Source organism: Gilliamella sp. B3817 (assembly GCF_026536705.1).
Taxonomy (GTDB): Bacteria; Pseudomonadota; Gammaproteobacteria; order Enterobacterales; family Orbaceae; genus Gilliamella; species Gilliamella apicola_I.
This window is the reverse complement of record NZ_JAFNNV010000004.1, coordinates 1-57,671: the sequence shown is the minus strand read 5'-3', so window position 1 is coordinate 57,671 and position 57,671 is coordinate 1. Positions and strand designations below refer to the sequence as shown.

Annotated in this window: 51 protein-coding genes, 1 tRNA gene and 1 other annotated feature (1 of these 53 running past the window's edge); of the genes, 25 read left to right on the top strand and 27 right to left on the bottom strand. The window is 35.7% G+C overall.

The genetic code is table 11. The annotated features are described in order from the left end of the window. From J3U36_RS06550 to J3U36_RS06525, 6 genes are all read left to right on the top strand, one after another. Positions 1 to 444 carry the 3' portion of a CDP-alcohol phosphatidyltransferase family protein gene (locus J3U36_RS06550; RefSeq protein WP_267380342.1) on the top strand. The gene continues 165 nt to the left of window position 1, outside the view, so only the last 444 of its 609 coding nucleotides appear in the window; its start codon lies off the left edge, out of view; the stop codon is at positions 442 to 444. Between the two features lie 13 nt (positions 445 to 457). Beyond that, a complete protein-coding gene (locus J3U36_RS06545) occupies positions 458 to 2,209 on the top strand; it encodes a bifunctional alpha/beta hydrolase/class I SAM-dependent methyltransferase (protein ID WP_267380341.1) in 1,752 nt (583 codons plus the stop codon). A gap of 12 nt (positions 2,210 to 2,221) precedes the next feature. Then, positions 2,222 to 3,538, top strand: coding sequence for a phosphatase PAP2/dual specificity phosphatase family protein (locus J3U36_RS06540; protein WP_267380339.1), 1,317 nt, complete (start codon positions 2,222 to 2,224; stop codon positions 3,536 to 3,538). After that, entirely contained in the window at positions 3,525 to 4,010 is a 486-nt protein-coding gene (locus tag J3U36_RS06535; RefSeq protein ID WP_267380338.1) for a hypothetical protein, read from the top strand. The genes J3U36_RS06540 and J3U36_RS06535 overlap by 14 nt, the downstream gene beginning before the upstream one ends. 57 nt (positions 4,011 to 4,067) lie before the next feature. Further along, positions 4,068 to 5,006 (top strand): phosphatidate cytidylyltransferase, encoded by a 939-nt coding sequence (locus J3U36_RS06530; RefSeq protein WP_267380336.1) that lies wholly within the window; start codon positions 4,068 to 4,070, stop codon positions 5,004 to 5,006. A 136-nt stretch (positions 5,007 to 5,142) separates the two neighbouring features. Next, the gene (locus J3U36_RS06525; protein WP_065558280.1) at positions 5,143 to 5,406 is read left to right on the top strand and encodes an HPr family phosphocarrier protein; all 264 of its coding nucleotides are present in this window, start codon (positions 5,143 to 5,145) and stop codon (positions 5,404 to 5,406) included. 108 nt (positions 5,407 to 5,514) lie between these two features. Here J3U36_RS06525 and J3U36_RS06520 read toward each other — a convergent pair whose 3' ends face one another. Together J3U36_RS06520 and J3U36_RS06515 are read right to left on the bottom strand one after the other, a co-directional pair. Continuing rightward, positions 5,515 to 6,897, bottom strand: coding sequence for an APC family permease (locus tag J3U36_RS06520; RefSeq protein WP_267359909.1), 1,383 nt, complete (start codon positions 6,895 to 6,897; stop codon positions 5,515 to 5,517). Between the two features lie 725 nt (positions 6,898 to 7,622). After that, entirely contained in the window at positions 7,623 to 9,308 is a 1,686-nt protein-coding gene (locus J3U36_RS06515; RefSeq protein WP_267380333.1) for an amidohydrolase, read from the bottom strand. Positions 9,309 to 9,456: 148 nt separating this feature from the next. Here J3U36_RS06515 and matP point away from each other — a divergent pair, with 148 nt between their 5' ends. The 3 genes from matP to cysB all read left to right on the top strand — a co-directional run bounded on the left by matP (position 9,457) and on the right by cysB (position 13,692). Beyond that, positions 9,457 to 9,921 (top strand): macrodomain Ter protein MatP, encoded by a 465-nt coding sequence (gene matP, locus J3U36_RS06510; RefSeq protein ID WP_220215114.1) that lies wholly within the window; start codon positions 9,457 to 9,459, stop codon positions 9,919 to 9,921. A 29-nt stretch (positions 9,922 to 9,950) separates the two neighbouring features. Then, positions 9,951 to 12,551, top strand: a complete 2,601-nt coding sequence (gene topA, locus J3U36_RS06505) for a type I DNA topoisomerase (RefSeq protein ID WP_267380332.1) — start codon at positions 9,951 to 9,953, stop codon at positions 12,549 to 12,551. Positions 12,552 to 12,720: 169 nt separating this feature from the next. Then, positions 12,721 to 13,692 carry an HTH-type transcriptional regulator CysB gene (gene cysB, locus J3U36_RS06500; RefSeq protein WP_267350794.1) on the top strand — a complete coding sequence of 324 codons (972 nt, stop codon included), beginning with the start codon at positions 12,721 to 12,723 and terminating at the stop codon, positions 13,690 to 13,692. An 82-nt stretch (positions 13,693 to 13,774) separates the two neighbouring features. Here the strand turns inward: cysB and hisIE are convergent, their stop codons facing one another. The 8 genes from hisIE to hisG are packed head-to-tail and all read right to left on the bottom strand — an operon-like array spanning position 13,775 to position 20,843. After that, positions 13,775 to 14,401, bottom strand: coding sequence for a bifunctional phosphoribosyl-AMP cyclohydrolase/phosphoribosyl-ATP diphosphatase HisIE (hisIE, locus tag J3U36_RS06495; protein WP_267350795.1), 627 nt, complete (start codon positions 14,399 to 14,401; stop codon positions 13,775 to 13,777). Further along, the gene (hisF, locus tag J3U36_RS06490; RefSeq protein ID WP_267380329.1) at positions 14,395 to 15,171 is read right to left on the bottom strand and encodes an imidazole glycerol phosphate synthase subunit HisF; all 777 of its coding nucleotides are present in this window, start codon (positions 15,169 to 15,171) and stop codon (positions 14,395 to 14,397) included. The genes hisIE and hisF overlap by 7 nt, the downstream gene beginning before the upstream one ends. Beyond that, the gene (gene hisA, locus J3U36_RS06485; RefSeq protein ID WP_267380327.1) at positions 15,153 to 15,905 is read right to left on the bottom strand and encodes a 1-(5-phosphoribosyl)-5-[(5-phosphoribosylamino)methylideneamino]imidazole-4-carboxamide isomerase; all 753 of its coding nucleotides are present in this window, start codon (positions 15,903 to 15,905) and stop codon (positions 15,153 to 15,155) included. The genes hisF and hisA overlap by 19 nt, the downstream gene beginning before the upstream one ends. A 2-nt stretch (positions 15,906 to 15,907) precedes the next feature. Next, positions 15,908 to 16,495, bottom strand: coding sequence for an imidazole glycerol phosphate synthase subunit HisH (gene hisH / locus J3U36_RS06480; RefSeq protein WP_220215109.1), 588 nt, complete (start codon positions 16,493 to 16,495; stop codon positions 15,908 to 15,910). Further along, on the bottom strand, positions 16,495 to 17,562 hold the full coding sequence (gene hisB, locus J3U36_RS06475) for a bifunctional histidinol-phosphatase/imidazoleglycerol-phosphate dehydratase HisB (protein ID WP_267380326.1): 1,068 nt from the start codon (positions 17,560 to 17,562) through the stop codon (positions 16,495 to 16,497). Before hisB ends, hisH begins: the two co-directional genes overlap by 1 nt. An 8-nt stretch (positions 17,563 to 17,570) precedes the next feature. Next, positions 17,571 to 18,629 (bottom strand): histidinol-phosphate transaminase, encoded by a 1,059-nt coding sequence (hisC, locus tag J3U36_RS06470; protein ID WP_267380324.1) that lies wholly within the window; start codon positions 18,627 to 18,629, stop codon positions 17,571 to 17,573. A 9-nt stretch (positions 18,630 to 18,638) separates the two neighbouring features. Next, the gene (hisD, locus tag J3U36_RS06465) at positions 18,639 to 19,940 is read right to left on the bottom strand and encodes a histidinol dehydrogenase (protein WP_267380322.1); all 1,302 of its coding nucleotides are present in this window, start codon (positions 19,938 to 19,940) and stop codon (positions 18,639 to 18,641) included. Positions 19,941 to 19,943: 3 nt separating this feature from the next. Further along, positions 19,944 to 20,843, bottom strand: a complete 900-nt coding sequence (gene hisG, locus J3U36_RS06460; protein WP_267350802.1) for an ATP phosphoribosyltransferase — start codon at positions 20,841 to 20,843, stop codon at positions 19,944 to 19,946. Positions 20,844 to 20,880: 37 nt separating this feature from the next. Next, positions 20,881 to 21,006: a sequence feature (His leader region), on the bottom strand. A 241-nt stretch (positions 21,007 to 21,247) separates the two neighbouring features. Here hisG and J3U36_RS06455 point away from each other — a divergent pair. Beyond that, on the top strand, positions 21,248 to 21,538 hold the full coding sequence (locus J3U36_RS06455; RefSeq protein WP_267380319.1) for an isochorismatase family protein: 291 nt from the start codon (positions 21,248 to 21,250) through the stop codon (positions 21,536 to 21,538). Positions 21,539 to 21,717: 179 nt separating this feature from the next. Here J3U36_RS06455 and J3U36_RS06450 read toward each other — a convergent pair whose 3' ends face one another. Beyond that, positions 21,718 to 22,128, bottom strand: coding sequence for a DoxX family protein (locus tag J3U36_RS06450; protein WP_220215103.1), 411 nt, complete (start codon positions 22,126 to 22,128; stop codon positions 21,718 to 21,720). 661 nt (positions 22,129 to 22,789) lie between these two features. On the opposite strand from J3U36_RS06450, the gene J3U36_RS06445 reads away from it, so the two are divergent. Then, on the top strand, positions 22,790 to 23,437 hold the full coding sequence (locus tag J3U36_RS06445) for a DUF421 domain-containing protein (RefSeq protein ID WP_267380318.1): 648 nt from the start codon (positions 22,790 to 22,792) through the stop codon (positions 23,435 to 23,437). 76 nt (positions 23,438 to 23,513) lie between these two features. Here J3U36_RS06445 and ispE read toward each other — a convergent pair whose 3' ends face one another. Both ispE and lolB read right to left on the bottom strand, forming a co-directional pair. Continuing rightward, the gene (gene ispE / locus J3U36_RS06440) at positions 23,514 to 24,347 is read right to left on the bottom strand and encodes a 4-(cytidine 5'-diphospho)-2-C-methyl-D-erythritol kinase (RefSeq protein ID WP_220215101.1); all 834 of its coding nucleotides are present in this window, start codon (positions 24,345 to 24,347) and stop codon (positions 23,514 to 23,516) included. Between the two features lie 12 nt (positions 24,348 to 24,359). Next, the gene (gene lolB, locus J3U36_RS06435; RefSeq protein ID WP_267380317.1) at positions 24,360 to 24,977 is read right to left on the bottom strand and encodes a lipoprotein insertase outer membrane protein LolB; all 618 of its coding nucleotides are present in this window, start codon (positions 24,975 to 24,977) and stop codon (positions 24,360 to 24,362) included. A gap of 169 nt (positions 24,978 to 25,146) precedes the next feature. Here lolB and hemA point away from each other — a divergent pair, with 169 nt between their 5' ends. The 4 genes from hemA to J3U36_RS06415 all read left to right on the top strand — a co-directional run bounded on the left by hemA (position 25,147) and on the right by J3U36_RS06415 (position 27,258). Continuing rightward, the gene (gene hemA, locus J3U36_RS06430) at positions 25,147 to 26,418 is read left to right on the top strand and encodes a glutamyl-tRNA reductase (protein WP_267380315.1); all 1,272 of its coding nucleotides are present in this window, start codon (positions 25,147 to 25,149) and stop codon (positions 26,416 to 26,418) included. Positions 26,419 to 26,455: 37 nt separating this feature from the next. Then, entirely contained in the window at positions 26,456 to 26,713 is a 258-nt protein-coding gene (locus tag J3U36_RS06425; RefSeq protein WP_267380314.1) for a DUF1289 domain-containing protein, read from the top strand. A gap of 116 nt (positions 26,714 to 26,829) precedes the next feature. Beyond that, positions 26,830 to 27,072, top strand: coding sequence for a zinc ribbon domain-containing protein (locus tag J3U36_RS06420; RefSeq protein ID WP_267350809.1), 243 nt, complete (start codon positions 26,830 to 26,832; stop codon positions 27,070 to 27,072). Between the two features lie 99 nt (positions 27,073 to 27,171). Next, positions 27,172 to 27,258: transfer RNA gene (locus tag J3U36_RS06415), tRNA-Leu, on the top strand. 474 nt (positions 27,259 to 27,732) lie between these two features. Here J3U36_RS06415 and dsdA read toward each other — a convergent pair. The 3 genes from dsdA to J3U36_RS06400 all read right to left on the bottom strand — a co-directional run bounded on the left by dsdA (position 27,733) and on the right by J3U36_RS06400 (position 31,708). Further along, complete coding sequence (dsdA, locus tag J3U36_RS06410) at positions 27,733 to 29,064, bottom strand: D-serine ammonia-lyase (protein WP_267380312.1); 1,332 nt, start codon at positions 29,062 to 29,064, stop codon at positions 27,733 to 27,735. Between the two features lie 22 nt (positions 29,065 to 29,086). Beyond that, entirely contained in the window at positions 29,087 to 30,424 is a 1,338-nt protein-coding gene (dsdX, locus tag J3U36_RS06405) for a D-serine transporter DsdX (RefSeq protein WP_267350849.1), read from the bottom strand. Positions 30,425 to 30,823: 399 nt separating this feature from the next. Continuing rightward, the gene (locus J3U36_RS06400) at positions 30,824 to 31,708 is read right to left on the bottom strand and encodes a LysR family transcriptional regulator (protein ID WP_267380309.1); all 885 of its coding nucleotides are present in this window, start codon (positions 31,706 to 31,708) and stop codon (positions 30,824 to 30,826) included. Positions 31,709 to 31,846: 138 nt separating this feature from the next. On the opposite strand from J3U36_RS06400, the gene J3U36_RS06395 reads away from it, so the two are divergent. Next, a complete protein-coding gene (locus tag J3U36_RS06395) occupies positions 31,847 to 32,809 on the top strand; it encodes an aldo/keto reductase (RefSeq protein ID WP_267380308.1) in 963 nt (320 codons plus the stop codon). A gap of 81 nt (positions 32,810 to 32,890) precedes the next feature. Here the strand turns inward: J3U36_RS06395 and J3U36_RS06390 are convergent, their stop codons facing one another. Both J3U36_RS06390 and J3U36_RS06385 read right to left on the bottom strand, forming a co-directional pair. Further along, on the bottom strand, positions 32,891 to 33,613 hold the full coding sequence (locus J3U36_RS06390; RefSeq protein WP_267380307.1) for a hypothetical protein: 723 nt from the start codon (positions 33,611 to 33,613) through the stop codon (positions 32,891 to 32,893). Positions 33,614 to 33,627: 14 nt separating this feature from the next. After that, positions 33,628 to 34,401, bottom strand: a complete 774-nt coding sequence (locus tag J3U36_RS06385) for an RHS repeat domain-containing protein (RefSeq protein ID WP_267359684.1) — start codon at positions 34,399 to 34,401, stop codon at positions 33,628 to 33,630. A gap of 242 nt (positions 34,402 to 34,643) precedes the next feature. Between J3U36_RS06385 and J3U36_RS06380 the strand changes: the two genes are divergently transcribed. The 4 genes from J3U36_RS06380 (at position 34,644) to J3U36_RS06365 (ending at position 39,099) form a co-directional block, all read left to right on the top strand. Then, the gene (locus J3U36_RS06380; protein WP_267350859.1) at positions 34,644 to 35,468 is read left to right on the top strand and encodes a MetQ/NlpA family ABC transporter substrate-binding protein; all 825 of its coding nucleotides are present in this window, start codon (positions 34,644 to 34,646) and stop codon (positions 35,466 to 35,468) included. Positions 35,469 to 35,884: 416 nt separating this feature from the next. After that, positions 35,885 to 36,814: a hypothetical protein gene (locus J3U36_RS06375; protein ID WP_267380305.1), complete on the top strand. Its 930-nt coding sequence runs from the start codon at positions 35,885 to 35,887 to the stop codon at positions 36,812 to 36,814. 282 nt (positions 36,815 to 37,096) lie between these two features. Next, the gene (locus tag J3U36_RS06370) at positions 37,097 to 38,008 is read left to right on the top strand and encodes an endonuclease/exonuclease/phosphatase family protein (protein WP_267380303.1); all 912 of its coding nucleotides are present in this window, start codon (positions 37,097 to 37,099) and stop codon (positions 38,006 to 38,008) included. 185 nt (positions 38,009 to 38,193) lie between these two features. Further along, complete coding sequence (locus J3U36_RS06365) at positions 38,194 to 39,099, top strand: endonuclease/exonuclease/phosphatase family protein (RefSeq protein ID WP_267380301.1); 906 nt, start codon at positions 38,194 to 38,196, stop codon at positions 39,097 to 39,099. 39 nt (positions 39,100 to 39,138) lie between these two features. On the opposite strand, the gene J3U36_RS06360 is transcribed toward J3U36_RS06365, so the two are convergent. Continuing rightward, on the bottom strand, positions 39,139 to 40,089 hold the full coding sequence (locus J3U36_RS06360; RefSeq protein ID WP_267380299.1) for a hypothetical protein: 951 nt from the start codon (positions 40,087 to 40,089) through the stop codon (positions 39,139 to 39,141). Between the two features lie 603 nt (positions 40,090 to 40,692). On the opposite strand from J3U36_RS06360, the gene J3U36_RS06355 reads away from it, so the two are divergent. Together J3U36_RS06355 and J3U36_RS06350 are read left to right on the top strand one after the other, a co-directional pair. After that, positions 40,693 to 42,606, top strand: coding sequence for an enterotoxin (locus tag J3U36_RS06355; RefSeq protein WP_324101041.1), 1,914 nt, complete (start codon positions 40,693 to 40,695; stop codon positions 42,604 to 42,606). A gap of 479 nt (positions 42,607 to 43,085) precedes the next feature. Continuing rightward, a complete protein-coding gene (locus J3U36_RS06350; RefSeq protein WP_267380297.1) occupies positions 43,086 to 45,425 on the top strand; it encodes a TonB-dependent hemoglobin/transferrin/lactoferrin family receptor in 2,340 nt (779 codons plus the stop codon). A 67-nt stretch (positions 45,426 to 45,492) separates the two neighbouring features. On the opposite strand, the gene J3U36_RS06345 is transcribed toward J3U36_RS06350, so the two are convergent. The 7 genes from J3U36_RS06345 to nikA all read right to left on the bottom strand — a co-directional run bounded on the left by J3U36_RS06345 (position 45,493) and on the right by nikA (position 52,716). Continuing rightward, positions 45,493 to 46,236, bottom strand: coding sequence for an SDR family NAD(P)-dependent oxidoreductase (locus J3U36_RS06345; RefSeq protein WP_267380295.1), 744 nt, complete (start codon positions 46,234 to 46,236; stop codon positions 45,493 to 45,495). 151 nt (positions 46,237 to 46,387) lie between these two features. Next, entirely contained in the window at positions 46,388 to 47,713 is a 1,326-nt protein-coding gene (locus J3U36_RS06340) for an MATE family efflux transporter (protein ID WP_267380293.1), read from the bottom strand. A gap of 3 nt (positions 47,714 to 47,716) precedes the next feature. Then, positions 47,717 to 48,496: an ABC transporter ATP-binding protein gene (locus J3U36_RS06335; RefSeq protein WP_267380292.1), complete on the bottom strand. Its 780-nt coding sequence runs from the start codon at positions 48,494 to 48,496 to the stop codon at positions 47,717 to 47,719. Then, the gene (locus tag J3U36_RS06330) at positions 48,497 to 49,363 is read right to left on the bottom strand and encodes an ABC transporter ATP-binding protein (RefSeq protein WP_267380290.1); all 867 of its coding nucleotides are present in this window, start codon (positions 49,361 to 49,363) and stop codon (positions 48,497 to 48,499) included. Further along, positions 49,356 to 50,189, bottom strand: coding sequence for a nickel/cobalt ABC transporter permease (opp1C, locus tag J3U36_RS06325; RefSeq protein WP_267380288.1), 834 nt, complete (start codon positions 50,187 to 50,189; stop codon positions 49,356 to 49,358). Before opp1C ends, J3U36_RS06330 begins: the two co-directional genes overlap by 8 nt. Further along, positions 50,186 to 51,130, bottom strand: coding sequence for a nickel/cobalt ABC transporter permease (gene opp1B / locus J3U36_RS06320; RefSeq protein WP_220217247.1), 945 nt, complete (start codon positions 51,128 to 51,130; stop codon positions 50,186 to 50,188). The genes opp1C and opp1B overlap by 4 nt, the downstream gene beginning before the upstream one ends. Positions 51,131 to 51,150: 20 nt before the next feature. Beyond that, the gene (nikA, locus tag J3U36_RS06315; RefSeq protein ID WP_267380287.1) at positions 51,151 to 52,716 is read right to left on the bottom strand and encodes a nickel ABC transporter substrate-binding protein; all 1,566 of its coding nucleotides are present in this window, start codon (positions 52,714 to 52,716) and stop codon (positions 51,151 to 51,153) included. A 295-nt stretch (positions 52,717 to 53,011) separates the two neighbouring features. Here nikA and J3U36_RS06310 point away from each other — a divergent pair, with 295 nt between their 5' ends. Both J3U36_RS06310 and J3U36_RS06305 read left to right on the top strand, forming a co-directional pair. Next, positions 53,012 to 54,334: a DEAD/DEAH box helicase gene (locus J3U36_RS06310; protein WP_267380285.1), complete on the top strand. Its 1,323-nt coding sequence runs from the start codon at positions 53,012 to 53,014 to the stop codon at positions 54,332 to 54,334. A 17-nt stretch (positions 54,335 to 54,351) separates the two neighbouring features. Further along, positions 54,352 to 54,687, top strand: a complete 336-nt coding sequence (locus tag J3U36_RS06305; protein ID WP_220217244.1) for a YggL family protein — start codon at positions 54,352 to 54,354, stop codon at positions 54,685 to 54,687. Between the two features lie 86 nt (positions 54,688 to 54,773). On the opposite strand, the gene J3U36_RS06300 is transcribed toward J3U36_RS06305, so the two are convergent. Continuing rightward, positions 54,774 to 56,366 (bottom strand): ABC-F family ATPase, encoded by a 1,593-nt coding sequence (locus J3U36_RS06300; protein WP_267359707.1) that lies wholly within the window; start codon positions 56,364 to 56,366, stop codon positions 54,774 to 54,776. A 463-nt stretch (positions 56,367 to 56,829) separates the two neighbouring features. On the opposite strand from J3U36_RS06300, the gene J3U36_RS06295 reads away from it, so the two are divergent. Further along, positions 56,830 to 57,671: hypothetical protein (locus J3U36_RS06295; RefSeq protein WP_267385849.1), on the top strand; the 842-nt coding region annotated here is incomplete at its 3' end.

The window sequence follows — 57,671 nt, the reverse complement described above, 5'->3', positions numbered from 1 at the left end:
CTATTTTTCTTAATTCCAGTATGGATGTTTATTCGAATGGCGCTCAACGCCATTGATGGCATGTTAGCACGAGAGTATCATCAAAAATCTAATTTGGGCGCATATTTAAATGAAATAACGGATGTTATTTCCGATTGTGCGCTATTATTAGTATTTATTCAGGTGCCAAGTGTCAATACTGGTTTAGTGATATTGATTGTGTTACTGTCTTTTTTAACTGAATATAGTGGTGTTTTAGGGTTACTAATTGGTGCATCCAGACGGTATGACGGTCCAATGGGAAAAAGCGATAGAGCTTTTATTTTTAGCTTAATCAGTTTAGGTATTGCTACCGGTTTGTTACCATTGAATTGGATAAATGCGTTATTAGGGATAATTATTTTTTTACTCATATGGACGACTGTGAATCGAATTCGAAAAGGTTTGCAAGAAGCTAAAATTTAACAAGGAGTTGTCGATGCGTCAACAGCAACAAAAAACATTCACAAGCCATGATGGATGCCAAATATTTTATCGCTATTGGCCGGCAATAGATGGCGATATTCAACCCAAACAAGCGATTGTGCTTTTTCATCGAGGACATGAACATTCTGGTCGAATAGCGCATCTTGCCGACGAACTTGAATTACCTAATTTTCAAATTTTCGCATGGGATGCCCGAGGTAATGGACAATCAGAAGGTGAACGAGGCGATGCCCCCAATTTTGCCACGTTGATCAAGGATGCGAATGCTTTTATTGAACACATTACCCAAGAATATAGTTTAAGACAACAAGATATTGCAATAATTGCACAAAGTGTGGGTGCCGTCATTGCAAGTGCATGGGTACATGACTATACCCCTAATATTCGAGCCTTAGTACTAGGAGCGCCTGCTTTTCGTGTAAAACTTTATGTTCCTTTGGCAGTGCCTGGTTTAAAATTATTATATAATCTGAAAGGTAATTTTTTTGTTAATAGTTACGTTAAATCTGGATTATTGACTCATGACAAACAACGAGCAGAATCATTTAATCAAGATCCATTAATCACTCGACCAATTTCAGTCAGATTGCTACTTGATTTATATTCTGTAGCTGATCGTATTGTTAAAGATGCTAATGCAATAACAGTGCCAACTCAAATATTTGTTTCTGGTTCTGATTTTGTTGTCAGACGCAAACCTCAGAAACAGTTTTATGAAAATTTAGGTACAACTCAAAAAGAATTTCATATTTTGCCTAATTTTTATCATGACACGTTTGGTGAACAAGAACGCCATATCGCTATTGAAAAAGCAAGGCGTTTTATTATAGGGTGCTTTGCAAATCAACTAATTATCCCTTCTTTGGTTAACGCAGATCTTGTTGGTTACACTAAGCAAGAAGCCGATAATTTATCATTGCCTGTGAAGGGAATAGTTAAACCTCTTTACTGGAAATTCATCAAAGCTAATTTGAAATATGCCAGTAAAATTTCTGATGGTATCAAACTTGGAGTTGAAACTGGGTTCGACTCAGGTAGCACATTGGATTATGTTTATCGTAATCAACCTTCAGGAAGTTCAAAATTAGGTCAGTTTTTTGACTATATTTATTTGCAATCAATGGGTTGGCGAGGAATTCGGCAACGTAAAATACATCTTGAAGAATTATTAAAATTAGCCATATCGCAATTACAAAAACACGATAATATCGTCAATATTGTTGATATAGCAGCAGGTCATGGACGTTATATTCTTGAGACTATTAATCAATTAGCCAAGAAACCTGATTCAGTACTGCTTAGAGATTATAGCGATATTAATATTCGTGATGGTCAAAATTTGATTACTGAATTAGGCTTAAGTCACCTTGTACAGTTTGAAAAGGGCGATGCTTTTAACAGACAGCAGTTAGCTGACCTATCGCCTAAACCAACATTAGCTGTCGTTTCTGGTTTGTATGAATTGTTTAGTGATAATTCATTATTACGTGAATCTTTATCGGGTTTAGCGGATGCTATCCCCAAAGGTGGATATTTAATATATACCAATCAACCTTGGCATCCTCAACTTGAGTTTATTGCCCGAGCATTAACTTCACATCGTGACGGGCAACCATGGATAATGCGCAGACGGACACAGCTTGAAATGGATCAACTTGTCATGGCAGCAGGCTTTCGAAAAGTCACAATGCGTATTGATCAGTGGGGGATTTTTACGGTGTCATTAGCTCAGCGCCTTGATTAATTGATTAACGTTATGATGAAGCAGTGTTCTATTCAATTAAACATTAACAAATGTTTATGGCTTATCGGGTTAACGGTATTCTTCTTTGCTAGTTACAATTTTAGCAATGCATTCACAGCTGAACGTAATGATGTCAGTAGCATTGTTTTTGATTGGGAAACGATCATACCACTTTGGTCATGGACGATTGTGCCCTATTGGTCGATAGATTTAATGTATGGACTTGCTATATTACTAGCAAAATCGAATCAGTCATTAAAAACACTTTGTTTTAGATTATTAACCGCACAAATTATTTGTGTCTGTTGTTTTCTTCTTTTCCCACTTAAATTCAGTTTTGATCGTCCAGCTATGGACGGATTTTTTGGTTTACTTTTTGATATTCTTATGGGATTTGATAAACCTTTTAATCAAGCCCCATCATTACATATCACATTACTTATTATTTTATGGCAGTTCTATGCTAATTATTTTCAGACTTTTTTCCGTAATATTTTGCATATTTGGTGTTTGTTAATTGCGCTATCGGTATTAACAACCTGGCAACATCATTTTTTTGATATCCCAACAGGTGTATGGGTAGGTTGTTTGTGTATTTGGTTATGGCCTAATAATGGAATATCGCCATTAAAATTCACGTCTTTATCAAAACAGTATCGTTGGGCTTTTATTTATTGTTGTTTAACTCTGTTAACCATGAGTTTGGCCATTTATATGAGGGGTTGGGGACTTTGGTTATTTTGGCTTTCTGGAGCATTTTTGTTGGTCGCGCTTAATTATTTATTGATAGGTGCAAAAGGATTTCAAAAACAATCTAACGGGCATTTTTCACTCGTCGTTATTATATTATATTTGCCTTATTTTATCATTATGTGGATCAATTCACGTTTATGGACGTTTAAGCACCAACCAAACAATTTCATTGAGGATAACGTTTATTTAGGTAGAATTCCTTCAACCTACTATCTGAAACACAATCAATTTACAACTATTGTTGATTTATGTGCAGAACTGCCGATAGGTCAATTTAAAGGTAATTATATGCTAATGCCCATTTTGGATATGACACCGCTCACGCAAGCGCAATGTCAAATGACGGCTGAAATCATTGAACAATATCGACTCCAAGGTCGATTGTTAGTCTGCTGTGCATTAGGTTATTCAAGAAGTGCGACAGCAGTTATCGCGTGGTTGTTGTGGACTCATCGAGCCAAGAATGTTGATGATGCGATAGCTAAGGTAAGAACATGTCGGCGTAATATTGTTATTTCAACTAGACAACGGTTAATATTAATAGAATGGAGCAGAAATCTACATGCTGAAATCTGATCATAATAGAAAACAGTTTCAGACCAATCAAACTGAAATTGTGACATTGTGTAGTTTACTTTCTTTAAGTAAGCAAATTAATATTTTTTCTGGGTTATTAACAATTTCTGCGTTGGTCATTGGCTTTATTTATCTGGCAATTAATGATTCAAATCTGATAAGTTTAATCTGTTTTTTTGTTTTTATTTTTGGCTTAATAAGTCAATATTATGCACTTAGGACTAATTTCGATATCAAACTTTTTGAATATTCGACGCCATATATTCAGGAACCCTCAATAGTGTTGAAAGAGTTAGATCATGCGCTTGTAAAATTAGGTTTAATTAAATCTGATTTTTCTAAATCTCGAACAATGTATGAGCGCGAAAAAGGGACATTACGACTTTTCAAAATTCAAATAGTGACAGTGATGATCCAACTTTTACTCTTTATGGGCGGATTTGCCAGTCGTATTATTTATAATTTATTGTAAAATGATTTCAACATTCATTTTTAAAGTATTAAAAAAATCAGCAACTTGAGGAAATAGATGTCTAACTATCAATACCATACTTTATTGTTATTTTTGGGCGTTACTCTATTTTTAATCGTTGCGTCGTTAATTGGACTCATGTTAAAACATCGAATTCGATCACCTAATCGGGTTATTGATAATTTAAATACTCGCATTAATGCGTGGTGGGTCATCGTAGCGATTTTAGGTACTGCTTTTTTGATCGGAAAATTAGCCGTCATTTTTTTATTTTTCGTGGTATCGGGTTTAGCATTACGAGAGTTTCTTAATCTGACCAGTATTAGCCGAGATGATTATTACGTTTTAATATTTGCTTTTGGAATAGCGTTGCCGGCGCAATATATTTTAGTTGCTGTTTCATGGTATGGTCTATTTAGCATATTCATTCCAGTATATGGTTTTTTAATTCTTTCTATTTTAGCCACAATTACCGGATCCTCATTTAAATTCTTAGACAGAACGGCCGAAGTACAATGGGGATTAGTCATCACCGTATATAATATCTCTTGTGTGCCTGCCTTATTGTCACTCCAAATTGATAACTATCACGACCGAAATTTATTACTTATTGCTTTTTTGGTGTTAGTTGTTCAAATGTCAGATGTTTTGCAGTATGTCTTTGGTAAATTATTTGGTAAACATAAAATTAGCCCTAATTTATCACCATCCAAAACAGTGGAAGGATTTATTGGTGGCATAGTTACAGCCAGTTTTATTGGTAGTTGTCTGTTTTGGATTACGCCATTTAGTTTTATTCAAGCTGGTTTAATTTCACTCATGATCACCTTGCTAGGATTTTTTGGCGGATTAGTTATGTCTGCCATAAAGCGTGATAGGGGGGTAAAAGATTGGGGTAACCTAATTGGCGGACATGGTGGTGTTCTTGATCGTTTTGATTCAATCTGTTTTGCAGCGCCTGTTTTTTTTCATGTAGTTAGATATTATTGGGCATAAAATAGTATTAAGTTTAAATTAATAAAAAGCTTTGTATAAATTATAAAAATTTATATCTAAAAATGAGCAAAACAGATTATTTTATGATATAAATACTAGGTATTGTATTAACTTAAGATAGAAAGAAGGACTTAGTATGTTAAAAGAGCAAATGGTAGTAAAAAATTCAACCGGTCTTCATGCGCGCCCAGTAACGGCATTAGTTAAATTAGCCGGTCGCTATAAATCATCAATTGAGCTTGTTTATAACGACAAAGCAATTAAACTAAAAAGTATGATGGGGCTGCTAGGAGCAGGTGTAAAAGGTGGTTCAACTGTTGAAATCATCTGTGATGGAGAAGACGAGCAAGCTGCAATGGATGAAATCCGCGAATTATTTGCTACTGGTTTTGGGGAATAATTTTTAACTTTTCTTTTTAAAGAAAAGAAAATCCCGTCACCTAAGTTGACGGGATTATTTTTAAAAGGGCATTAACTAAATACTTTTAAGTAGACGGAATAGATTAATTTAATCTTTTATAATCGAATCCAATTCTGTATGATCAATTGATGGCAATGTAGTTGTGAAACATCTAGTTAAATAAAGTAAATAACAGAATCCAAATGCCAACCAAATCAAACCAACCATCATTGCTGTCGATTCAAGACTAGTCCATAGCCACAAAGAAAGTAGTAAACCAATTGCAGGCATTAATCCATATTTTAATAGCATCAACATTGTTTTCTTCGTTTCACCACCAAGGTAGCTTTTAATAACGCATAGGTTGACAAAGGTAAAAGCTACTAATGCACCAAAACTTATCATCGATATTACTAAGGTTAAATCAAGTACCAAAGCGAATAATGAAAAAATCGACACGAAGATTATTGATAAATAAGGTGTTCTAAATCGAGGATGAATTCTATAGAAGATTCGTTTAGGCAATACACCTTCACGCCCCATTGCATAAAAAATTCGAGAAACGCTAGTCTGAGCTGTCATGGTTGAGGCAAATACACCTGTTAAGTATGCTGTTTGGAAGAAATTATAAATAAAGTTATCCCCATATTTGCCGAAAATATTGCTTAGGTGACTTATGCTATCAACTCTATGCATTACATCCAAACTCGCTGTATCTCTATTGTCAACAAAATCAGTCCATTGTGGATACGCTAAATGCGCACAATAGGAAACAACTAAGAATATACAACCAGCAATAAGTACGGTACCAATAATTGCTCTTGGTAAGGTTTTTTTCGCTTCATTTGATTCTTCAGCCAGTGTCGCGATTGCATCAAAACCTAAAAATGCAAGGCATAATATAGCAGCTCCGGAAAATAAACCACTAAAGTCATCTGGTGTAACTGATATTGGTTTGAGCATCGTTTCGGGTGTTAAATCAACATTTATTAACGTTATAATAATAAACAATACGATAAATAACGCTTGAAATAAATTTAAAGTGATATTGGCCCAATTGATTAACTTGATTCCAAGATAATTTAATATACTAACACCCATAATCGATACTAATACAAATACATAGGCTGGAATATTCTCAAAGTGTTCATGTAGATATATTCCTAAAACCAAATAATTTAATATTGGTAAAAAAAGGTAATCAAGAATTTGTGCCCAACCAACTAAGAAACCAACTTTTCCTCCAAAGGTTCGTTGCACATAGGTATACGCCGAACCAGCAATAGGGAGTTTATTTGCCATTCGGCAGTAACTCAATGCTGTGAAAAAGATCATGGCAAGGGTTATGATGTAGGCTATAGGTAAGTGTCCATTACTTGTAACAGTGACTTCCCCATAAGTGGTAAAGATCCCCAAAGGAACCATATAAGCTAAACCAAATGCAATCAATGCAGGTGTGGTTAAAACTCGTTTCATTTTTATTGCGGACATGACTAACTTTGCTCCTCTGTCCCAAAAAACAATAAAAAACTACTAAGTATAGTTTTGCCTTTTTACCCGCTAAAAGCGGCAGGGAATTCTCCCATATTATTATAATTATGCAAGTTAATTTTTATTATATTGACATTAAATTATGCAAATTTTGAATTAGATCATTCAATATGAATTATTTCTAAATAAATCTTAATAAAAATTGATTATTTAAACTCGTAGAGGTGACCTATATTTAGGTTCAACTTTCTATTATAGATAAGCATAGAAGGATAAAAAATTGAAAAAGCCAAGGTAATTTGTTCATAAAATATATTGTATTTTAAATTGGAGAAAAAGAGATTATTGTGGATTTGATATAAAGTAGTGAAAAAAATATTTTTAGGAAAATTATTGTTTAAAGCTTTTCTAATAACAGTGATATTTTGGATAATGTTTTAAAATGTAAGAAAACTTGAATAAAAAGTAAGTTTGATTTTCCTTATTATAGATATATAACCAAAGCATTTACCATTATTCTTACTTTCAGTACTGATTGCTAATGTATATAGCAATGATTAAAACTAACAAGGAACTAATCATCGCTTCTACGTGGGGAACAGCTTGCTTATCAGCTAACGTACCTATTATTCTTATAAACGATAAAGACGTAATGACTAAACAAAAATAAAGCCAACGGTTAGGTTGGCTCTATTTTTTAAACAATCTATCTAAAGCTATAGTTTTTATGAGTCTTGCTGATAAACTGTTTTACCACCAACAATAGTCGTTAATACTTTCACATTTTGCATATCGGTTGCTGGAATGGTAAATGGATTGCGATCTAAGATGATCAAATCAGCAAATTTACCTTTTTCAATTGAGCCAATATACTCATCTTGTTTTAGCACATAAGCAGCGCCAATGGTTGCGCAGCGTAAGACTTCGGTAGCAGTTAAATTACGGTCACTGTTTAAACGTGGGTGCTGTGCATCAATTTGTCGGGTCATGGCTATTTGAAAATCATACCATTCATTTAATGGATCAATTGGCCAATCGCTACCAAAGGCGCAGTTGACGCCTGCATCGATATATTGCCCGTGGGCTTCTAAACCGTTATAGCGTTTTTCGCCAAATAGTGTTTGGTATTGTTCAACCATGGCGTCGCTACAGCCAGCCCATTGGAATGAAAACACCACACAAGCATTTAATTGCTTATACCTTGCATATTGATGCGCAGCACTAAGTTCATTGTGCGCCGTGCTAGGGCGGATATCGGCATCCGGTAATGCTTGGCGCATTTTTTCGATTGCATCAAGCACCACTTCAATGGCACCTTCACCAACAGTATGCATATGAGGATGAAAACCAGCACGCGAGGACTCTAAAATTAAAGCATTTAGCATCTCAGTTGAATAGTACAAATCACCATAACGATCTTTTTCATCTTCAAGTTGATAAGGTTGTAATAGTCTTGCTGTCATTAATGGTGCTTGCATTACCCCGTCAACAAACAGTTTAGTATGTGAAATTTTAATACCGGGCTTAGGTTGCCAATTTTTATCATCATAACGGTTTGCAAACTGTTTAACTTTTTCGAGTAATGCCGGAATAGCTTCAATGGATGTCACATCATCTGGCGGTAACTCTCGTGCACCAAATAACCGAATGGTAAGTTGATCTTGCTGTTGCAACTTCAAAAAGGCATCGGCTTGCGTTTCAGTTATCCGTGCGTCCATCACGGCTGTTACGCCTTGTTTGTTTAATTCTGCCTGTGCTAATTTAGCAATATGTGCGGCTTGTTCTTCCGTCAATTTTGATATGCTATCAAAAGCTCGCATAGCCGGTGCATCTTCTAAAATGCCATTAAGTTCACCGTCTTGTGTTCTGCCTATTTTTCCATCTGTCGGTTCGGGTGTGTTTCTATCCAAACCAAATTTTTGCAACGCAATACTATTAGCAACTAACGTATGACAATCGTTAGAAAAAAGGATTACCGGTCGCTGAGTATTGAGTTTATCCAGATCGAAGCGTGTAATATCGGTACCAATTGGTAACACTTCTTGCCTTAACCAGCCTCGAACTTGTAGCCATTGTGTGCTATTATTCTGACTGTCTTTATCCAAGTGTTTTTGAATAATTGCTAAAGTATCCTCAACGGTTAAACTTTGATAATTCAAATTACATGAGGTCAATTGCATGCCACCCCAAAAAGTATGAAGGTGTGAGTCGATTATCCCCGGCATCATCGTTTTACCATGAAGATCGTAAATTGCTGTATCATTATCAACATAGTGATGGCTATTTATTTCATCTGTGGAGCCTGATGCTATTATGTAACCATTTTTGATTGCTATCGCTTCACAAACTGTATCTTTTTTATCTGCTGTATAAATATAGCCATTAATATAAATAACATCAGCTTTAACCATTATTTTTGATTCCTTAAATAAAGAACGATATAAAAGGTGAACGATACCAGATTTATAAAAAATTTGTCAAATGCAATAATTTTCTTTATTGTGTAAAACGATTATGCTACATATAATCTCTATAGTTACAGCGTCACAAGGTGAACAAATGAAATATCAACAACTCGAAAACCTTGAATGTGGTTGGAAGTGGCACTATTTAGTAAAAAAACATCTAGAGGGCGAGCCAATAACTCGTTATATTGAAAAAAGTGCTGCTCAACATGCCGTAAATGAATTATTACTGTTAGAACATAATCCAACAAGCGTTGTTGATTGGATAAAATCGCATTTGAATCCCGATTTAGATAATCGCATGAAGCAGACTATACGGGCAAAACGAAAACGACATTTTAACGCAGAACAACAATATACACGGAAGAAGTCCATCGATTTGGAGTTTTTAGTTTGGCAACGCTTAGCGAATTTAGCTAAACGCCGTGGTTGTACGTTGTCACAAACCATTACGCAACTTATTGAAGATGCTGAGCAAAAAGAACAATATGCGACAAAAGTATCAACAATAAAAGATGATTTACTGTCACTTCTTGATGTGAAGCGTAACAGTAAATAACACAAACTACAGGATAAATAGGTTTAATTATGGGAAAATCCCTTGTTATTGTGGAATCACCAGCTAAAGCAAAAACAATTAATAAATATCTTGGCAAAGAGTATGTTGTAAAATCAAGTGTGGGGCATATTCGAGATTTACCCGTTAGTGGTAGTAGCCAACGCGCTGAGAAAACGACTAAAGATAAAGCCGAGAAGAAAGTAAAACGCTCAGAAAAAGAAGCGTTAGTCAGTCGCATGAGCGTAGATCCTTATCATGGTTGGAAAGCACATTATGAGATTCTACCCGGTAAGGAACGTGTTGTATCAGAACTTAAAAAATTGGCTAAAGATGCCGATATGATTTACCTCGCAACCGACTTGGATAGAGAAGGGGAAGCTATAGCCTGGCATTTAAAAGATGTGATTGGTGGCGATGACAATAAGTACCGTCGTGTAGTATTTAACGAAATTACGAAAACAGCCATTAAAAATGCATTTAATAAACCATCTATGTTAGATATGGATCGGGTAAATGCTCAGCAGGCTCGTCGCTTTATGGATCGGGTTGTGGGCTTTATGCTTTCGCCATTACTTTGGAAAAAAGTGGCTCGAGGTTTATCTGCGGGGCGTGTCCAATCGGTTGCTGTTAGACTTGTCGTTGAACGTGAGCGTGAAATTCATGCCTTTATTCCCGAAGAGTATTGGGATCTGTATGCTGATTTAATGACGCAGAATAAAGCGCAATTAACGTTACAAGTGACACATTATAAAAATGAAGCATTTGAGCCAAAAGATAAAATAGCGATCGATATTGCATTGGCTGAACTTAATAAAAGCCAGTACCATGTTACCAATATTGAAGAAAAACCAACCAAAAGCAATCCGACAGCACCTTTTATTACTTCCACTTTGCAACAAGCAGCAAGTACCCGTTTAGGGTTTGGTGTTAAAAAGACGATGATGTTAGCTCAGCGTCTTTATGAAGCAGGTTACATCACCTATATGCGTACGGATTCAACCAATTTAAGTCAGGATGCATTGACTATGGTGCGTGATTATATTGGTCAGAATTTTGGGGATAAATACCTGCCAAAATCTGCCAATGTTTACAGCAGTAAAAAGAATTCGCAAGAAGCACATGAAGCCATTCGTCCATCTGATGTAACAATACTGGCTGATAAGCTTAGCGATGTTGACGCTGATGCGTGCAAACTCTATCAGCTTATTTGGCGACAGTTTGTTGCTTGTCAAATGACCGCTGCCGAATACAATTCCACCACAATCACCGTAAAAGCGGGAGATTTTATTTTAAAAGCGAAGGGACGTACATTACGCTTTGATGGTTGGACAAAAGTGCAACCTCAATTATCAAAAAATAGTGACGATAAAATTTTACCGACGGTTAATGTTAATGACAAATTGGATTTAATTAGCTTAAATCCGAATCAACACTTTACTAAACCACCTGCACGTTATAATGAAGCGTCATTAGTAAAAGAGCTTGAAAAGCGTGAAATAGGGCGACCATCAACTTATGCAACGATCATTTCAACTATTCAAGATCGGGGCTATGTACGTTTAGATAATCGTCGTTTTTATGCTGAAAAGATTGGTGAAATTGTTACAGATCGCTTAAATGAGAATTTTAATGATCTTATGAGCTATGATTTCACGGCACGCATGGAAGATGCACTGGATGAAATTGCCAATGAAAAACAAGAATGGCGAGAAGTACTCGATCAGTTTTTTAGTGATTTTAGTAAACATCTGGAAATTGCTGAACAAACGCCAGACAAAGGTGGAATGCAATTAAATCCTTTAGTCTTAACGCCAGAAATAACCTGTCCAAATTGTGGACGTGAAATGGGCATTAAAACGGCTGGAACGGGTGTGTTCCTTGCTTGTTCCGGTTATGCATTACCGCCTAAAGAGCGTTGTAAGCAAACAATTAACTTAATCCCTGAACATGAAACCCTAAATATTTTAGAAGAGTCAGAAACAGCCGAAACTGATGCGTTAAGAGCTCGTAAGCGTTGTCCTAAATGTCATACGGCAATGGATAGTTATCTGCTTGATAATGAGCGAAAACTGAATATTTGTGGTAATAATCCAATTTGTGATGGATCGCTTGTTGAAAAAGGTAACTTCAAAGTCAAAAGCTATGAAGGCCCTATTATTGAATGTGAAAAATGTGGATCTGAAATGCATCTCAAATCAGGACGTTTTGGTCTATACATGGGATGTACCAATCCAGATTGTAAAAATACGCGTAAGATCTTAAAAAATGGTGATGTTGCACCACCAAAAGAGGATCCGGTCGATTTGCCTGAACTTAAATGTACTAAGTCAGATGCACACTTTGTACTACGTGATGGTGCATCGGGAATCTTTCTGGCTGCACACAATTTTCCAAAATCAAGGGAAACACGTGCACCATTGATTAAAGAGTTACAGCGTTTTAAAGATCGTTTACCCGAAAAATTTATGTATTTAACTGAAGCACCAAGTAAAGATCCTGATGGTAACCCATCAATTGTGCGTTTTAGTCGTAAAAGCAAACAGCAATATGTCACATCAGAAGTAAATGGCAAATCAACTGGTTGGGTAATGCAATACGTCGACGGCAAATGGATCAATAGTAAAAAATAGGTAAGAACGCCTGAATGATTGTTAATATCATTCAGGTTAAGTATACGTTTTAGTATAAAGTCGTGGGTTCGTTTGTGCTAAAGTGTGAAAGGAATTACCTTATAATTTCCCTCTTTTTTAATACGTATTAATCAAGAGGGAAGTGTATAGAGTTAAAGGAGCCTTTGTCATGAAATTGCAACAATTACGTTATATTGTCGAAGTGGTGAACAACGATCTCAATGTTTCGCTAACGTCCGAAAAACTTTATACATCGCAGCCTGGTATAAGCAAACAGATTAAATTATTAGAGGATGAATTAGGCGTCCAAATTTTTACCCGTGTAGGAAAACATCTTTCAGAAGTGACACCGGTAGGCGAAAAAATCATTGCATTAGCTAAAGAAATCCTCAATAAATCAAAAGATATCAAAATCATTGCTAAAGAGTTCAGTCAGCCAAATCAAGGTTCTTTAACCATCACAACAACCTATACGCAAGCCCGTTACACCTTGCCAGTTGTCATCCAAAAGTTCATGCAACAATATCCGCATATTATTTTGCATATGGAGCAAGGGTCTTCTCAACAATGTCTATTGCAAGCGCAAACCGGTCAAGCTGATTTTGCGATAATTACCGATCTTTCGCAGTTAAGTGATGATATGATCGCTTTACCTTGCTACCATTGGAATCAAGCTGTGATTGTCATGAAGGATCATCCTTTGGCTAAAAGTAATATAATTTCAATTGAAGAGTTATCAAAATATCCTTTAGTCAGCTATGATTTTTCTAATGATGGATCAGATTTAAATCAGGCATTTATTAATGCCAAACAATTACCCAATATTGTATTTAGCACAACCGATGCGGATTTAATTAAAACTTATGTTAAATTGGGTGTAGGGGTTGGCATTGTGGCGAAAATGGCAGTCAATGAAAACATCGATAGCGATTTTGTCGTGCTTAATGCTGGCCATATATTTCCTTATAGTACGACTTATATTGCCTTTGCTCGATCACTCTTTTTACGTAGCTATATGTACGATTTCATCAGTCAATTTTCACCCCATTTAAATAGACAAACGGTTGATAGACTGATTCTTTGTGATAACAATGTTGAAGTACAAGCTATGTTTAATGGTGTGAAATTGCCAATTTGTTAGGTCATTGATGACTGACATTCGGTAAATTATTCCGAATAAATATTGAGTAAAGTGCGAGGTTTTCGCACTTTATTGTATCGTTTTATTTGTGTCTAGCTTTTAGTATACCGATAACATCTTGAAGGGACAGATTTTGATCTTGTAATAAAACTAACAAATGATAGATCAGATCCGCTGACTCATTTTTAAGTTCTTCTCGGTCATGTACGGTGGCAGCCAGCGCGGTTTCAACGCCTTCTTCGCCCACTTTTTGCGCTATACGCTTGGTGCCATCATGATAAAGTTTTGCGGTATACGATGACTGAGGATCGGCATTTTTACGTGCAGCAAGCAATTGCTCTAATTGATATAAAAACCCCCATTCCGTTTTAGCCTTAGCAAAGCAACTGTTGCTACCGGTATGACACGTAGCGCCAATTGGATCAACTAAAATCAGTAGGGTATCGTTATCACAATCGGTTGAAATGCTTTTTACATTTAAAAAATGTCCTGAGGTTTCGCCTTTTGTCCATAGTCGATTTTTAGTTCGTGAATAGAAAGTTACTTTACCAGTAGTTTGGGTTTGTTTAAGGGCTTCTGGCGTCATGTAGCCAAGCATTAACACATCACCTGAAACATAGTGCTGAATAATAACAGGCATTAAGTTATTCACTTTTTGCCAATCAAGCTGACTCGCGTCTAATTGGTTGTCTGAATTGGAAACTAACATAATCGAATCTCTACTCCGTGGTTAGCTAAATACTGTTTAAGTTCTGCAATATTAATAATTTGTTTATGAAATACTGACGCTGCCAAAGCACCATCCACACCAGCATCTTGAAAAGCATCTAAAAAGTGCGCCATTGTGCCTGCACCACCTGAAGCAATTAATGGAACTTGGCAAACTTTGCGTATCGTTTTTAGTTGTTTAAGATCATACCCATGACGAACGCCATCTTGATTCATCATATTGAGTACGATTTCACCGGCGCCTCGTTTCTGCACTTCCTTAACCCAATCTAGGGTATTCCATTTGGTTGCAACGGTACGTTTTTCATCGCCCGTAAATTGATAGACATGGTAGTTGTCAGTTTCTTGGTCGTACCAAGTATCAATCCCAACTACAATACACTGCACACCATAACAATTGGCTAACTCCGTAATTAAATCGGGGTTAGCTAAAGCAGGGGAGTTAATTGATATCTTATCCGCACCAAAACTTAATATTTGCCCGGCATCTTCGACGGTTTTGATACCGCCAGCCACACAAAAAGGAATATCAATCACTTCTGCAACTTTGGCAACCCAACTTTTATCGACCACACGCCCGTCAGAAGATGCTGTTATGTCATAAAAAACCAATTCGTCAGCACCTTCTTCAGCATATCTTTTTGCTAGTGGTACAATATCGCCGATGATCTCATGATTGCGAAATTGTACACCTTTGACCACTTGACCGTCACGAACATCTAAACAAGGGATTATCCTTTTTGCCAGCATGAAATTGCCTCCTGAACTGTAAATTTACCTTCAAGCAATGCACGACCGACAATTACACCGGCAACACCACTTTCTTGTAGTGCTTGTACGTCCGTCAATTGTCCGATTCCACCCGATGCTTGAAATGCGATTTGTGGAAATTGTTGACTTATTTCTTGATAGAGTTTCACATTGGAACCACTAAGTGTCCCATCTTTAGATATATCGGTACAAAGCACATGTTTCAAACCATAAGGTAGATAATCTTCAATGACCTGTTCAAGTGTTTGATTCGAATTCTCTTGCCAACCATGAATAGCGACATATTTGTTACCTTGCTCATCAATTCGTACATCGAGCGCTAATACTAATGCATCTGCACCATAAGTGTTAAACCATTGCTTAACGAGTTGAGGTTGTTTAATGGCTGTTGAACCGATGACTACTCGAGTGGCGCCTGCGGCAAGTAGGGCTTTGATATCCTCTTCTGTACGGATACCACCACCAACTTGAACAGGAACTTGTACACCCGCAATTAAGGTTTTAATCAAGGATATTTGGCGTGCATTGGGATCTTTTGCACCAGTTAAATCAACAATATGTAATATTTTAGCTCCTTGTTTTTGATAGTCTTGTAATCTCAGTAGTGGGTTATTGCCATAATCACGTTTGAGATCATAATCACCTTGATGTAATCGAACAACAGTGCCGTCAATTAGATCCAGTGCAGGTATGATAGTAGGATAGGCACTCATGACTACATCTCCAGAAAGTTTTTGAGCAATTTTGCACCGGCTAAGCCAGAACGCTCGGGATGAAATTGTACACCGTAAAAGTTGTCTTTTTGCACGGCAGCGGTAAAGTTTTCGCCGTAATTGGTTTCTGCAATAGTTGCTGAGCATAATGGCATCGCGTATCCATGAACAAAGTAAAAATAAGCACCATCTGGAATATCTCGAAATAGATGATGTCCGGCTTTCGGGTAGACTTTATTCCACCCCATATGAGGCAGTGGTAGTCCACAATCGGGGATTTTAATGACTTTTTCGTTTATTATTCCCAATGTATCAACATGACCTTCATTACTGTACTGTGCCAATAATTGCATGCCAAGGCAAATACCTAAAACAGGTTGAGTACACACTTTAATAAGCTCGACTAAGTTGCGTTCTTTTAATTTCTGCATTGCAGCGGAAGCTGAACCAACACCCGGTAACAAAAGCTTATCAGAGTTAAGCACGATATCAGGTTCCAGACTGATAATAGGTTGGTATCCTAATCTTTCAATCGCATATTTAACTGAAGAAAGATTAGCGCAACCCGTATCTAAAATCACAATGTTCATTACAACACTCCTTTTGAACTGGGTAATCTGTCACTTTCGATTTTGATCGCTTGTTTTAACGTTCGGGCAAAAGCTTTAAATAGACTTTCCACTTTATGATGATCGTTATCGCCTTCGGTTTCGATATGTAGGGTAATACCCATGGCATAACTTATGGAGTAAAAAAAGTGTTCAACCATTTGTGTACTCATATCGCCCACTTTTTGATGAGAAAATTGCGCATTGAATTTCAAATAAGGACGACCAGATATATCCAATGAACATTTCGCTAAACATTCATCCATAGGAATTACCGACGCATAGCGAGCAATACCTCGTTTATCGCCAAGGGCGATTTTCAATGCTTCGCCTAGAGCAAGTCCTGTGTCTTCAATAGTATGATGATCATCAACATGCAAATCACCTTTAACTTGGATATTAAGCTTAATTCCTCCATGGGTCGCAATTTGGTCAAGCATATGATCAAAAAAACCAATGTCGGTATTGATTTGGCTTCCACCTTGTCGGTCTAACCAAACTTCAACCAGTATGTTGGTTTCTTTGGTGTGTCGTTCAACTTTTGCATAACGATCGGCTGTTGTTAATCGTTGCGCAATCTCGTTCCAATTTAAATGTGTTGGGTGATAATGGAGTCCATTAATTCCCATATTTTCAGCAAGTTGTATATCTGTGACCCTGTCACCTATAACATAACTATTGGTTTTGTCTAATTTACCGCTAGACAAATAAGGTAGTACTAATTGAATTTTAGGTTTCCGGCATTGGCAATTATCTTCAGGAAAATGCGGACAGATAAGTACTTCTTCAAAGTTCACACCTTGTGATTGAAAGATTTGCATCATTAAATTATGTGGACCATCAAAATCAGCTTGTGGGTAGCGACTGGTTCCTAGTCCATCTTGATTGGTCACCATGACCAATTTAAAGCCTGCGGCTTGTAGTTTGAGTAACGCCGGTATGACATTAGGCTCAAAAGCAAGCTTTTCAAAACGATCAACTTGGAAATCAATAGGCGGTTCAGTAATTAAGGTACCATCCCGATCGATAAATAAATATTTTTGTAACATGATGACTCCTATTCTATCGTTTTAAGTGCTGTTATAACCGCATCACATTCAATTTGAGTACCAATGGAAATGCGTATAATGTTTTTTTGACCCATTGATTTACTTTGATCTCGTAAAATAATTCCTTGATTCCAAAGGTTATTAAAGACATCTTTATCATCTTGAAATTTAACACACAAATAGTTAGACCAGCTTGGGTAAACTTTTTCAACCAGGGATAATTGGGAGAGTTGATCGGCAAATTTCTGTTTTTGATTGTTAAGGTATTGAACATTTAACTTCATCGTATTGATACCGTCTTTACTCAGGGCTTGTGCGGCAATATCTGCTACAGGTGTGGCTAATGGATAAGGGGCAATGACTTTTTGAAGAGTATCAATGACGGGTTTGTTCGCAATCGTAAATCCACAGCGTAACCCTGCTAATGCAAATGCTTTAGATAAAGTTCGTAAAATCACTAAGTGTGGATAATTAGTTAGCCAACTGACTACCGATGATTGTGGTGAAAATTCAATATAAGCTTCATCAATAACAACTAAAGCACGGTCTTGGGCCATATTAAGCAGGGATTTAATATCTTCAGCGTTGATTAAATTACCAGTTGGGTTATTCGGTGAACAGACATAAATTAACTTAACATTCTCAAGATTTTGTTCAATACCGTTAAGATCGAGTTGCCAATCTTTTGTTGTCGGAACGATCTTAGTTTTTATACCCAATGTTTCAGCACTAACTTGGTACATACCATATGTCGGCGGACAATATAAAATACTATCTTGTTCAGGCTCGCAAAATGCTCGCATCAAAAGTTCAATCGCTTCATCTGCTCCTCGACTGACAAGTAATTGATCAGGTTGTAAACTGGCATATTGTGCATAGCCCCTAATCACTTGCTGTGGTTGCGGTTCCGGATAACGATTTAATGTTTGCTGTGTTAACTCAAAATGTGGCGCAACAGGGTATTCATTTGCATTAAGCCAAACATCACCTTGACCGCCAATACGTCTGGCGGATTGGTAGGGTGTCAATTTTTGTACATTTTTTCTCACTAATTGATTAATATCCATTTGCTATACCTACCTTTGATTCGTTTGATTTAATACTGCTAAACGCAATGTAACTGCTTGTTTGTGTGCTGTGAGTTGTTCTGCTTGCGCCATTAGTTCTACTGCGTTACCAATGGCTTTTAACCCTTCAGGTGTTAACTTTTGAACTGTCATCCGTTTTTGAAAGTCAGCTAATCCTAAACTGGAGTAGGTAGCAGTGTAACCATAAGTCGGTAATACATGGTTAGTACCCGACGCATAATCGCCAGCTGATTCAGGCGACCAATCACCAAGAAAAATAGAGCCAGCACTGGTTATCTGCTCGACAAGTTCATCGGCATTTTGGGTTTGAATGATTAAATGTTCTGGCCCATAACGGTTACTGATTGCAACGCATTGTTCTAAATTTTGAGTGACAATAAGTCGACTTTCTTGTAACGCTTTCTCGGCAATAGCTTGCCGTGATAATTGTGCAAGCTGCTTATCGACTTCTAATGATACTGCTTGAGCCATTTTTTCATCGGGAGTAAGGAGTACAACTTGTGAATCGGGGCCGTGTTCAGCTTGTGATAACAAATCAGCAGCAATAAATGCAGGATTGGCTGAACTATCTGCAATAACGAGCACTTCGGATGGCCCCGCAGGCATATCAATTGCAGCACCATCAAGGCGTTGGCTAACCTGACGTTTTGCTTCTGTTACATAAGCATTACCGGGGCCAAAAATTTTGTCTACTTTAGGCACAGACTCTGTACCAAATGCCATGGCAGCAATAGCTTGGGCACCACCTAGTTGATAAATTTCGGTAACGCCACACAGCTCAGCGGCATATAAGATCTCATCCGCTATTGGTGGGGGTGAACAAAGTATCACTTTGCGACAACCTGCAATATTAGCGGGTATGGCAAGCATCAATACGGTAGATAACAACGGCGCAGATCCCCCTGGAATATAGAGCCCAACTGAATTGATTGATCGGGTCACAAGTTGACATGTAATGCCGGGCATTGTTTCAACAGTTACTGTCTGTTTAACCTGTGCTTGATGAAATTTTTTAATATTGCTAACGGCTAATTGCATAGCTTGTTTTAAATCAGGATTAACCCGATCGATTGCCATTTTAATTTCACTGTTGCTTAATTTAATCTGATTAATTTGAACTTTATCAAACTTGTTACTTAAGGCTTTTAACGCTTCGTCACCATATTGCTTAACTTGATCTAAAATATCTGCAACAGATTGACTAATTGAGTCTGATGCAGTCATAGCTGGACGAGTCAATAAAGCGGTTTGTTCTTGTTCTGAACATTGTTGCCAATAAGAGAGTTTCATACTTTACTCCATCATCTTTTCAATTGGTAATACAAGAATTGAGCTTGCACCTAATGCTTTTAGTTTTTCCATGGTTTCCCAAAATAGCGATTCACTACTAACCATATGTAACGCGACTCGATTTTGTTCGCCAGTTAGCGGTAATATTGTTGGATTTTCAGCACCCGGTAACAAGGCAACCACTTGATCTAATACCTGTGTTGGGGCATGCAACATAATATATTTGGATTCGCGAGCTTGTATTACCCCTTGAATACGTGTCATGACTTTATCAATCAGCGCTTGCTTAATTGCTGGCATTTCGCCTTGTCGTTGAATTAAACATGCTTTGGATTGATAGATAATTTCGATTTCTTGTAAACCATTCGCCTCAAGGGTGGCGCCACTTGAAACTAAATCACAAATAACATCAGCTAAACCTGCTCGAGGGGCAACTTCCACCGATCCGTTTAACAAACAAGTTTTAAATGTCACATTGTATTCAGCAAGGTAACGACGAAGTAGGTGAGGATAAGTGGTGGCAATACGCAGATTATTTAAACATTCAGGGCCGGTATAATCGAAATCGCGCGGGGCAGCAATGGATAACCGACAACCGCCAAAATCTAAACGACGTAATTTTTTGTACTGAGGATTTTGCCCTTCCGCTTGTCTATCAAGTACTTCTTCTTCTAAAACATTTTCACCCACGATACCAATATCGACCACACCGTCGATAACCAGACCGGGAATATCGTCGTCACGAACACGTAAAATATCGATTGGCATATTCTCAGCAAATGCGATTAAGCGTTGTTCTTGAAGATTAATTTTAATGCCACACTGTGCCAGCAATTTTTTTGATTCATCACTTAAACGACCAGATTTTTGCATCGCAATGCGTAAACGCGAATTATCCAACATATTATTCTCCAACTTATCCAAAAATTTATAAACCACAAACAAAAAACCCTCGGAAGTTTGATCTTCCGAGGGTTTTCTATTTGCTTTCGCGATATCACCGGAAGACCAAATGTCTTCCAGCACCAATCGCCCGAAGACTATTCAGGAATGATGGTGATGATGATGTTTAGTAATAAAAGCGCAAAAACAATTCATAAAATAAAAACCATTAAGTTGATTTATTAATCTAATTTCTGAACAAAATATAACATAAAAAGTCTGCTCGCAACTGTTTTTTTGTTTTTTTATTAAATTTTTGTAAATTTAAATTCTGTTTCAACAACGTATAAATTGTTTCTATCACAAAGCGATATCATCTTAATTTTTCGAAATTTATAGAGTATATTTTTCAGCGTGATTATGGGGTGATAATTTTTTCAACTACTGATTTACACCAAAAATTACAACAACACTCAGTCAAACAACTGGTCATTTGTGGCATGATGAGCCATATGTGTGTGGATTCAACTACACGATGTGCCAATGAACTTGGTTATCAACCGATATTAATTCATGATGCATGTACAACCCGTGATCTTGAATTTAATGATGAAATCATCCCTGCTAAAAAAGTCCATTATAGCTTTATGTCAGCATTGGCAGGATTTGCAAAAGTTATCAATTGTCATGAGTTCATACAAAAAAAGATAGATTAAATTTTGAAAAAACTGAATGATTGGATTGAATGTCAAAGGCGCTGGAAAAACTTTCTATTATTTAATACTGCCAACGAAATAAGTTTATTTTATTGAGTATATTTCAGGAAGATATCGTTTATGTTTATGATATCTTCCTTATCAATTATTGCATCAATAAAAGCGATTTATTCAAACGACTATTCAATAAGTTCAGAATATTTTTGACCTAAAACGCTATAACGACCATTGCCCAATAGTGCAAGACTGAAAGCGGTAATGACCATAAAAGCAGGGTATTCCCAACCACCACCGGTATTGCTGAATGTCCATCCATTATTAAAATGGATAACGGTGATAATGAGTAATTCAATAATGGCTAAAATAGCAATGACACGAGTTAATATACCAACTAACAGTAATGCACCGCCACCAATTTCAAAGACAATGGCGATATAACCAACAAAATCGGGAAATCCAAGTGATTCAAAATATTGTGCTGTACCAGATGGTGTAAAGACGAGTAACTTAGTGAAACCATGAACCAAAAACATCACACCTAAAGCAATACGTAAAAATAGAGCAGCCAGATCAGTTTGATTTTGTCTCATTTTTATTTTTCCTATATTAAGTTAGAAAATAACTTCAATTGATAATCGTAAAAAATTATAAACAATGCTATTACTTGGTTAAAAATAGGATAATACAACATAGATTGTCTCATAAACGGTAATAGTTAGTAAAGTTATACCTGTTCGATTTATAAAACATTATCTGAATGAAAAGATGAATTTGTTTTTTTCTGGCAAGCTTTACATAGACCAAATCGTTTTTATTAAATCATCAATCAAATAGGTAAAAAAATGTGATTATTTAAATTGCTAGTCAAAATAAGATTTTTTAAATCAATGCGTTAATATTATTGATTACTAAAGTTATATTCGTGATGGTGTTTTTCATTCTTAATTGTTATAAAACAATGAGCGGAATATTGTCATCGATTTAAACCTATATGGTAAAAACTTCATTCTCTAGGTTGCGTTATCATCGCAATAAAACATTAAACTGTTAAATTGATAATGTAATGGTAAAAAGCGCAGTTTTATCTGAAAAGTTTGTGATACAATGCCTTAACTATACTTTATGATTCATTTCTAACGTTAAATAATTAATACTCTCTTTTCTAACTTTAAATATTTAATACGATTCCAGTCCTTTTAAAGATTACTATTTTATGCATATCGTTCAATAAATTATTGGAGTAATACTAAAATGAATTACTATGATTTTTTAGTCATTGCCTTAAAATTATTGGTTGTCTTTATTTGCATTATTTTGTTTTTAAAAATTACCGGAAAAACATCATTGTCTCAAATGTCGAGTATCGATTTTATTGGTAACATGATTTTGGGTGGTATTGCCGGCGGTATCATCTATAACCCTAAATTAACCGTTTATGATTTTTTAATTGTATTACTCATGTGGACGGCAATAATGTACACCTCGAATTATCTGAAAAAAAATAGCCAAAATGCCAAAGCCTTTATTGTTGGTAATCCGATCGTATTAATGGATAAAGGCAAAATAAAGTTGGATGCTTTCACATCAGTAAATCTGGATATATCAAGCTTTGCCGTACTATTGCGGATGAAAAATGTCTTTAATATCAATTCTGTTGAAAAAGCGATTTTGGAGCCTAATGGACAATTAACGGTCGTTAAAAAAGGGGATAAAGATATTTCTGCTATCGTCTTAGAAAATGAAAAACCAAGAAATGAAGTTTTAGAGGATTTGGGTAAAAGTGAGGCATGGTTAAAATCGAGATTATCTCGGCAGGGGTATAAAACTTATCAAGGTTTGTACTGTGTTGAATATTATAATCGACGCTTATATGTGATTCCTAGTGATTCTGTGGATTAAATGATTCAGATCAATAATATTAAGTCACCCTTAACCATTTCGTTAAGGGTTAATAACCGTGAATCAAAATCTTGATTTAATTGCTATAAAGCGGAGAATTGTTTAACGATTTAGTCACAAAACTTTTTACATCAAAGTCTATCAACGTATCTTGTAGCTTTTCGGCTTCTGCCTTTGATTGACATTGCGTAAAAACACAAGCGCCCGTACCAGTTAATCGTGTTGGAGCAAATTGCGAAAGATGAGTAATGATTGCGTTTACTTTTGGATAACGCTTGCGCACCACCACTTCACAATCGTTACTAAATTGATCTAAGGATAGCAATTCATTAACACTTCGAACAGGTGTATCTCGCTTAAGATCAGGATCGTTAAACACCTTGACTGTTGAGATTGCAGTATTAGGGTAGGTGACCAAATACCAATATTCCGGAAATTCAACCGATTGCAACTGATCGCCAATTCCTTGTGCTAATGCTGTGTGACCATAGATAAAAATTGGTACATCGGCACCGATATTACGACCAATCTCAATCAATGTTTGGCGTGATAAATTAAGATTCCATAATTGATTAAGTGCAACTAACGTCGTTGCGGCATTCGATGATGCGCCACCCAGCCCACCACCCATAGGAATGATTTTATCAATCGCAATATCAATCCCTAACTCATGTCGACCAGTATAAGATTTTAGTCGTTGGGCAGCGAGAGTAATTAAATTTTTATCTGAAGGGATATCACTAAATTGAGTGACTAAATTAATCTTATCATCTTCACGAAGATTGAAAGATAATCTGTCACTCATATCGATAAATTGAAATAGTGTTTGTAAATTATGATAATTATCAGGACGACGCCCAGTAATATATAAAAATAAATTTAATTTAGCGGGTGAAAGCCATTGATACATGAAAAATCCTTATTACCGTAAAATCCAATTATCAATTTTTAAACGTACTCGTTCATTATCATGATTAAGTTCGATCATTGCGGGTAAATCTACCGATTTATTATTAAAAGTTTTCGTCATGTAATTCGATATTTTTAATAGCCACTTTTTGTCTTGTTGCAAAAATTCGGTTGATGCTAAACGCCCCGAATTATCGATTTTATCGTTGATACTGTCGTTAGAAAATCCCTTAAGCCAATTATGTAATGAATTTAAAGGCACATCGATCCTGGCGATTTTATTCATCAAACTTTCAACATTATAATCAGTATAATGCTTGCCATTTTTGTCGATCACTTCAGCATAATTTGGTTCTGCAATTAGTGTTAAAATGTTGGTTCCAACAGGTGTAGTAAGTTTGATTTCATAACGATCTATCGATTTTTGAACAATAAAAAAACGTCCATAACTTCGAGAGTTTTCACTAAAATGAGCAATACTTCCATTAACTTGAAAAGCATTTATTTGCTTAAGATCTTGTTGGTGAAGTTGCCATTGTTCTTCAATGGTTGCTGTGTCTTTATGTTTGGTAACTTGACAGGCTGTAAGTAACAAAGGCAGTAAGATCAAAGCGTATTTAAATTTAAACATAATTGCCTCTTCAATGTTAATCAATAATATGTAAAACATTATAACTGATTATTAAAAGAATAAAAAAGGTAATGAGAAATTAACGTTTTCAAATTTTCATGTATAATAACCTGTTATAAAGGTGCTATAAATCGTCATATCTTACAAACAATTATATAAGAAAATTGCAATGTCAATCACTATATTAGGTGTCAATCATAAAACGGCACCCGTGTCGCTGAGAGAAAAACTCGCTTTTCCCAATGAAATTATTGATAAAGCATTATGCAGCTTATATCAACACCCTTTAGTTGAAGGATGTGTGATCTTATCAACCTGTAATCGCACAGAAATTTATCTTAGCTTTAAGCACCAAATTGACTATTTAAGCTTAAAACAATCTGTAGAAAGCTGGCTAGGGCAGTTTCATCATATTGACATTCAACATTATCACGACATGCTTTATTGGAAACAAGGACAGCAGGCAGTTGAACACTTAATGTCTGTTGCATGTGGTATTGATTCAATGGTGCTTGGAGAACCCCAAATATTAGGTCAAGTTAAACAAGCTTATTGTTATGCCCAGCAAAATAATAGCTTGTCACTCAAATTAGAGAAGCTATTTCAAACGGTATTTCGTGTAGCGAAAATAGTACGAACAGAAACGAAAATAGGCTCAAACACGGCTTCCGTTGCTTATGCCGCTTGTCTTATAGCCCGAAATCTATTTAAAACAACGCAAAATTTAAATGTGATGTTAGTTGGGGCGGGTGACACAATTGAACTTATTGCTCGTTATTTAAAACCTCATCGATTCAATCATGTCATTGTAGCTAATCGAACTCGAGAAAAAGCCCTTAAACTAACCGCACTTATTGATGCCGAAATTATCTCTTTACCTGATATTGCGAATCGTCTTAAAGATGTAGATATTGTCATAAGCTCAACAGCGAGTCCGCTACCTATTATTGGTAAAGGAATGGTAGAGCGAAGTTTATTGGCAAGAAATAACTGTCAAATGCTGTTTATTGATTTAGCGGTTCCTCGAGATGTAGAAGAAGAGATCAGTAAACTTGACCATGTACATCTTTATTCGGTCGATGATTTGCAAAAAACAGTTGAGAACAATCTACAACAACGAATGGTAGCAGCTCAAGAAGCACAACACATTATTCGAGAGCAAGCCGAACATTTTTTAGATTGGTTGAAAACGCGTTCTGTGATTGATTATGTAAAACAGTATCGTCAAAATGCTGAAAGTATACAACGTGAACAAGAAGAAAAAGCTTTAAATGCATTTCGGCAAGGTGAGAATATTGAAGATGTGCTTGCTGAATTTTCACGTCGGCTAACCAACAAACTGATTCATGCACCAACCCAAACATTACTCAATGCATCAACACATGATTGTGATGACTGCTTTAAAACTCTGTGCAAAGGATTTGGTTTAAAAGGGCATTAACTAACATATATTATTTGTTTACAGGAAATATAACGTATTGGATCAGATTGAATTTTTTGATATACCCAGTCCATGTAAGCGTGTTTGCGAAACCGATAAACAAGGGTATTGTATAGGCTGTTATCGGTCAAGAGAAGAACGTTTCAGCTGGTTAAGCTATACTGATAAACAAAAAAAGGAAGTATTACGTTTGTGTCTACAACGTGCTTATAAGCGTCGTTATTTAGCCATGCTTCAGCAAAAATCTCAGTCTAAACAACGCTCATCACAAGTTGAGCTTGATTTAATAGAATAATTTTATGCGCTTTATCATACAATATCTTGTAATCTTGACTTAGTCAGAGTAGGATTTTTAGGCATTAGGTTAGGTAAGATTTAATCACAATAGTTAATTTAATCGAGATTTTAAAAATGAAAATGTGTATTGCATGTGGCATGCCAATGACTTCAATTGCTGATTATCCTTTGCATGATTTATCTAAAAATTATTGTAAATATTGTGCCAATCAGGATGGTACCATGAAAACCTTTGACCAAAAATGGCATGAAGTGACTTTACGGTATGCCAATAACCATAATATTGACTATTCGATAGCAAAACAAACTGCTTATACTATTTTGAAAAAATTACCGGCGTGGAAGCGTCGTTGGTAGTTGATTTTTTAGGCATTCAAAGCACATTATCATAATATCAGTTGCAGTTATTGCAAAGCTTAGTATAATTGCCAACGTTTACTTATTTACACTTATAATGCCAGTGTGGCGAAATTGGTAGACGCAGCGGATTCAAAATCCGCCGCCCTTAAAAGCGTGTCGGTTCGAGTCCGACCACTGGCACCAATTCAATCCATAAACTCGTTCTTGCTATAACAGTTTTGACGATAACAGTTCCTGCGATAAATATTTGTAGCTGACTTTGATAGCGCTTTAAAAAAATAGGCAAATATTCAAAAATAATTCATTTAATGTGAAAGCAATACGTTCCTAAAAAGTTAACCATACTTTTTAAATCCCGTCGACTTATCCTTATATTCTCTTCTTATATCTTTATTCGCTCACATGATAAGGAATATCTAAGTGATTTGGATTTTATTTTATCATGCCGATCTATCACCAAATCCAGAATATCGTGCCACAATGTCAGCTTATATGCGTCTATTAAACGCTGTTATCTGTTATCATCGCTTAGATTAAGTCGCTAGGCTCTCGTTTTATTTCACTGTGAATAAAATAATGTTGATGTGTTAAAGAATAATAAGCATGCGTTTCATGACAGATAAATATCATCATTTGATATTTATCTGCCATGGTTAGTTAGTTGGCGCCGGCATTAAGATATTTTTGCATCTCCTTAGCTGGTACCATTCCGCCACCTGTTGCCCAAACCAGATGAGTAGCATGTTGTAGTTGTTGCGGTGTTAATTGCAGACGTTGCTGATACTGTAAATCGTGATTTACTATGATAGCGCCTTTCATACCAGCAAGAGCCGAAGGTTCTAATTGAATATTTTCGGTTTGATTGAGTAAAGATAATAAATCATACATCTCTTGGTCTGACAACGTATAATAACCGTCTAACAAACGTTCCATTGCTCGACCGACAAAGCCTGATGCGCGTCCTACCGCCAGACCATCTGCCGCGGTTAGATTATCAATACCGATATCTTGCACTGAAATCTTATCGTGTAAGCCGGTATAAACACCTAAAAACATGCAAGGCGAGTGGGTGGGTTCAGCAAAGATACAATGGACATGATCACCAAACGCCATTTTTAAACCAAAAGCTACACCGCCAGGTCCGCCGCCTACACCACAAGGTAAATAAACAAATAAGGGATTTTCACGGTTAACGACAATGCCCATATGGTCAAATTGTTGTTTTAGACGTTCGCCAGCAACGGAATAACCCAAAAAAAGGGTTTTAGAATTTTCATCATCGATAAAAAAACAGCTAGGATCCGACTCAGCGGCTTTGCGACCTTGCTCGACAGCGACGCTGTAGTCATCTTCATATTCGATCACATTCACACCATGAGAACGTAACTTCTGTTTTTTCCATTCTCTTGCATCAGCTGACATATGAACACTAACATTAAAGCCCAATTTGGCGCTCATGATACCAATCGATAAGCCAAGATTACCCGTTGATCCTACCGCAATACTATATTGGTTGAAAAACTGTTTAAATTCATCAGAAAACAGTTTGCTGTAGTTATCTTCATAAGATAATAAACCTTGCTCAATGGCTAATTTTTCTGCATGCGTTAAAACCTCGTAGATACCTCCGCGTGCTTTTATTGAGCCAGAAATAGGTAAGTGGCTATCTTTTTTCAACAGTAACTTACCAGCAATATTTTGATTGTAACGTGCTTCTAAGGCTGTTTTCATATGATCTATTTCAACTACATCAGATTCAATAATGCCTTTTGTTGCTAAAGTTTCTGGAAAAGCAATGGCTAAATAAGGGGCAAATCGTTTTAAGCGATTGCTTGCCTCGGTAATATCTTGTTGATCAAGTCCCACATAATTTAATCCTATTTCTAATGTTGTAATATTAGGATTAAACCAGTAACAGGGTTCAAGTTTAATCAGTTTATCAACTAAAGGATTATCTTTGATAAGACATTCAATTTCGATTTGATTCATTTTGACTCCTTATGTTGAATGATTAAATCATACCTGATAATAAAAATGTGCAAAGTAATGCAACGACAGAAGCGATAAAAGTAGCACTGGTATAATATTTGAAGATTTCGGTCATTGTTGCGCCACAATATTGTTTAACCAGCCAAAATAATGAATCGGTCACAATTGTACAACCAATAGCACCTGAGCCAATTGCTAATGTGATAATTTCGGGACTGACATTAGGATACATGCTAAGCATAGGTGATACGATCGCTGTGGCTCCCATCATAGCAACCGTTGCAGAACCGACCGCAGCATGCAAAATAATGGCAACGAGCCAAGCTAATAAGATCGGATGCATATCTAATTGCGATAATATATTGGCTAAACTATCACTTAATCCACTGGTTTTTAAAATACTGTTAAATGCACCTCCAGCTCCGATGATTAGCAGAATATTAGCAATAGATGAAAAGCAATTTTCGGTATGATTTAATAATTTACTCATCCCTATATTGCGTCTAAGACCTAAAACATAATAAGCGACAAATGCACCAATAAACATTGCAGTAATAGGGTTTCCAATAAATTCCAGCGTTGCATACAAGGACGTAGTCTTATCAATATTTAACTCTGCTGTGGTTTTGATCAGCATTAATATTATGGGTAATAATACTGTAAACAGCGTAGCAGCTAAGGAAGGTAATTCGTCTTCGGTACGCACTTTTAAATCAGAAAACTCTTCAGGGACTTTTTTAAATGGCATCTTATTTTTAATGATTCGTAAAAAAATGGGCCCTCCCACTAATGAGGCAATAAGTCCAATTAATAAGCCATATAAAATCACACTACCAATATCTGCCCCTAAAGCATTAGTAACATATAATGCGGCGGGATGAGGAGGAACAATACAATGCACAGCCATTAAAGCGGTACATAATGGAATAGCTAACATTAATAGCGAAGTCTGCGTTTTTTTGGCTATTGAAAAAGCTAAAGGAATAAGAAGCACTACGCCTACTTCAACAAATAGGGTAATACCACAAATTAAACCCACTAATACCATGATGACTTCGGGAGATAACCAACGACATTTTTGCAAAGTTATCCCAATGCGTTCTGCTGCACCGGATACTTCCATCATTTTGCCTAGAATCGTACCTAAACCAATTACGGCAGCCAAAAAACCAAGTGTTCCACCGATACCATCTTCAATTGCACTTATCATTGTTAATGGTTTCATGCCCATTAATATGCCCACATAAAAACTCGATAATAGCAGGGCTAAAAAAGGATGAAGCTTCAATTTTACAATACTGATAACTATTAACAAAATACTACTAATCAACACACCTAAAACCCATATTTGTGAATCCATCAAGAGCTCCTGTTCAATTAAAAAGTAGGGGGGATATTAGATTTTATGCACTCACGGCTGACAAATGATAAATAATCATGTTTGCATGAGTTGAATTCAGTTGAAAAAGTAGTCTGTATAGTGAAATTAATGATTAACTAATTAAATTTAATTGATTAAATTTAATTAAGCAAATGATATAAATAAGTAAAGAAAGTGCATAAAATGTGCAATAATGATCATTACATTACTAAAAAATGAGTTGTTTTTGATCATATATTGATCTGATCAATAAGGTTGAGCATTTTAAACTCACGCTTATTTTATCATTAGTCTATTGACGTAATATGTTTATGACTTAAATAGGACAACAAATGGGTACAAGATGCATTATGGAATTGGATACCACAACTCATTGAATCATTCGTATTTCAATGCATTTAATACTAATTTAAATACATTTGAATGTCCTTTTCGGCTAGGGTAATAAATGTAAAAGGGTTCGTAAGTAATAGCAAATTCTGTTAATAATTCTATCAAACTGCCTTCAGCTAGTTGTTTTTCAACATTGGGTCTACCCATCCAGGTAATGCCTAAACCATCTAATGCAGCCTGTTTGCGTAAATGATTGTTAATCGCAAATTGGGATGAAGGTTGGTACTTAATGATGTGTCCTTGATCCATAAATTCCCATGTTAATTCTGTTGCGTGCTGGGCTGAAATGCGAAAACCAATTAGTTGATGCTGATCCAAATCTTTAATACATTTAGGAATCATTCTATTTTTAAGATAATTGGGACTTGCTACTAAAGCCATTGTTAAAGGTTCTGAAATTTTTAACGCAATCATTTCTTTAGGAAGATCATCACCAATACGACAACCCATATCAAATCCTTGCTTAACAATATCAACCCAATTATTATCGCAAACAATTTCTATTTTTACTTGAGGATAATTTTTTAATAAAGGTATTAATTTAGGATAAATAATACTTTCAACCACAAGGCTCGCGGCATTGATTCGAATTGTTCCGGAAGGTGTATTAAGAAACTGTCCTAATGCGCTGACTTCGTCATTAATTGATTGATATAATGGAGCTAATTGTTTGTAAAGCTGCTCACCAGCTTCGGTAAGAGACATACTGCGCGTGGTACGATTAAAAAGTCTTAAATTAAGGCGTGTTTCTAAATTTCGCATACTATGACTGAGTGCTGAGGATGAAACACCTAACGATTTAGCCGCTTTAACAAAACTCTTTGCTTCAGCGATCATAATAAAATAATTTAGCTCATTAAAGTTATGCATATTGACCGTATTGATGAATTTAATTCATGATACTATAAAAGAATCGCTGGTTTATCTCAATGACATTCCGTTTTAGAATAAATTTAACAATGTTCAATGCTCACTATTACAACTAGGTTGGGAAAAAAAGGGGATATGATGGAATATGTAAAACTAGGCAATACCGATATTGAAGTGTCACGATTTTGTTTGGGCTGTATGAGTTTTGGCGATCCTGCCAGTAAAATGCATGCATGGACACTTAATCCAAGTGAGAGTGAAGCGATCATTCAGCATGCGTTAAATTTGGGTATCAATTTTATTGATACAGCCAATATTTATTCAGCAGGAACCAGTGAAACGTATTTAGGTCAAGCAATCAAAAAAAATATTGCTCGTGATAAAGTTATTTTAGCCACCAAAGTCTATTTTAATGACGGTCACTTATCAAAAGGGGCAATTGAAAAAGAGATAGACGGATCACTTAAACGATTAGGTACGGATTATATCGATTTATATATTATACATCGTTTTGACTATACCACACCAATTACAGAAACAATGGAAGCATTACATAAGTTAGTTCAAGTTGGAAAAGTTCGAGCACTAGGTGCTTCTGCGATGTATGGCTACCAATTTTATAACATGCAACTTGTTGCTGAGCAAAACGGTTGGACGAAATTTGTCTCGATGCAAAATCACTATAATTTATTGTATCGTGAAGATGAAAGAGAATTAATTCCAATTTGTAAACAATTTAATGTTTCATTAACACCCTATAGTCCTTTAGCTGCTGGTCGTCTTGCTCGATTAGAGTGGACGACTGATACGTTACGTAGCAAAACGGATAAAACCGCTATCGAAAAATATGATAGTACCCAACAAATCGATACTAATATAGTAAAAAGAGTACATGAACTTGCTGAAAAATATGGCGTAACAATGACTCAAATAGCATTAGCATGGCAGTTTGCGAAAGGTGTTACCTCACCGATTATTGGTGCGACAAAAACGAAGTACTTAGATGATGCAGTTGGGTCGTTAAACGTCTTGTTAACCCCAGAGGATATCACTTATCTTGAAGAGTTATATATTCCTCATCGAATTGTAGGCGCATTATAAGTAAGCAAGTAGGTCAATTCTCCTTAATAGCATTATCCAGTATTAGGGAGAATCATATTAAATTAGCTTATTTGAACACTTTTAATAGTCAATTTTTCGTGAATTAAAATAAGTAAAATTCTCATTCATTTTTAAACAATATGACTTCGTCCAATCACCTTGTTCATTATATCCATAAAAGGAACATCTTTTTGTCTCTGTTGGTTTGGACTCTTTGTCATCAAAAAATTTAATAATAACTTTATCTAATTGATTTTTATCGTTATATAAAAATATCTTTTCTTCGCTTGACGTGTAAATATTGGCTAAATCCATTTTTAAGATATAAGTATTAACAATTCGAGAAATATTTCCATTTTCATACTGAATATCACTGATCGTCGATGGATTGGAAATACGCTCGATTTTTATTATTCTATTTTGATCATCATAAGTTGAAGACCATTCGATCTTTTTGGCTAAATCTTCTAAATGCAAAAGATTCTGCTTATCATCGAAATCCATATTTAAATCCAAATCATATTGATTATCTATCGAAAAATGGCTTTTTTTCGTCGCATAGTCGTTTGTGATCTTCACATGATCAATATCAACTGAGACAATGAAACCTTTATCATCTGATAGATATTGTTGGCGATCGCTGCCAATAATCTTTTGTTGCTTAATCAGTTTTGAATACGGAATATTCTCAACACTACTAAACAATAAATAGTTGTTAGTTAGCTCAACATTACTCAGTTTTTCATTTTTATTGCAACCAAATAGAATGATTGATAAACCACATACGAAAATGATCCTTTTCATTGCTGTTTCCTTCATTAGTCATAGTATTCGAAAGAGCGTAAAATAAATCGCTTTGTTTCTTCTTGTTCGTTTAAACAATATAATTTTGTCCAATCACCATACTGGTTAGGATCATCGTAAACGCAGTTTAATTGCTCTGTGGGGATTAATTGATTGTGTTCATTGCTTTCATATTGACCATTTTGAGCAATAAAAGCATGTTCGACACTATTAATGAGCTGCTTTTCTGTATTATAAAAGTACTGCTTTTTATTGAGGTAAAGTGGAACGATATTTGCTTCATCTGTTTTATCAAAAATTTCATAGTCTCTTTCAACAACTAATTCATTTTTATAAGTAATTTGATTAATAAATAGATAATTGGAACCACCAATAATGCTGTTTTCAAGTTTCACAACTCGTCCTTGTTCGTCATAAGTTGAGCGGATAACTTCGTTGCCGGATGAGTCAGTTATCGAAACAATATTTTGTTTATCATCAACATTAATTTTGTATTTTGAAAGTTCCTGATTTTTGATCATATATTGTGACTGCTGATAATCAAAATAGACTTTTTTATCGTTCAAATTGTAAAAAGTGATCAAACCATCTGCGTTCGTTTCAATCGTACCAAAATAACTTCCTTCAAACCGCTGCTTTTTAATCAGTTTTGAGTGAGGAGCAACATCATATTGACCATTATTAATATAATTATTGATGATAATTTTAGAATCGCTTTGCTTATTATCACATCCTAACAAAGTCAATAGTAAGCAACTATAGATGAGGGGGATTATATTTATTTTCATGCTTTTTAATCCTTTATATTTATTTGAACGTCCTGAATGACGAATATATTTAACCACAAATAGATCAGCGATTAAACAGAAAATTTATATATCTTAATCGAATAATGATATAAACTTAAAGTATTATCAAAATGAAAGCTTGATAATTATAATCCTAAATATCCTATCGTTATAAAAATAACACACATTAACAAAGAGTTATATTTTGTAAATATTGCAAACATAATCCAGAAGGAATGATAATGAAAAAATATTTATATTTACCTACCTTAATATTATTGGGGCTCGTGTTGATAGGTTGTGATACAGACAAAAGCAAGGACATAAAACAATCAGACAAAAAAGAGATCATAGTTGGATTACCCCCTAGTATGCACAACATTTTAATGGAGCGAGTGGTTAAGCCCGAATTAGAAAAAAAAGGCTACAGCGTCAAATTGGTCAATTTTAGTTCTTTGCGGGATGCCAATACCGCGCTGGTTGAAGGAAGTATTGATATGAATGCTGCACAGCATCAAGATTATCTTGACGTCTATAACAAAGAGACCCATAACGACCTTGTCTCATTAGTACACATTCCTTCCATATCTGCCGCTCTATTTTCACAGAAACATCATTCAATCAATGATATTGCATCCAATCAAATCATTGCTATCCCGAATGATCCATCCAACACTTCTCGATCATTATTGTTGTTACAAAAAATAGGTTGGATCAAGCTTAAACCAGACACACAATCAGGCATAATCACCTTAAATGATATTATAGAAAACAGCTATAATTTAAAATTTAAAACGCTTTTATCAGAAATTATTCCGCGAGTACTTGGCGAAGTTGATTACGCAATTATGCCAGGTGGTGTGGCATGGTTGAGTAAAGTGCCAGCTGATAATATATTAATTCAAGAAGAATTATCGCCCAATTTAGAGCTAATGGTTGTCGTTAAAAAAGAAGATCTCAACACGGCATGGGCAAATGACGTTAAGCAACTTTACCAATCCGATAAACTTAAAAAATTTATTGAAGAAGATCCGGACGCTAAAGGTCGATTTATTTGGCCAAAATAGGATAGTTAAAAAACAACCAATATCTTTAGGTGGATAAAAGATATTGGTTTTATTATCAAATCTAATCATTTAATCTTATCAGCATTTGAAATTTACCTTCGCTCCATTTTGCTTTAAAGTTATTTTCAACCCATTAAATAACAGCTAATCATGCTATGTTAAGTTTTTTAGGGTTATAAAGTGACATTAGGTTCTATTAAACAAATCATTATTTTTTTCACTTAACATTATTTAAATCTAAAAAATTTTTTTTAATTTTTTATTAAGAATATTCATTCCAATATTTACAATTTTTTCTTTTTTTAATTTATTTATCTTATTGATTATAAATGAAATATCTGTAATTTTTGCGTGGTGTTTATATATGATTGTGGTAAAATCGCAATCCCCAAAAAAGATAAAATGAAATAAAAGTAATGACTAAAATTAAATATTTTTTAATTGTTGTTTGCAGTTTGGCTTTAGTCGGCTGTTTTGTGCCAAGTAAAATTCAAACTATGATCGATAATCCAACTTCGAACGAAATAAAAGTAACCATTGATGGAACTGAACACGTTATTCCTCCAGTTTCAAAGATCGATTACTCTTTTGAATTTGGTAAACATACTCTAATTTATAACCAAGAAACTTTAAATATTCTGGTAAAACCCAATCGAAAGAATGAACTTAATATCATTAATCCAACATTAAATAATTACGTAATAATGAACTTCTATTTCATCGTCGAAAAAATGAAACCTGCTGATTATGGCATGCTACTAATGTCTAAAAAATCAAGTATGACCACTGTATCAATAATGTATGATAGAAAGGTAAAGGAAATAGAGTTACCTCTTAGTGTGACAAATGACTTATTTATTGATCAAAGCGAATATTGGTGGAAATATGATCTTGACAAACCTATACCAGAGAAAATCACGATCAGGGACTCTACCAAATTCTCGACGATAAAAAAAATATACCGAGAAGCGGAGTTTTGGAAAATTGCGCCAGAATATGTAGAAGAATTAGATGATTATGATATACCTTTAGATAGAGTACGTTTTGTTGAACGTACACCTGAATTAAACAAATTACCGACGTTTTCTATTCCTGATATTGCTTTAAATTCTATCGCTTGTGAACAAGGACGTAATGATATTCAAGCAAAACTCAATAATTGGCAGCAAATTTTAACCTTAACAGGAAGTGATTTTAGTGAAGGTTATAAAGATTTTAAATCAACAATAATCGATGCCAACACCGAAGCTTTCAAAAATTGTGATGGTTATAGTGAAGCACTAAATGATATTGCTGATGCACTCGAATCAATTAGCGATTTGAATTTTGTTATCTTGCAAGAATAAAAGGAATTGAAGTGTTGATATAAGCATTAAACTTCGTCTTTTTTGTGTTAAGGCATAAAATAATTTTTACTCATTTTATGTCTTAATTTTCAAACAATAATCAATAAAAAATCTATTTTTATAAGGAATACTTCGTTGATTGCTGACTGATTCGTCATAAAAAACACTAACCTAGATAAAAATATATTGATATACATCACAAAAATCAGAAAAAAATATTTTTTTAAACCTCAATCAACCTCATACTAATAACCAATCTTAATTAAAGAAAGGTATATCATTATGATTAAAAGGAAATTAAAATTAGCAGCCATTATCAGTAGTTTTATCCTAAGTACTTCAACTGTATTTGCTTCAATTGACGATGTGAAAGACCTTAAAATCATTAGTTACAATGTCTATAATGGTATGAAATTAGACGAAACAGACGGAAAACAGAAATTTATCGAATGGGCAAAAGCACAAGATGCCGATATTATTGCCTGGCAAGAAATGAATTTTTTTACTCGTGAAAAGCTTGAAAAATTTGCCGCAAGTTATGGACATAAATATGCGGTATTATTGAAAGAAAAACCTGATGATGCCGCTTTTTTCCCTGTCGCCATAACGTCAAAATATCCTATAGTCAATGTTGATAAAGTCGTGGATAATCTATGGCATGGTGCGCTGTATGCTGATATTGGCAATTATCATTTTGTTATTACCCATATGAATCCATTTTGGACAGAAAAAAGAATTGATGAAATGAACTTAATTATCGATTCTATCAAATATAGCCGTGATCCAAATGGTAAATGGATTATTGCTGGTGATTTAAACTCTTTTTCACCTGCGGATAAAGAAACCTACGATAAAAGTAATCTGTTAAACGATATCAAAGAAAAACAGAAACAAAGACCGATATTAGATAATCTTGTTAATGGACAATTAAGTTATACCGTTCAACAAAATTTATTGGATGCAGGGTTTATTGATGCGTTGAAAATTACAAATAAAGAATTTATTGCAACAGCGCCAACCAAAGTATTTTATGATCAAGCTTCAACACCGCTGCGTTATGATTATATTTATGTGTCCCCCCCATTAAAAAACGACGTTATTGAGGTTAAAGTCTTAAAAGACGATTTTACGGATAATTACTCTGATCATTATCCTGTACAAATGATCATTAAAAATAAATCATCACAACCATAATAGTGAAAGCCATGTATCACTGCATGGCTTTTATCAGTCATTTTTATATGACAGTATTTTCCAATGATAATCATCAAGTTGTGATTGTGATCGCAACATGTCCATTTAAATTCAATTAATATCAAAAAGAGCATCGAATAATCTAACTCGAATTGATGAAATCAAAAAAGCTGTAGGATAAAAATATGAAGAAAAATTGTTTAGTACTGATTATAGTGGGTTTGTTTTCGTTATTTTCATATGCATTGGCAACAGAAGATTTAGTGATATCACAATATCAACATTCGCCGAATAAAGTGTATACCGGTAAAGATCAACCAGAAATTACCATTGCAAATTTCAACATTGCAGGCGGGCTTAGAAAGCATAAGGTTAATTTAGATTTAGTTGCTAACGCGATTAAAGCAATGGATGCGGATATCATAACTCTTGAAGAAGTCGATCAAAATACCACACGTAGTGATGGCTTAGATCAAGCAAAAGTAATAGCAGAAAAAACGGGCATGTACTATCTGTTTGGCAAAGCAACGGACATGAAAGGCGGTAATTACGGTAATGCCATATTGTCTAAATATCCAATAGTAAAAAGTAAAACTTTTTTGTTACCCTCTGGGGATTTTGAACAACGATCCCTGATGTTAAGTCAAATTAATGTGCCGGGTTTTGATTCGCCAATTTATGTGTTTAATACTCATTTTGATTGGCATGAAGAAGATGAGGTAAGAATGTCACAAGCACGTTTTATTAATAGTATTGTGTTTGATGATCTGGATTTAGATGATGAATTTCCAAATTTAGTATCTGGAATTATGGTCTTATTAGGCGATTTTAATTCTGTTAAAAATGATAGAGTCATTAAAGAGCTTGAAAAATACTGGACATTGGTAAAACAAGAAAATGTCGATACTCGCACTTGGCCAGCAGGAAATCCTGGATTAGATTTAGATCATATTTTTACAAGTCGAAATCAAATATGGCAAGTTGAGCAATTCATTATTCCCAATGATGGCAATGAGTGGAATGGTATCAAATGGCCACTTGTAAGCGACCATATTCCAGTGATCGCTAAATTAAAATTGATTGAGCAATAAAAAAAGGAAATGGGCATATAGCCCATTGTCTTTTAGCATTCATTTTAGTTTAGCAATAACATAAATATAAACTAGCTCGCTGATTAATTCGATAAGTGTTTGTGTTACGATGATTGCCGGTAAAATAGGTATTGCATTAGGTATGGCTAACGCTAAAGGTAAAATGACTAGCGCATTTCGAGTACCAGCACTAAAAGCTATCGCTCGACTTCCTGCGACGGAAACATGAAAACAACGACCTACAAACCATCCAACTAAAGGGGCGACAATAGCAAAAATTATATAAAATGGAATAACGGATACTACGACTGATAAATTACCTTTCAGCTGAGGTAGAACTGCCAAAATAACGATAAAAAGCGTTAATGCTGTGGCTGGAACGGGTAACATATTTAACCCATGTATCATTTTTTTGCCTGTGTGATTTCGTACAGCCCAGACTTGCATTATAGTTGCTAAACAAAAAGGAATGACCATTAACCAAATAAAAGCATGGATAAAGGGTTGGAGGTGAATGAGCTGGTTGACCTGTTCGCCAATCATAAAAGTTAAGTAAACAGGCAGTAAAAACATTTGTAACAACAATAATAAAGGTGTTGCCATCAATAATAAACGGGCATCTGCGCGTCCAAGATGAGAAAAAGTGACAACATAATCAATACAAGGGGCAAGTAACACAAGTAATACGCCCAGTTTAATGAAAGGTTCGGAAGGTAGAAATAGCGCTAATAATCCAACCCTAACAGGTATAATAACAAAATTTGTTATAAGTAATGCCAATATAAATCGCTTATAAGACCAAAACTGTTTAATCTCAGTCACAGGAACTTGTAAGAAAGTGACAAACAACATGAATGCTAATACTGGATTGATAAACATGTCGAACATTGAGGTGTTGTCTAAACAAAATACCAGACCAATAGCTATCATCACCACAGAAAAATAAATAGCTATCTGATTTTTTTCTAAGTTATCTTTGATTTGTTGCATAGTGTCATTATTCATTAAGCAATAACGAACAGATAGCATATCAGAAATCAACAAATTCAAAGAATGTAATATTCATACCAATAGATACAAACAGTTATCATTGTATTTCGATTCAATTCAAATTATTCGATTAATTATTTAGTTCAAATAGCTAATTTATTGACAGCATCTAAATGGAAGATACCTTGGATTTATCATCCATATCACTATTTTGCTTAAATTTATCACTTAAAATCATTATAGCGTTGACAACAACTGAATTTTTGTTGAACTACGCCTTCAAATTGGCAAGCATTTATCAAAAATGCGATCTTTGTCACATCAGATAATAAAAGCAAATTCGCTGTCTAATTATCAACAATCTTTCATTGTTGAACTCGGTACAAACAATCATATCTCTATTTTAGGAAAAAAATGGCATCGCATTTCAACATGAAGCCAAAATAGCTTTTCATTTTGAGACAAATAAAAGCTTTTTTTAAGAATTTCAATCCACCTGTAATCTGCAACCAAGATCACAATTTATCATCACTCAAATACCTATACTGATATTTATATTTCGGTCAATTCTTTTGTCGAATTTTTATCAATCAGGAGGTCGTAATGAAAACGTATATCAAAAATTGGATCACAATTGGGTTACTCAGCGCATTTGGTTTGTCTGTTGATGCGGTGTGGGCTAAAGAATATCAATTAACAGGGCAGCATACCCAAATCACGCTATCTGATAGTGGTAATCAACAAAACGTCACATCGTTTAATATTACTAATCCCGTAACTAATGATTCAATCACTGTTAATACGCTATTTGAGATCACACTAAATTCGGGGCAAAAATTGACCGATAAAGATTTCCACTTAGATAATTTACAACAAAAAGACAATCAAATTTATTTAAATTTCAGTGGTCATGATATTGAGATTCAAACCCTATTGATTCTCAATGATGATAAACATTTTTCCAGTTATGAACTGCAAATCACCCCTAAAAAACAGGCACTTTCAATGTCAGACGTTTCTATAATGCCGTTTCATTCTCAAGCGCCATTTGTTTACGGCTCCGTTGTCAGTTCGCCGATTATTAGTGATACCTTTTTTATCATTCCCGAAAATCCATTAACCAATACCGTTGCCTATGAAGGTGGTGTGTTGCAAAAAATTCCGCAAGCTATCCCGTTACAAGTCAATCATACCTTGAGTTACAAAACCTATATTGGCACTTATGAAAAAGGGCAATTAAGACGCCATGTAAATGAATTTCTTAATCAAGTTCGCCAGCGACCATATAGTCCGTACTTACATTATAATTCTTGGCTAGATATCGGATTTTTTAATCCCTATACTGAAAAGGAAGCACTGTTACGAATCGAACAATATGGTCAAGAATTAGTTGAAAAACGTCATGTTACCCTAGATGGTTATCTGTTTGATGATGGTTGGGATAATTTAACGGGTAACTGGGGATTTGGTGATAATTTTCCGAGTGAATTTAAAAAATTAAAAACCGCATCAGAAAAATATCACGCCGCGCTGGGTATTTGGTTGTCACCTTGGGGTGGATACAATAAACCACGTGATACTCGTGTTGCCAATGCATTAAAACTGGGTTATGAAACCATGGATGGCAAACTCGCCTTATCAGGCCCTAAATACTATGCTAATTTTCATAAACGAATTTTAGAATTAATCCAAAATCAGAATATTACCATGTTCAAACTCGATGGAACAGGTAATGCAGATAAAGTGATCGCCGGCAGCCAATTTACCAGTGATTTTGATGCTGCGATTCATTTGATCCAAGATATGCATAAAGCTAATGATCATTTATATATTAATCTAACAACTGGTACACTAGCGACGCCGTCTTGGTTATTTTATGCCGACTCTATCTGGCGAGGTGGCGATGATGTCAATTATTATGGACCCGGTAGTAAAGTTCAACAGTGGTTAACTTATCGTGATGCGGAAACCTATCGTTCTATTGTTTTAAAAGGTCCCTTGTTTCCATTAAATTCACTTATGCTGCATGGTATTGTATACGCTAAACAAGCAAAACATTTGCAACAAGAAACCGAAAATGACTTTGCTGATCAAGTTTGGAGTTACTTTGCAACAGGAACGCAATTACAAGAAATGTACATTACGCCTGAACTGATGACAACAAACAATTGGGATACGTTAGCATCGGCTGCTAATTGGGCAAGAGATAACCAAAACGTCTTATTCGACACTCATTGGATTGGTAAAGATCCCACAAAATTAGGGGTATATGGTTGGGCGGGATGGACGCAAGATAAATCCATCATTACTTTACGCAATCCGTCAGATAAACCGCAAATTTATTATCTTGATTTACAAAATGATTTAGAGTTGCCGGCAAAGGCAAGTTCACATTTTAAAATCAACATTGATTATCACAGTGAAGCTTATGCGCAAAAACCAACGAGTGTGGAAAAAACGGCATTAATCACTCTTGAGCCTTTCGAAACAGTTGTCATGTCGCTAATTCCACAATAATTACAATATGCCTTGTCTGCAAATACAAGGCATAAAATTAGGCTCAAAATAGTCGTTTGAAATGTCAAAGTTTAAAACGGGCTTAAAACGAATGGAACAAAAAATAATCTAATGAAACTATTTGCAATAGTAAAAAAGTTCATGTTGAACTGATATAATTTTTTCATTCAGGTTTCCTGCTTATCTGATAGGGAACCTGAAAATTAACATCAAATCGATACGACGTTTTTAACATCACTCTCCATTTCGTTGCTTTATTCTGATAATAAACATGAAAACACTAGGTTGTTTTAACCGTTAAATAAAAATAATTTTGTTAACGTTTTCAACCAAAATTTATACATATTTTTCTGTCTATTTTTTGACAAACCCAATATACTTGCCAAACCTATATTTGATAATGATTATCATTATTATTTGTAAGGTTAAATTTAGAGATGTGTTAAATGATTTAATTGTTTTTTATGAAGGAATGAAACATGAGTTATAAAAAGGTAAGTATCTTATTACTCTTTATGAGTTTTTCTTCACAAGCTGAGTCTGTGCTTGAAGATAAAGATACAAAGCAAAATATTGATAAACCGAATAAACCATTAACGAAGAACAATATGGTTAATCGTGACGATATAGACGATGTGATTACTGTCATTGCCGGCTCATCAACGCAAGATGAATTAAAAAAAATAAATAGTGTTATTGCGGGACGATCAACACTTTCATCAGGGCTAATTGAACAAAAACAATCCGATAATGTTGCCGAATTGCTCAATACTTTACCCGGTGTAAGTGCTGCTGGTTCAGTTAGGCCAGGGGGGCAGACCTTAAATATATGGGGTTTTGGTAAAGTTGAAGATGTCAAAATTATTGTAGATGGTGCACAAAAAGGATTCCAAAAATATCAACAAGGATCGATTTTTGTTGAACCAGAACTTCTTAAACAAGTTGAAGTTAACAAAGGTCCACACGATGTGAAGTTTGGAAATGGCGGCTTTGGTGGCGTGATAAAAATGGAGACTAAAGATGCGATTGATCTGCTTGACCCCAATCAATACCTTGGCGCATTAATCAAATACAGTTTTCATTCAAACAATCATCAGAATATGGTGACAGGTGCAGTTTATGGTAGAACACAAGATGACATGTTTGATGGTCTTATTTATTACACCAACCGAGACAGCGGTAATTTTAAACGCCCCGATGGCTCAAGATTCGAGTTTTCAGAAGATGACATGGATTCCTACATGGCGAAACTCAATTTTAGACCCAATGAAGAACACACTTTCACTCTATCAGGTATACGTTCAAAACGGGATTCATGGCAACCTTGGGCTGCCAAATATGTCGAAAAAATGACACCTCCAACCGCTGCACAAATTAAAAAATATGGATATAAAGCAGCATGGTTAAGAAAATTGGTAAAACGTGATCAACAAGATGAATCCGCCCAATTTAAATGGAATTATCAGCCAACTTATAATCCGTTAATTAATTTGACGTTACACACCACTTATTCCAAAACTAAACAACATGATACTCGTCCTAATAAATACAATCCGGTGGCTTCATTAGGGACAATGGGTAACGAAAGTTGGGTTAGCTATACCGATAAAACTATCGCGCTTGAAAATGTCAGTATTTTTAACACCGGCGCTGTCGATAATGCATTAAAAATTGGATTACAAGCACATCTACATGATCGTGATACGTTAATGTATTACAAAAATTATGCTAAAAAGCCAAATTATCACAATGGTTATTTCCAACCGGCTTACATGCCTTCTGGTAAACAGCAAACTTATAGTTTTTATATTCAAGATGAACTTTCGATTAGTGATTTTGTCTTATCACCCAGTCTTCGATACGATTATGTCCGAAATCACGGTAAAAAGAATTATGCTTCAGCGTATAACGATCCCGATCCTCGTTATGGTCATGACTATTCACCCGTGACCTATTCAGGTTGGACACCACGCTTTGGATCCTATTGGCAAACCACCCAAAATGTCGGATTTTTTGGGGATATCAGTTATGCATGGCAAGCGCCAACTATTGATGAAAGCTATGAAGTCCAGTTTACTCCTAAAAATGGAGGAAGCGGTAAAATTTCGGCAACCAGCCGTCATTTGAAAAAAGAGCGGAATTTATCAATTCGAATTGGGAATATTCTCGATTTTAATAATTTAATACTTGAAAATGATAAGTTACAAGTTCGTAGCACGTTATTTAGACAGCGTGTCACCGATGAGATTTTTGTTACTCGAGGATTCAATGGATCAATATGCGGTCCAGGCAAAGCGTGTCCGCTTGGGCAGGCAAATTATCGTAATATTCCGGGTAAAATGATTGTCAAAGGTTTTGAACTTGAAACGTTTTATGACAGTAAATATTGGTTTGCAAGTGCGACCTACTCAATCCAAAAAGGAGAACGAGATACAGCACCACAAGCACCATGGATGCATCATAAGACCTATGTCGCAACGATTGCACCACGCACCGCAACATTAACAACGGGGTTTAAAATTCCGGACTGGAATGTGAGAGCAGGGTGGAATGCCCAATTTGTACGAAAACAAGATCGCACAGGATTAGAAGATAGAAATCATGACGGATTAAATGATCTGGGCGCTTATGGATTAGGGCGATCGTCGGGGTATTCAATACACAATCTTTTTGCAAGTTGGCAACCGACTTTTCTGCCTAAAGCCGAAATTAAGCTAACCGTTGATAATCTATTTAATAAAGATTATCGACTTTATTTAGGCGAAAACACCTATGGACTCGCCCGAAACTTTAAAGCAAGTGTTTCATACCGATTCTAAACTTCATTTAAATTTGAATACTGCCAGTTTACTGGCAGTTTCAATAAGTCATCAGTGCTGAATCTATCTACCATTTGCCTGCCGTTGAGCCACCGTCAACGACCATAATTGTACCGGTAACAAAATTAGAATCCGTTAAATACATGACGGCATTGATAATATCTTGAACCTGCCCAATCCGATTGACAGGAGCCATAGATTTTAACACTGCTTGAACTTGGGGATCGGTAGGATGCATTGGGGTCTCAATAATGCCAGGTGCAATACCGTTAACCATAACATGGCTTGATGCTAATTCTAATGCTAAACCTTTAATGGCACTATTAATACCGCCTTTGATCATAATCGGTAATAAAGCAGGTACAGTCAAATTAGGTTGCATAGCAATGGCAGCAGTAATATTAATGATATGCCCTGACTGATTGGTTATCATATGTTTAGCCGCTGTCTGAGCAGGGTAGAAAAACCCTTTAAGGTTGGTATCAATTAGGGTGTTTAGATCATCTTGTGTATACTCAACGGCGGGTTTAGATATAAATATGCCTGCATTATTCACTAAAATATCGACTTTACCAAATCTTGCAATAGCGTGTGAAAAAAGCAATTCTGCCGTTTGCGGCTTTGCAATGTCCCCAGCTACAAGTAATAAATTATCAGGTTCGCCTAATTTAATCGCTGCTTGTTCTAAACGAGCTTTATCTCGACCATTGGCAACGACATTGAAACCTCGCTCAAGATAGGCTTTCGCTATCGCAAAACCAATTCCACTTGAAGCACCAGTCACAATAACGGTTTTATTTCCTTTATTCATCGAATTTAATTCCTGTTTTGACTCACATTACAGATGATTATATAAGAGTTGAATTGAAATAGAAATTCGATTGCAAAAAGTAAAATAATTTACAAAATTCTAGAGCGAACAGTAAACAGAATGAAATCTATTTACTGCTGGTTTGGTTAAATCAACGCATAAGATATCGTTTCGAACGATTAATCCAAATCACTAAAAAGAGTGTGCGTCCTAAACTAAATAAAATATAGGAAAACCACAAACCGTTATTGCCCCATATTGGTACAAAAATAGATTGAGCGATTAACCAAAGTAAAAGGGCAAGGATCATGGAATCACGAATAGAAGATGTATAACTGATGCCTGAAAACACCCCGTAATAGATCAATCCACCAGCAACCACAACCGGAAAGATAACTAACCAATAATGGTATTGCAGACAAAGATTAATGATGTCATTTTGATTGGTTAATAATCGGATTATTGCGGTATCAAAGGCAAACCAGATTGCAATTAATATCACCGGACAAATCACACACGCTTGCAGTGACCAACGCAAGGTTTGTTGGTATAACGCCATATTTTGCGTGCCTTTAGCTTTACCACTAAAGACACTTGACGCATTAGCAAAGCCATCAAATAAATACGCCATTAAGTAATGGATTTGAAACAGTACCGCATTGGCCGCCAATACTTCAGTACTAAAACTTGAACCAATCGAAATAAAATGATTCGTTACAACTAGCAGGCAAATAGTTCGAATCATTAAATTAGTATTAACTAAAATTACCCCTTTCAATGACTGCCAAGAAAGGATCGATTTCAAATCCGTTTTTTGTTGTGATTGGGGTAAATAGCGACCAATAAACCCGATCCCTAACAATGTACAAATCACTTGCGCACTAAGTGTTGCAAATGCCACGCCTTGAATATCCCAATGAAAACCCCAAACAAAAATGACCGCCATAATAATATTGAGTAAATTAATCAACACTTGCAAAAACAGCACGGCTTTTATTTTGGACATCCCCATTAACCAACCAACCAGCACATAGTTAATCAGTACAAACGGGGCGCCCCAAATTAATATCGAAAAATAGATATCTGCATAATGCCTAACTTCTTCATTAGGTTTGATGATTTGCATTGAAGCACCAAAAATAAATTGCTGAAAAACAATAAATAAAATGCCTAAAACAATCGCAATAAACAGGGGGCGAATTAACGAAGAACGCAGTAATAGAGGATCATCTAATGCTTGTGCCGCAAATCCGGTGGTACTGACACGTAAAAAACCAAATAACCAATAGATGGTATTAAAGATTACCGCACCAACGGCAATGCCTGCAATAAAAGCAGGATTGGGTAGATGACCGACCAATGCAGTATCAACCACGCCCAATAATGGGGTTGTGATAGTTGAAATAATAAAAGGGATAACCAATGCTAAATAATCGTTAAAACGATAACGTTTATTAACGGTGGATTGTGTTGTCATAGATTAAAAACCTAATATAGAGTCAAGAAGCTGTTTGGAATAATCATGACGGACATTACTCAATTGGGCAATATCGTCAACCTGTTCTACAATTCTTCCTTGATAAAAAAACATCACTCGATTACACAAATACGTAATCGTGGTTAAATCATGAGTAATAAAAATACTGGTTAAATTTAACTGTTTTTGTAAATCAGCCAATAACGATAAAATCTGCGTTTGAACAGAAATATCTAACGAACTGACTGCTTCATCAAACAAAATAAATTGCGGATGACAGGCAATCGCTCTGGCTATGCAAATTCGTTGCAATTGACCGCCACTCATTTCATGAGCAAACCGCTGACAGAATGAATGATCTAATCCAACTTGTTCCAGTAATTGATCTATTCGTTTTTTTCGTGCTGTCGATGATAACTTTTCGTGAATATCAAGGGGTTCAGCAATAATATTAGCAGCCGTAAAATAAGGATTTACCGAAGCATTATAATCTTGAAACACAGCGCTAATATTGCGTCGCTGTGATGAGCATTTCCATGCTCGTTTCGCAATATCTTGCCCGTTAAATATGATCTTACCCGTATCGGGTTTTTCTAAACCTAAAATAAGCTTTCCAAGAGTGCTTTTGCCACTGCCACTTTCACCAATAATACCCAGACATTCGCCCTGTTTTAACGAGAAAGAAACATCATTAATGACCTTGTTCTTCTTGCGACTAAACAGACCTTGATGAGGTTGTAAAAAGGATTTGCTTACCTGTTCAACTTGCAATAATGCAGACATTTAAGCACTCTCCAACGTCGGAATAAACATTTTAGGATAAACCACCGAATCAAATTTAGCTAATAACTGTTTGCGCGCGCTGATTAGATAACGGGTGTAATCATTTTCAGCATGATAAAAGATTTGATCTCGACAGCCTTGTTCAACAATTTTACCTTGTTGCATGACAACAATATGATCGGCAATATGATGTATCACGCCTAAATCATGTGAAATAAAAATCATGGCGGTAGTTGATTGCTGCTTGATTTGTTCGAACATTTTCAAAATATGGAACTGACTAATCGAATCTAAAGCGGTTGTCGGTTCATCAGCAATGATCAATTCGGGTTTTAGCATTAATGCAATACCGATCATGATTCTTTGTAACATTCCACCACTCAATTGATGAGGATACTTATTATAAATCTGTTTGGGATCATTTAAACCGATTTCTCTAATCATGGTTAGTGTTTTGGCAACGGCATCTTTTTTGCTTAAGGGAAGGTGTGCTTGTAATGTTTCGATGACTTGTTTGCCTATACGATAAAGCGGATCGAAAGCACTCATTGGATGCTGTAAAATGATCGCGATAGTGTTACCCCGAATCTGACGCAGTGTGTCAGCAGACTGGGTTAAAAGATCGCCTTTCACTTGTCGATTTAACTGAGGTTGTCTAGGATTAAAAAGGATTTGACCTTCGACTTTAAAATAGGGTTCTAATAACCCCATGATCGCTTTACTGGTTAAACTTTTACCACTACCACTTTCGCCAACAATGCCTACGCATTGGTGATGTTCAACATTAAACGAAATGTTATCCAATAACGTTTGACCATTATCAAGGTTAACCGTGAGATTTTTAACCTCTAACAGGGGGTTACGCATGTGTTTTTTCCTTCGGATCTAAAATATCTCGCAAACAGTCACCTAAAAGGTTAAAAGCCGCCACGACGACTAAAATAGCTATCCCCGGATAGACCATTTGCATTGGATGTTGAATCATTACATTCTTGGCTTCACTAAGCATTAATCCCCATTCGGCAGTCGGTGCTTGCACGCCCAATCCAATAAAAGAGAGCGCCGAAATATTCAAAATGACCCAGCCTGTATCGAGCGTGGCTAACACCACTAATTCCGACATAATATTAGGTAACAAATGACGGCGAATAATAAAGCTGTGTGGTGCACCAATGGCACGTGAAAATAAAATATAATTTTTTCGACTGTATTTAATCACTGAACTGCGGATCATTCGGCTGTACCATGCCCATTTCACCACGATATTAGCAATAATCACGTTTTCAATCCCCACACCCAGCACTCCGACAATCGCTAAAATCATGACTTGACTAGGGAAGGAGAGCATAATATCGCAAAGGCGCATAATAACTTCATCAAGTTTGCCTCGTTGGTAACCTGAAATTAGCCCGATGATTGAACCGACGATAATGGTAATTGTCATGGTTAGTAAGGATAAAAAGAGGGTCGAACGGATTCCATAAAGTAAACGAGAAAAGATATCTCGACCTAAATGATCACAGCCTAGCCAATGTTCAGCTGAGATACTGGCATATTTGCGGACAATACGAACTTTATTTGGATCAAATGGGGCAATATAGGGCGCAAAAATACCCAATAGAATGATGATGGTGATAATCATCAAACAGCATAATGCCATTTTATTTTTCATCAACTGTCTTGCTAAACTCATGCTAAATCCCCACTATTTTGTAATCGAGGATCCAGCCATTGATGCACCACATCAACAATAAAATTACACACGACAAATAAAATCGCCATAACTAAAATATAAGCTTGAATAACAGGATAGTCCCGATTCATGATAGCGGCTATACATAAGCGCCCAAGTCCCGGCCATGAAAAGATATATTCCACAACAAACGAACCGGCAATCAATTGTGGAATTGTCATACCCAGTGCGGTAATGGTGGTATGTAATGAATTAACTAAGACATGTTTTAAAATAATCGCCCGTTCCTTTAATCCTCGACTACGTGCATAAAATACAAAGTAATTCTGCATATTTTCCAGCATATTATTACGAATAAAGCGAATATAAGTAGCAATATAAACAAAAGATAAAGTTATTGTTGGTAGAATAAGATTTTGCCATGTGCCATAACCATTTGTTGGTAACAGATCTAAATAATTAGCAAAAAACCAAATACACAGCAAACCAAGCCAATAACTAGGCATGGCGGTACCAATAAAAATGAGGATTCGAACAACATGATCGAAGACTGAGTTAGCAAAAATAGCACATAACACGCCTAGCACTAAGCTAACGAATAAAGTAAGAACAAATGATGACACAGCCAAAAGTAAAGTTGGGGTTAAACAACGAATCATTTCATCCCAAACTAATCGATCCCGATGAACAAATGAACGTCCAAAATCCAGATGAAAAGCATGATATAACCAACTAAAATATCGAGACCAAAAGGGCTCATTTAATCCCAACTCTTGGCGCATACTTTCGATGGCTACAGGCGTTGGCATAATCTCATTTAAGCGTAAAGCAACTTCAGCAGGATCAGAAGGGGCAAGGTTGATCAGCAAAAAGGCAATGAACGAGATACCGATCAAAATCGGTATCATCATCAATAAACGTTTAAAAATATAATGTAACATTATGACTAACTATAACGCAATTAATAGTGCATTTTCTCAAAAGGAATATCAAATTGTGATGGAGCAAACTCAATGCCTTTAAGAGATTTAATAGCAATAGCTCGATTGCGTTCATAAGTTAAAGGAATATAGACCGCTTGTTTATGCAATGTTTCAAGCACATAACGATATAGGGCTTGGCGTTCTTGCTCGTCTGTTGAAATCAATGCTTTGCTAATGCTGGCATCAATTTGAGGCTTTTCTTTTAAGCCTTGTTGTGCCATATAATCCCCATATACTGGTAATTTCATACCGGATAAAAAGGATTGTGGATCATAAGGCGTACCCCAAGAAATATCGAATACCATATCAAAATCACCCGCTTTTTGGCGGTCACGATAGCCTTGTTCTTCTTCACCATGAATATTCAGTTTTAATCCAACTTGTTCAAATTCGTCTTGCATATATTGGGCGATGGTTTTTTGTGAAGCAGTATTACTATCATAATACAGGGTGATTTCGAACGGTTTGCCGTCTTTTTGGCGGTATTGTTGACCGTTGGCTTTTGTCCAACCTGCTTTATCCAAAAGTTGTTGTGCTAATTTAGTATCGTATTGATAAGGTTTTAATCCAATATTGGCATAAGGGATATTGGTCGCCATTAGGGTATCAGCCGGTGCTTCACTGTGATTAAAAATTCCTTCTGAAATATCATTTTTATTAATAATATGCTCAATTGCCTGACGCACATTAACATCACTCAATGCCGAGCGAGTCGTATTCATCAACACGATACGGCTTGAAACAGGTTTAGACATCAATGTCTGAAACTTATCCATTTTCGAAAAACGCTCGAAAGAATCGGCATCTACCATATTTTTGCCATAAATCAGATCGATTTCACCTTTTTCAAGTGCCATCAAACGGCTTTGATTATCCGCAATCACCTTCATTGTAACGGTTTTGAGTTGTGGTTTATTTCCCCAATAAGTGGGATTGGCTGTAAAAATAGCATACTGATCTTTCTTATGTTCACTTAACACATAAGGCCCCGTACCAATATAAGAATTAACGCCATTTTTGGTTTCACCATTTTTCATGGCATTAGGCGATATAAAACGCATAGGGCGGGTGACGGCAATCTCAATCAAAAATGGATAGTAAGGTTCAGACAGATTGACTTGTAGGGTGTAATCATCAAGCGCTTTAATATCGGTAATTAAACGCACCATTTCAAGCCAAGTATGACGATCTTTATTTGAAAGTACGGCATCCCAATTTAATTTAGCGCTATGCGCATCGAATTTAGTACCGTCGCTAAATGTCACATCTTGTCGAAGTTTGAACGTATAGGTTTTTCCTTCATTACTGATTGTCCAACTTTCCGCAAGCCAAGGTGAAAAAGAGCCATCTTCGTTATAATGGACTAAAGATTCATACAGCATATTTTGAGCCCACATCTCACCAGAATAGAGGTGAGGGTTTAGATCACGAATATCGCGAAAGTTAGCAAAAGTGATATCATCTTTAGCGAAACAATTAAGGCTAGCTGAGGCTAATGCGAAAACCATTAACCATTTTTTGGTGCGGTTGAAATGTACTATCATGGGCAATCCGTTATGCAAAAGTTTTTAAAAAAAATCATTGATGGAAATAGTGTCAAAAATGTCGTAAATACAACGATTTTTAGCGCAAGAATAGTAGCACAAATGCAAATGATAATAAATATCATCTAGTCTATTTTTTAGCAAAAAACTTACGAAATTTTGTTAAAACAAATCTTAACAGAACGATTTCATCGCAATCTGATTAACAGGGATAATAAATAATCAAACAAAAGTAATAGAATTGCTTTATAATAACTAACGAAAATTTAATTTTTGTTTATTTAGGAAACATTTCATGTCATTTGACTCTCTTGGTTTAGATGCCAAGATTTTAAAAGCACTACAAGAACAACACTACACTCAGCCTACCCCCATTCAACAGCAAGCCATTCCGGTAATCTTATCGGGAAAAGACCTTATGGCAAGTGCACAAACGGGCACTGGTAAAACGGCAGGTTTTGGTTTGCCAATTTTGCAAAAGCTGATTGAACAACAAGCCAAAACGGCAAATCGCCCCGAAACAAAAAAGAAGAAACGCCCCCTTTATGCGTTAATTTTAGCGCCAACTCGTGAACTTGCTGCGCAAATTGGTGAAAACATTCGTGATTACAGCCGTCATTTAGCAATTCGTTCATTAGTTGTTTTTGGTGGCGTAAGCATTAATCCCCAAATGATGAAGTTGCGTGGTGGTGTGGATATTCTGATCGCGACACCCGGACGGTTACTCGATTTAGTCCACCAAAATGCAGTTGATCTTGCAACGGTTAAAGTGCTGGTTTTAGACGAAGCCGATCGCATGTTAGATATGGGTTTTATTCATGATATACGGCGAGTGATTGCAAAATTACCTAAAAAACGTCAAAATTTAATGTTTTCAGCAACGTTTTCAGATGAGATAAAAACACTGGCGGAAACGATTTTACATTCCCCTGAAACGGTTGCTGTCGCCAGAACCAACAGTACATCAACACAAATTACCCAATATGTTCATCGAGTAGATAAACGTCGTAAACGGGAATTACTGTCATACTTAATTGGTAAAAACCAATGGCAACAAGTACTAATTTTTACTCGCACTAAATACGGCGCTAACCATTTAGCCGAGCAACTCACTAAAGACGGAATTAAAGCATCAGCTATTCACGGTAACAAAAGCCAAGGCGCCCGCACCAAAGCCTTAGCCGATTTTAAAACCGGACAAATTCGGGCACTAGTCGCCACCGACATTGCAGCCAGAGGATTGGATATTGAACTATTGCCTTATGTGGTTAATTATGAATTACCGCAGGTTGCTGAAGATTACGTGCATCGTATAGGTCGAACAGGGCGAGCGCAAAATCAAGGGCAGGCGATTTCGTTAGTCTGTATTGACGAACTGCCACAATTAAAAGCCATTGAAAAGTTGATCAAAAAACCAATACCCGAAATCCATACCGATGGTTTTGCTGTTGACCCAACCATTAAAGCTGAGCCGAAAACAAAATCTTCACCTAAAAAACGGCTATCGAAAAACGATCACAACACGCAAAATCGATCTAATCAACCCAATAAGCGTGGTGGTGTTAACCGAACAAAAAAATACGCTAACACAAATAATAAACAAAGTCATACTCATTAAAATAGAAGGATATTATCATGGTAAATCGCAGTCGACGTTTACGTAAAAAATTACATATTGAAGAGTTTAAAGAATTAGGTTTTACTGTCAGTTGGTCTTTTGACGAAGGGACAAGTGAAGAAACCTTAGATAACATTGTTGATCAATTCATCCTCGAAGCTATCCAACCAAATGGCCTAGCATATGAAGGAAGTGGCTATCTAAACTGGAAAGGCATTGTCTGTACTCAAAAACTCGGCAATTGTACCGAAGCGCATCGTGACATTGTGACAAAATGGCTTGAAAGTCATGGTTTAAAAAATATCAAAGTCAGCCCGTTAATTGATATTTGGTGGGATGAATTAGATTTCTAATCGATTTTAAACCATATTTGATTAAGTTAGCTTAATTATTCAATAGCCACAATTGTGGCTATTTGTTTGCAATTCATTTAACTAAATTATTCGATTCCTTGACTACGTAAATAATCTTCATAATTACCGGTATAATCAATTACTTTTTCTGGCGTAATTTCAACAATACGAGTCGCTAGTGAACTGACAAACTCACGGTCATGTGAAACAAAGAATAGGGTACCTTGATAAAGTTCTAACGCCATATTGAGCGACTCGATCGATTCCATATCTAAATGGTTTGTCGGTTCGTCCATGACAATGATATTCGGTTTTTGCATCATCAATTTACCAAATAACATCCGTCCTTTTTCACCACCCGACAGCACTTTAACCTTCTTCTTAATATCATCTTGCGAAAATAATAAGCGACCTAAAACACTTCGTACTGCTTGTTCATCATCAGTAGGTTGCTTCCATTGGCTCATCCAGTCGAATACGGTTAATTCTTCATCAAATTCGTATTCATGATCTTGAGCATAATAACCGATATTGGCATTTTCTGACCATTTAATCTCGCCTTGCTCAGGCGTTAGTTCTCCCATTAAGGTTTTAATCAAGGTTGTTTTACCAATCCCATTGGTACCTAAAATGGCGACCTTCTCGCCGACTTCAACCATTAAATTAAGATTATTAAACAAAGGACCATTATCAAAGCCTTTGGTCAAATTCTCAACGACTAAGGCATTACGGAACAATTTTTTATCTTGCTCAAAGCGTATAAATGGATTTTGACGGCTAGATGCTTTCACTTCCTCCAGTTTAATTTTCTCAATTTGTCTGGCTCGAGATGTCGCTTGTTTAGATTTCGATGCATTGGCACTAAAACGACTAACAAAAGATTGCAGTTCACTGATTTGCGCTTTCTTCTTAGCGTTATCTGCTAATAAACGCTCTCGGGCTTGTGTTGATGCCGTCATATAATCATCGTAATTACCCGGATAAATACGCAATTCACCATAATCAAGATCTGCCATATGGGTACAAACCATATTTAAAAAATGGCGATCATGCGAAATAATAATCATGGTACTTTCACGCTCATTAAGCGTATCTTCTAACCAACGGATGGTATCAATATCTAAGTTATTGGTTGGCTCGTCCAGTAATAAAATATCGGGATTCGAAAAGAGCGCTTGGGCTAATAACACACGTAGCTTCCAACCAGGGGCAATTTCACTCATTAGACCATAATGCTGTTCAATGGGAATGCCGACCCCTAGCAATAGTTCGCCAGCACGAGACTCGGCACTATAACCATCCATTTCGGCGTATTGGGTTTCTAAATCAGCCACTTTAAAACCATCTTCTTCACTCATTTCCGGTAAAGAATAGATGCGATCACGTTCTTGCTTGATTTCCCACAACTCCGTATGCCCCATAATCACCGTATCTAACACGGTAAAGGATTCAAAAGCGAACTGATCTTGACGTAATTTACCTAATCTTTCATGAGGATCTAACGCCACATTACCCGAAGTTGGCACCAAATCGCCACCAATGATCTTCATAAATGTTGACTTACCGCTACCATTGGCGCCAATAAGCCCATAACGATTGCCGTTCCCAAATTTAACCGAAATATTTTCAAATAGCGGTTTACTACCAAATTGCATGGTGATGTTATTTGTACTTAACACTGATCTCTACTCTCTAAATGATTAACGCTTTAACTTGATGCTTTTAATACCTTATAAGTTAAAGTTAAAAAATGTGATTTAACGCACATTATGCCATAGTTTAAACCTTTTGAGGATCTTTGATATTGATGCTAATTTAGAAACAAAATGAAAACATTTATGAAAGATTATTAAAGATATTAAGCTGATTTTATGTGACTTTTTTCCTCTAAAATTACAAGAATCATTCATTTCAAAATCGACTTATCCATATAATTTAATTTGTTATTTTTATAAAAATAACTTGCAGATCTTGCAAAAAACTGTCATTTTAATTATTAAACTGATTATCAATCTAAGTTATTTAAAAAATATAGTTAAATAAATGTTAATTTTATTTTAAAATAATAAGAAAGTTTTTGTACCGATAACAAAAGTTTAGATAGTACAATTTGCATAATAAAAAGTATGAATGGAAATAGTCATGAAAGCTCATTTAGACAAATTTATCAACTTGATGAATGAAAACAATAAAAATCGTTATTTACTGGTTGATAAATTACGCCCTCTACCCGATTACAATTTAATCTCGGTTGACAATATTCAAAATTATTATTTTGATCCCCTCGCCGATAAAGCAGCCAAAAAAGAACGTATTGTTCCGGTTTTGCGGACAGATTTTAAACATAACTTACAATACTGTCCCCATTTAATTCTAATGGCTGATAAAAATGAAGCGCTTAATCCCAAATTATTGTCGCTTTCTTTACAAGAAGCGAATACCGAACGCTATCTTGACAAACGCTATATTTGCGCGTGGTTAACAAGTGACTTGTCCCCGACAGAATTGGCCGAAGAATTAGTGGCAACAGGTGAAAGACTGGCACAGGAAATACCAACCATTAATCCTCGTTTTTTAACGTATTATGAACCGTTTCGTATGCAGTTATTACACGAAGCTAATCAGATTTACCCGCAATGGCTACCCCGACAGCTTAAAGGGATAGCACAATACTGTTATTTCAATCTTAGCGGTAAACTAAAAATCATCCAAAAATCTGAACAAGATGAGTTGCTCGGGTTTTCGCAATTAAGTGAAAGGGCGCATTCGTTTCAACAATATTCCAAGCCCATTTATCTCTGCTTCAAAACATTGAAAGAAAAACAACGCATTACAACACCGGATGATACGCTACTTATGGTAGTGGCCGATAAATGGGTGGAAGGGATAAATATTGGGCTGTCTGATTTGGAAGATCAGTTTGCCTTTGCCATGACCAGTTTATTTTATCACATTGATTTAATGGCGAATAAAGCCACGGAAAA

Excerpts from the sequence above, each read along its gene's own strand:
- J3U36_RS06450 (WP_220215103.1), bottom strand. The coding sequence starts at position 22,128 with ATGAGACAAAATCAAACTGATCTGGCTGCTCTATTTTTACGTATTGCT.
- lolB (WP_267380317.1), bottom strand. The coding sequence starts at position 24,977 with ATGTTTAAATTTAAATACGCTTTGATCTTACTGCCTTTGTTACTTACA.
- J3U36_RS06360 (WP_267380299.1), bottom strand. The coding sequence starts at position 40,089 with ATGCAACAAATCAAAGATAACTTAGAAAAAAATCAGATAGCTATTTAT.
- J3U36_RS06535 (WP_267380338.1), top strand. The coding sequence starts at position 3,525 with ATGCTGAAATCTGATCATAATAGAAAACAGTTTCAGACCAATCAAACT.
- J3U36_RS06545 (WP_267380341.1), top strand. The coding sequence starts at position 458 with ATGCGTCAACAGCAACAAAAAACATTCACAAGCCATGATGGATGCCAA.
- hisG (WP_267350802.1), bottom strand. The coding sequence starts at position 20,843 with ATGTTGGATAATTCGCGTTTACGCATTGCGATGCAAAAATCTGGTCGT.
- hisIE (WP_267350795.1), bottom strand. The coding sequence starts at position 14,401 with ATGTTAGTTTCCAATTCAGACAACCAATTAGACGCGAGTCAGCTTGAT.
- J3U36_RS06520 (WP_267359909.1), bottom strand. The coding sequence starts at position 6,897 with ATGTCCGCAATAAAAATGAAACGAGTTTTAACCACACCTGCATTGATT.
- J3U36_RS06385 (WP_267359684.1), bottom strand. The coding sequence starts at position 34,401 with ATGAAAATAAATATAATCCCCCTCATCTATAGTTGCTTACTATTGACT.
- ispE (WP_220215101.1), bottom strand. The coding sequence starts at position 24,347 with ATGTATCAATGGCTTTCACCCGCTAAATTAAATTTATTTTTATATATT.
- J3U36_RS06540 (WP_267380339.1), top strand. The coding sequence starts at position 2,222 with ATGATGAAGCAGTGTTCTATTCAATTAAACATTAACAAATGTTTATGG.
- hemA (WP_267380315.1), top strand. The coding sequence starts at position 25,147 with ATGTCAATCACTATATTAGGTGTCAATCATAAAACGGCACCCGTGTCG.
- J3U36_RS06420 (WP_267350809.1), top strand. The coding sequence starts at position 26,830 with ATGAAAATGTGTATTGCATGTGGCATGCCAATGACTTCAATTGCTGAT.
- topA (WP_267380332.1), top strand. The coding sequence starts at position 9,951 with ATGGGAAAATCCCTTGTTATTGTGGAATCACCAGCTAAAGCAAAAACA.
- opp1C (WP_267380288.1), bottom strand. The coding sequence starts at position 50,189 with ATGAGTTTAGCAAGACAGTTGATGAAAAATAAAATGGCATTATGCTGT.
- J3U36_RS06305 (WP_220217244.1), top strand. The coding sequence starts at position 54,352 with ATGGTAAATCGCAGTCGACGTTTACGTAAAAAATTACATATTGAAGAG.
- nikA (WP_267380287.1), bottom strand. The coding sequence starts at position 52,716 with ATGATAGTACATTTCAACCGCACCAAAAAATGGTTAATGGTTTTCGCA.
- J3U36_RS06445 (WP_267380318.1), top strand. The coding sequence starts at position 22,790 with ATGAATTACTATGATTTTTTAGTCATTGCCTTAAAATTATTGGTTGTC.
- J3U36_RS06335 (WP_267380292.1), bottom strand. The coding sequence starts at position 48,496 with ATGTCTGCATTATTGCAAGTTGAACAGGTAAGCAAATCCTTTTTACAA.
- J3U36_RS06400 (WP_267380309.1), bottom strand. The coding sequence starts at position 31,708 with ATGCATAACTTTAATGAGCTAAATTATTTTATTATGATCGCTGAAGCA.
- dsdX (WP_267350849.1), bottom strand. The coding sequence starts at position 30,424 with ATGGATTCACAAATATGGGTTTTAGGTGTGTTGATTAGTAGTATTTTG.
- opp1B (WP_220217247.1), bottom strand. The coding sequence starts at position 51,130 with ATGTTACATTATATTTTTAAACGTTTATTGATGATGATACCGATTTTG.
- J3U36_RS06345 (WP_267380295.1), bottom strand. The coding sequence starts at position 46,236 with ATGAATAAAGGAAATAAAACCGTTATTGTGACTGGTGCTTCAAGTGGA.
- dsdA (WP_267380312.1), bottom strand. The coding sequence starts at position 29,064 with ATGAATCAAATCGAAATTGAATGTCTTATCAAAGATAATCCTTTAGTT.
- J3U36_RS06395 (WP_267380308.1), top strand. The coding sequence starts at position 31,847 with ATGGAATATGTAAAACTAGGCAATACCGATATTGAAGTGTCACGATTT.
- J3U36_RS06310 (WP_267380285.1), top strand. The coding sequence starts at position 53,012 with ATGTCATTTGACTCTCTTGGTTTAGATGCCAAGATTTTAAAAGCACTA.
- hisF (WP_267380329.1), bottom strand. The coding sequence starts at position 15,171 with ATGCTGGCAAAAAGGATAATCCCTTGTTTAGATGTTCGTGACGGTCAA.
- hisB (WP_267380326.1), bottom strand. The coding sequence starts at position 17,562 with ATGTTACAAAAATATTTATTTATCGATCGGGATGGTACCTTAATTACT.
- matP (WP_220215114.1), top strand. The coding sequence starts at position 9,457 with ATGAAATATCAACAACTCGAAAACCTTGAATGTGGTTGGAAGTGGCAC.
- J3U36_RS06340 (WP_267380293.1), bottom strand. The coding sequence starts at position 47,713 with ATGACAACACAATCCACCGTTAATAAACGTTATCGTTTTAACGATTAT.
- J3U36_RS06375 (WP_267380305.1), top strand. The coding sequence starts at position 35,885 with ATGACTAAAATTAAATATTTTTTAATTGTTGTTTGCAGTTTGGCTTTA.
- hisD (WP_267380322.1), bottom strand. The coding sequence starts at position 19,940 with ATGAAACTCTCTTATTGGCAACAATGTTCAGAACAAGAACAAACCGCT.
- hisA (WP_267380327.1), bottom strand. The coding sequence starts at position 15,905 with ATGAGTGCCTATCCTACTATCATACCTGCACTGGATCTAATTGACGGC.
- J3U36_RS06355 (WP_324101041.1), top strand. The coding sequence starts at position 40,693 with ATGAAAACGTATATCAAAAATTGGATCACAATTGGGTTACTCAGCGCA.
- J3U36_RS06330 (WP_267380290.1), bottom strand. The coding sequence starts at position 49,363 with ATGCGTAACCCCCTGTTAGAGGTTAAAAATCTCACGGTTAACCTTGAT.
- hisH (WP_220215109.1), bottom strand. The coding sequence starts at position 16,495 with ATGAACATTGTGATTTTAGATACGGGTTGCGCTAATCTTTCTTCAGTT.
- J3U36_RS06515 (WP_267380333.1), bottom strand. The coding sequence starts at position 9,308 with ATGGTTAAAGCTGATGTTATTTATATTAATGGCTATATTTATACAGCA.
- cysB (WP_267350794.1), top strand. The coding sequence starts at position 12,721 with ATGAAATTGCAACAATTACGTTATATTGTCGAAGTGGTGAACAACGAT.
- J3U36_RS06525 (WP_065558280.1), top strand. The coding sequence starts at position 5,143 with ATGTTAAAAGAGCAAATGGTAGTAAAAAATTCAACCGGTCTTCATGCG.
- J3U36_RS06380 (WP_267350859.1), top strand. The coding sequence starts at position 34,644 with ATGAAAAAATATTTATATTTACCTACCTTAATATTATTGGGGCTCGTG.
- J3U36_RS06365 (WP_267380301.1), top strand. The coding sequence starts at position 38,194 with ATGAAGAAAAATTGTTTAGTACTGATTATAGTGGGTTTGTTTTCGTTA.
- J3U36_RS06370 (WP_267380303.1), top strand. The coding sequence starts at position 37,097 with ATGATTAAAAGGAAATTAAAATTAGCAGCCATTATCAGTAGTTTTATC.
- hisC (WP_267380324.1), bottom strand. The coding sequence starts at position 18,629 with ATGGATATTAATCAATTAGTGAGAAAAAATGTACAAAAATTGACACCC.
- J3U36_RS06350 (WP_267380297.1), top strand. The coding sequence starts at position 43,086 with ATGAGTTATAAAAAGGTAAGTATCTTATTACTCTTTATGAGTTTTTCT.
- J3U36_RS06530 (WP_267380336.1), top strand. The coding sequence starts at position 4,068 with ATGTCTAACTATCAATACCATACTTTATTGTTATTTTTGGGCGTTACT.
- J3U36_RS06390 (WP_267380307.1), bottom strand. The coding sequence starts at position 33,613 with ATGAAAAGGATCATTTTCGTATGTGGTTTATCAATCATTCTATTTGGT.